The organism is Actinomadura graeca (assembly GCF_019175365.1).
GTDB classification, from domain to species: domain Bacteria; phylum Actinomycetota; class Actinomycetes; order Streptosporangiales; family Streptosporangiaceae; genus Spirillospora; species Spirillospora graeca.
The window spans coordinates 1,292,924-1,350,380 of record NZ_CP059572.1 but is presented as its reverse complement, the minus strand read 5'-3'; the positions used below and the strand labels follow the sequence as shown (position 1 = coordinate 1,350,380).

General features: G+C 73.4%; 48 protein-coding genes (2 of these 48 cut by a window edge). 26 read left to right on the top strand and 22 right to left on the bottom strand.

Annotated elements, in window-relative coordinates:
• The 6 genes from AGRA3207_RS06255 to AGRA3207_RS06230 all read left to right on the top strand — a co-directional run.
• Positions 1-107: the 3' portion of a hypothetical protein gene (locus AGRA3207_RS06255; protein ID WP_231333595.1), read on the top strand. It extends 91 nt beyond the left edge of the window; only the last 107 of its 198 coding nucleotides appear in the window; the start codon falls outside the window, past its left edge; it ends in the stop codon at positions 105-107.
• Positions 108-352: 245 nt separating this feature from the next.
• Entirely contained in the window at positions 353-859 is a 507-nt protein-coding gene (locus AGRA3207_RS40080) for a DUF485 domain-containing protein (RefSeq protein ID WP_338028259.1), read from the top strand.
• A complete protein-coding gene (locus AGRA3207_RS06245; protein WP_420830875.1) occupies positions 856-2,514 on the top strand; it encodes a solute symporter family protein in 1,659 nt (552 codons plus the stop codon). Before AGRA3207_RS40080 ends, AGRA3207_RS06245 begins: the two co-directional genes overlap by 4 nt.
• Before the next feature lie 88 nt (positions 2,515-2,602).
• Positions 2,603-4,129, top strand: coding sequence for a metallophosphoesterase family protein (locus AGRA3207_RS06240; RefSeq protein WP_231333594.1), 1,527 nt, complete (start codon positions 2,603-2,605; stop codon positions 4,127-4,129).
• A gap of 156 nt (positions 4,130-4,285) precedes the next feature.
• Positions 4,286-4,783, top strand: coding sequence for a DUF4234 domain-containing protein (locus AGRA3207_RS06235; RefSeq protein WP_231333593.1), 498 nt, complete (start codon positions 4,286-4,288; stop codon positions 4,781-4,783).
• A 345-nt stretch (positions 4,784-5,128) separates the two neighbouring features.
• Positions 5,129-6,850, top strand: a complete 1,722-nt coding sequence (locus AGRA3207_RS06230; protein WP_231333592.1) for a bifunctional 3'-5' exonuclease/DNA polymerase — start codon at positions 5,129-5,131, stop codon at positions 6,848-6,850.
• Positions 6,851-6,909: 59 nt separating this feature from the next.
• On the opposite strand, the gene AGRA3207_RS06225 is transcribed toward AGRA3207_RS06230, so the two are convergent.
• The 5 genes from AGRA3207_RS06225 to AGRA3207_RS06205 form a co-directional block, all read right to left on the bottom strand.
• On the bottom strand, positions 6,910-7,668 hold the full coding sequence (locus AGRA3207_RS06225; RefSeq protein ID WP_231333591.1) for an ABC transporter ATP-binding protein: 759 nt from the start codon (positions 7,666-7,668) through the stop codon (positions 6,910-6,912).
• A gap of 5 nt (positions 7,669-7,673) precedes the next feature.
• Positions 7,674-9,278, bottom strand: coding sequence for a benzoylformate decarboxylase (mdlC, locus tag AGRA3207_RS06220; RefSeq protein WP_231333590.1), 1,605 nt, complete (start codon positions 9,276-9,278; stop codon positions 7,674-7,676).
• On the bottom strand, positions 9,275-10,126 hold the full coding sequence (locus AGRA3207_RS06215; protein ID WP_231333589.1) for an ABC transporter permease: 852 nt from the start codon (positions 10,124-10,126) through the stop codon (positions 9,275-9,277). The genes mdlC and AGRA3207_RS06215 overlap by 4 nt, the downstream gene beginning before the upstream one ends.
• Positions 10,123-10,863, bottom strand: a complete 741-nt coding sequence (locus tag AGRA3207_RS06210; RefSeq protein ID WP_231333588.1) for an ABC transporter permease — start codon at positions 10,861-10,863, stop codon at positions 10,123-10,125. Before AGRA3207_RS06210 ends, AGRA3207_RS06215 begins: the two co-directional genes overlap by 4 nt.
• A gap of 90 nt (positions 10,864-10,953) precedes the next feature.
• Positions 10,954-11,934 (bottom strand): ABC transporter substrate-binding protein, encoded by a 981-nt coding sequence (locus tag AGRA3207_RS06205; RefSeq protein ID WP_231333587.1) that lies wholly within the window; start codon positions 11,932-11,934, stop codon positions 10,954-10,956.
• 893 nt (positions 11,935-12,827) lie between these two features.
• Here AGRA3207_RS06205 and AGRA3207_RS06200 point away from each other — a divergent pair.
• The 6 genes from AGRA3207_RS06200 (at position 12,828) to AGRA3207_RS06175 (ending at position 23,162) form a co-directional block, all read left to right on the top strand.
• Positions 12,828-16,118 (top strand): sensor histidine kinase, encoded by a 3,291-nt coding sequence (locus AGRA3207_RS06200; RefSeq protein ID WP_231333586.1) that lies wholly within the window; start codon positions 12,828-12,830, stop codon positions 16,116-16,118.
• Positions 16,115-16,567, top strand: coding sequence for a roadblock/LC7 domain-containing protein (locus tag AGRA3207_RS06195; RefSeq protein WP_067457820.1), 453 nt, complete (start codon positions 16,115-16,117; stop codon positions 16,565-16,567). Before AGRA3207_RS06200 ends, AGRA3207_RS06195 begins: the two co-directional genes overlap by 4 nt.
• Before the next feature lie 29 nt (positions 16,568-16,596).
• Positions 16,597-17,049, top strand: a complete 453-nt coding sequence (locus AGRA3207_RS06190; protein WP_420830874.1) for a DUF742 domain-containing protein — start codon at positions 16,597-16,599, stop codon at positions 17,047-17,049.
• Positions 17,050-17,089: 40 nt separating this feature from the next.
• The gene (locus AGRA3207_RS06185) at positions 17,090-17,701 is read left to right on the top strand and encodes a GTP-binding protein (protein WP_231336246.1); all 612 of its coding nucleotides are present in this window, start codon (positions 17,090-17,092) and stop codon (positions 17,699-17,701) included.
• Positions 17,702-17,826: 125 nt separating this feature from the next.
• The gene (locus AGRA3207_RS06180; protein ID WP_231336245.1) at positions 17,827-18,591 is read left to right on the top strand and encodes an SGNH/GDSL hydrolase family protein; all 765 of its coding nucleotides are present in this window, start codon (positions 17,827-17,829) and stop codon (positions 18,589-18,591) included.
• A 929-nt stretch (positions 18,592-19,520) separates the two neighbouring features.
• A complete protein-coding gene (locus AGRA3207_RS06175) occupies positions 19,521-23,162 on the top strand; it encodes an AAA family ATPase (RefSeq protein WP_231333585.1) in 3,642 nt (1,213 codons plus the stop codon).
• Here the strand turns inward: AGRA3207_RS06175 and AGRA3207_RS06170 are convergent.
• From AGRA3207_RS06170 to AGRA3207_RS06145, 6 genes are all read right to left on the bottom strand, one after another.
• On the bottom strand, positions 23,153-24,046 hold the full coding sequence (locus AGRA3207_RS06170) for a JmjC domain-containing protein (RefSeq protein WP_231333584.1): 894 nt from the start codon (positions 24,044-24,046) through the stop codon (positions 23,153-23,155). The genes AGRA3207_RS06175 and AGRA3207_RS06170 overlap by 10 nt on opposite strands.
• Positions 24,039-25,271, bottom strand: a complete 1,233-nt coding sequence (locus AGRA3207_RS06165; RefSeq protein WP_231333583.1) for an MFS transporter — start codon at positions 25,269-25,271, stop codon at positions 24,039-24,041. Before AGRA3207_RS06165 ends, AGRA3207_RS06170 begins: the two co-directional genes overlap by 8 nt.
• Positions 25,272-25,368: 97 nt before the next feature.
• A complete protein-coding gene (locus AGRA3207_RS06160; RefSeq protein WP_231333582.1) occupies positions 25,369-27,030 on the bottom strand; it encodes a B12-binding domain-containing radical SAM protein in 1,662 nt (553 codons plus the stop codon).
• Positions 27,030-27,269: a hypothetical protein gene (locus tag AGRA3207_RS06155; protein WP_231333581.1), complete on the bottom strand. Its 240-nt coding sequence runs from the start codon at positions 27,267-27,269 to the stop codon at positions 27,030-27,032. Before AGRA3207_RS06155 ends, AGRA3207_RS06160 begins: the two co-directional genes overlap by 1 nt.
• Before the next feature lie 62 nt (positions 27,270-27,331).
• The gene (locus AGRA3207_RS06150) at positions 27,332-27,592 is read right to left on the bottom strand and encodes a hypothetical protein (protein ID WP_231333580.1); all 261 of its coding nucleotides are present in this window, start codon (positions 27,590-27,592) and stop codon (positions 27,332-27,334) included.
• A gap of 82 nt (positions 27,593-27,674) precedes the next feature.
• Positions 27,675-29,594, bottom strand: a complete 1,920-nt coding sequence (locus tag AGRA3207_RS06145; RefSeq protein WP_231333579.1) for an ABC transporter ATP-binding protein — start codon at positions 29,592-29,594, stop codon at positions 27,675-27,677.
• Positions 29,595-29,923: 329 nt separating this feature from the next.
• Here AGRA3207_RS06145 and AGRA3207_RS06140 point away from each other — a divergent pair, with 329 nt between their 5' ends.
• The 5 genes from AGRA3207_RS06140 to AGRA3207_RS06120 all read left to right on the top strand — a co-directional run bounded on the left by AGRA3207_RS06140 (position 29,924) and on the right by AGRA3207_RS06120 (position 32,575).
• Entirely contained in the window at positions 29,924-31,042 is a 1,119-nt protein-coding gene (locus AGRA3207_RS06140; RefSeq protein WP_231333578.1) for an LCP family protein, read from the top strand.
• Positions 31,043-31,070: 28 nt separating this feature from the next.
• Positions 31,071-31,361: a hypothetical protein gene (locus tag AGRA3207_RS06135; protein WP_231333577.1), complete on the top strand. Its 291-nt coding sequence runs from the start codon at positions 31,071-31,073 to the stop codon at positions 31,359-31,361.
• A gap of 161 nt (positions 31,362-31,522) precedes the next feature.
• Entirely contained in the window at positions 31,523-31,681 is a 159-nt protein-coding gene (locus tag AGRA3207_RS06130) for a hypothetical protein (RefSeq protein ID WP_231333576.1), read from the top strand.
• A 167-nt stretch (positions 31,682-31,848) separates the two neighbouring features.
• Positions 31,849-32,004 (top strand): hypothetical protein, encoded by a 156-nt coding sequence (locus tag AGRA3207_RS06125; protein WP_231333575.1) that lies wholly within the window; start codon positions 31,849-31,851, stop codon positions 32,002-32,004.
• A 79-nt stretch (positions 32,005-32,083) separates the two neighbouring features.
• On the top strand, positions 32,084-32,575 hold the full coding sequence (locus tag AGRA3207_RS06120) for a glutathione peroxidase (RefSeq protein ID WP_231333574.1): 492 nt from the start codon (positions 32,084-32,086) through the stop codon (positions 32,573-32,575).
• 37 nt (positions 32,576-32,612) lie between these two features.
• Here AGRA3207_RS06120 and AGRA3207_RS06115 read toward each other — a convergent pair whose 3' ends face one another.
• From AGRA3207_RS06115 to AGRA3207_RS06100, 4 genes are all read right to left on the bottom strand, one after another.
• On the bottom strand, positions 32,613-33,155 hold the full coding sequence (locus AGRA3207_RS06115) for a methylated-DNA--[protein]-cysteine S-methyltransferase (RefSeq protein WP_231333573.1): 543 nt from the start codon (positions 33,153-33,155) through the stop codon (positions 32,613-32,615).
• 201 nt (positions 33,156-33,356) lie between these two features.
• Positions 33,357-36,014, bottom strand: coding sequence for a DUF6493 family protein (locus tag AGRA3207_RS06110; protein ID WP_231333572.1), 2,658 nt, complete (start codon positions 36,012-36,014; stop codon positions 33,357-33,359).
• Positions 36,011-37,387: an SWIM zinc finger family protein gene (locus AGRA3207_RS06105; RefSeq protein WP_231333571.1), complete on the bottom strand. Its 1,377-nt coding sequence runs from the start codon at positions 37,385-37,387 to the stop codon at positions 36,011-36,013. Before AGRA3207_RS06105 ends, AGRA3207_RS06110 begins: the two co-directional genes overlap by 4 nt.
• An 86-nt stretch (positions 37,388-37,473) precedes the next feature.
• Positions 37,474-38,721, bottom strand: coding sequence for a homocitrate synthase/isopropylmalate synthase family protein (locus AGRA3207_RS06100; RefSeq protein ID WP_231333570.1), 1,248 nt, complete (start codon positions 38,719-38,721; stop codon positions 37,474-37,476).
• Positions 38,722-38,794: 73 nt separating this feature from the next.
• Between AGRA3207_RS06100 and AGRA3207_RS06095 the strand changes: the two genes are divergently transcribed.
• The 4 genes from AGRA3207_RS06095 to AGRA3207_RS06080 all read left to right on the top strand — a co-directional run bounded on the left by AGRA3207_RS06095 (position 38,795) and on the right by AGRA3207_RS06080 (position 41,772).
• The gene (locus tag AGRA3207_RS06095) at positions 38,795-40,039 is read left to right on the top strand and encodes a citrate/2-methylcitrate synthase (RefSeq protein ID WP_231333569.1); all 1,245 of its coding nucleotides are present in this window, start codon (positions 38,795-38,797) and stop codon (positions 40,037-40,039) included.
• 1 nt (position 40,040) lies between these two features.
• Positions 40,041-40,400, top strand: coding sequence for a hypothetical protein (locus AGRA3207_RS06090; protein ID WP_231333568.1), 360 nt, complete (start codon positions 40,041-40,043; stop codon positions 40,398-40,400).
• A 56-nt stretch (positions 40,401-40,456) separates the two neighbouring features.
• The gene (locus AGRA3207_RS06085) at positions 40,457-40,774 is read left to right on the top strand and encodes a DUF3817 domain-containing protein (protein ID WP_231333567.1); all 318 of its coding nucleotides are present in this window, start codon (positions 40,457-40,459) and stop codon (positions 40,772-40,774) included.
• Between the two features lie 74 nt (positions 40,775-40,848).
• A complete protein-coding gene (locus AGRA3207_RS06080) occupies positions 40,849-41,772 on the top strand; it encodes a bifunctional helix-turn-helix transcriptional regulator/GNAT family N-acetyltransferase (RefSeq protein WP_231333566.1) in 924 nt (307 codons plus the stop codon).
• A gap of 875 nt (positions 41,773-42,647) precedes the next feature.
• Here AGRA3207_RS06080 and AGRA3207_RS06075 read toward each other — a convergent pair.
• The 4 genes from AGRA3207_RS06075 to AGRA3207_RS06060 all read right to left on the bottom strand — a co-directional run bounded on the left by AGRA3207_RS06075 (position 42,648) and on the right by AGRA3207_RS06060 (position 46,071).
• Positions 42,648-43,295 (bottom strand): Type 1 glutamine amidotransferase-like domain-containing protein, encoded by a 648-nt coding sequence (locus AGRA3207_RS06075; protein ID WP_231333565.1) that lies wholly within the window; start codon positions 43,293-43,295, stop codon positions 42,648-42,650.
• A 50-nt stretch (positions 43,296-43,345) separates the two neighbouring features.
• Positions 43,346-44,599, bottom strand: a complete 1,254-nt coding sequence (locus AGRA3207_RS06070) for a trypsin-like serine peptidase (protein ID WP_231333564.1) — start codon at positions 44,597-44,599, stop codon at positions 43,346-43,348.
• Positions 44,600-44,884: 285 nt separating this feature from the next.
• Positions 44,885-45,496, bottom strand: a complete 612-nt coding sequence (locus AGRA3207_RS06065; RefSeq protein ID WP_231333563.1) for a hypothetical protein — start codon at positions 45,494-45,496, stop codon at positions 44,885-44,887.
• A gap of 2 nt (positions 45,497-45,498) precedes the next feature.
• On the bottom strand, positions 45,499-46,071 hold the full coding sequence (locus AGRA3207_RS06060) for an RNA polymerase sigma factor (protein ID WP_231333562.1): 573 nt from the start codon (positions 46,069-46,071) through the stop codon (positions 45,499-45,501).
• A 200-nt stretch (positions 46,072-46,271) separates the two neighbouring features.
• Between AGRA3207_RS06060 and lon the strand changes: the two genes are divergently transcribed.
• On the top strand, positions 46,272-48,668 hold the full coding sequence (gene lon / locus AGRA3207_RS06055; protein ID WP_231333561.1) for an endopeptidase La: 2,397 nt from the start codon (positions 46,272-46,274) through the stop codon (positions 48,666-48,668).
• A 153-nt stretch (positions 48,669-48,821) separates the two neighbouring features.
• A complete protein-coding gene (locus AGRA3207_RS06050) occupies positions 48,822-49,292 on the top strand; it encodes a VanZ family protein (RefSeq protein WP_231333560.1) in 471 nt (156 codons plus the stop codon).
• A gap of 28 nt (positions 49,293-49,320) precedes the next feature.
• Here the strand turns inward: AGRA3207_RS06050 and AGRA3207_RS06045 are convergent, their stop codons facing one another.
• Positions 49,321-50,844 carry a nitroreductase family deazaflavin-dependent oxidoreductase gene (locus AGRA3207_RS06045; RefSeq protein ID WP_231333559.1) on the bottom strand — a complete coding sequence of 508 codons (1,524 nt, stop codon included), beginning with the start codon at positions 50,842-50,844 and terminating at the stop codon, positions 49,321-49,323.
• Between the two features lie 184 nt (positions 50,845-51,028).
• Between AGRA3207_RS06045 and AGRA3207_RS06040 the strand changes: the two genes are divergently transcribed.
• From AGRA3207_RS06040 to AGRA3207_RS06030, 3 genes are read left to right on the top strand one after another with little or no spacing between them, the layout of a single operon-like run.
• On the top strand, positions 51,029-52,027 hold the full coding sequence (locus AGRA3207_RS06040) for a substrate-binding domain-containing protein (RefSeq protein ID WP_231333558.1): 999 nt from the start codon (positions 51,029-51,031) through the stop codon (positions 52,025-52,027).
• The gene (locus AGRA3207_RS06035; protein WP_231333557.1) at positions 52,024-53,076 is read left to right on the top strand and encodes an ABC transporter permease; all 1,053 of its coding nucleotides are present in this window, start codon (positions 52,024-52,026) and stop codon (positions 53,074-53,076) included. Before AGRA3207_RS06040 ends, AGRA3207_RS06035 begins: the two co-directional genes overlap by 4 nt.
• Positions 53,073-53,951 carry an ATP-binding cassette domain-containing protein gene (locus AGRA3207_RS06030; protein WP_231333556.1) on the top strand — a complete coding sequence of 293 codons (879 nt, stop codon included), beginning with the start codon at positions 53,073-53,075 and terminating at the stop codon, positions 53,949-53,951. The genes AGRA3207_RS06035 and AGRA3207_RS06030 overlap by 4 nt, the downstream gene beginning before the upstream one ends.
• 10 nt (positions 53,952-53,961) lie before the next feature.
• On the opposite strand, the gene AGRA3207_RS06025 is transcribed toward AGRA3207_RS06030, so the two are convergent.
• Positions 53,962-55,641: a serine/threonine-protein kinase gene (locus AGRA3207_RS06025; protein WP_231333555.1), complete on the bottom strand. Its 1,680-nt coding sequence runs from the start codon at positions 55,639-55,641 to the stop codon at positions 53,962-53,964.
• A gap of 10 nt (positions 55,642-55,651) precedes the next feature.
• Positions 55,652-57,457, bottom strand: partial view of a coiled-coil domain-containing protein gene (locus tag AGRA3207_RS06020; protein ID WP_231333554.1) — the 3' portion only. Its footprint extends 1,563 nt past the window's final position; only the last 1,806 of its 3,369 coding nucleotides appear in the window; its start codon lies off the right edge, out of view; the stop codon is at positions 55,652-55,654.

The following is a 57,457-nucleotide window of genomic DNA, read 5'->3' as shown; positions in this document are numbered from 1 at the left end:
CGGCGTCCACCACGCTCCGCTCCCCGCGGGACGGCGGGGTCCGCCCCGTCCCGATCCGGAGCCTGAGCGCTCCGGCGGCCGGCGCGGCGGCCCCGCGCTCCGCCTGACGCACCGCCCGACGCACCGGCCGGGACCGACCGGCCGGGCGTGAGGCGTTCGGCGTGCCGCGCCATACCGCACCGTCCGTGTGAGGTGGATCACGGTCTGGCATCGGGGTCGCATCGGGCGTGTATCCGTTCTCACATGCCGGTGGAGTTCTTGGTCATCTGGCCTGCATCGGCCATCCCTGTGGTGCATCGTTGCCGCGGTTCTCGGTGAGATTCGCAGTGGTGATCGTTCGGCGGAGGTGGTCGTGACAACCGAGTCATCAGGGCCGGGGCCCGCGTCAGGCGGGCTCGACAACGCGGCCTACGCGCAACTGAGGCGGTCGCCGGAGTTCGAGCGGCTGCGCCTCGCCTTCCGCCGTTTCGTGTTCCCCATGACGGCGGCCTTCCTCGTCTGGTATCTGCTCTACGTCGTGCTGTCGGCGTACGCGCGCGGCTTCATGGGCCACAAGCTCTTCGGCGAGATCAACGTGGCGCTGGTCTTCGGGCTGCTCCAGTTCGTCTCGACCTTCCTCATCGCCTGGACCTACGAGCGGTACGCGCGCGGCAAGCTCGAACCGCTCGCCGAGTCCGTGCGCGGCGCCGCCGCGTCCGCGGGACCCGGCGGCGCGGCCACCGCGCCAAAGAAGGCCGCCCCGGTGGAGAAGACCGCCCCGGTGGAGAAGACCGCCCCGGTGGAGAAGCCCGCTTCGGCGGCAAAGCCCGCCGAGCCCGCGAAGTCCGAGCCTGCGAAGTCCGAGGAGGACGGCGAGTGAGCCCCCAGCAGTTCGCCGCCCCCGTGCTGGCGGCCTCCGACAACGAGCACCGGACGTTCTCGCTCGTCCTGTTCGCGGCCTTCGTGGCGATCACCTTGTGGATCACCCTCTGGGCGTCGCGGCAGAACAAGACCGCCGCCGACTACTACGCGGGCGGACGGCAGTTCACCCCCATCCAGAACGGGCTCGCGATCAGCGGCGACTACATGTCGGCCGCGTCGTTCCTCGGCATCGCGGGCCTGTTCGCCCTGTCGGGCTACGACGGCTTCCTGTACTCCATCGGCTTCCTGGTCGCCTGGCTGGTCGCGCTGCTGCTGGTCGCCGAGCTGCTGCGCAACTCGGGCCGGTACACGATGGCCGACGTCCTGGCGTTCCGGATGCGGCAGCGGCCGGTCCGCGCCGCCGCCGGCATCTCCACCATCGTCGTGTCGATCTTCTACCTGCTCGCCCAGATGGTCGGCGCGGGCGCGCTGGTCGGCCTGCTGCTGGACGTCGACGGCGAGAGCGCCAAGATCTGGACGATCGTCGTCGTCGGCGCGCTGATGATCTTCTATGTGACGGTCGGCGGCATGAAGGGCACCACCTGGGTGCAGGTCGTCAAGGCCGTCATGCTCATGACCGGCGCGATCGTCATGACGGTGTGGGTGCTGTCGAAGTACAGCTTCAACCCGTCGGAGCTGCTCGGCGCCGCCGCCGACAAGAGCGGCAAGGGCGACGCGTTCCTCAAGCCGGGCCTGAAGTACGGCGCGACCAACGTGTGGTCCAAGCTCGACCTGCTCTCGCTCGGCCTCGCCCTCGTGCTCGGGACGGCCGGGCTGCCGCACATCCTGATCCGCTTCTACACCGTCCCGACGTCCCGCGCGGCCCGCACGTCCGTCAACTGGGCCATCGGCATCATCGGCGTGTTCTACCTGATGACGCTGGTCATCGGCTTCGGCGCCGCGGCCCTCGTCGGCGGCAAGGCCATCGCCGCGCAGGACAAGGGCGGCAACACCGCCGCGCCGCAGCTCGCCCAGGAGCTCGGCGGCGGCGCGGGGTCCACGGGAGGCGCGATCTTCCTGGCGATCATCGCGGCGGTCGCGTTCGCGACGATCCTCGCCGTGGTCGCGGGCCTCACGCTCGCCTCGTCGTCCTCGTTCGCGCACGACCTGTTCGCCAACGTGTTCAAGCGCGGCAAGGCCAGCGAGCGGGACGAGGTGGTGATGGCCCGCTACGCCGCCATCGTCATCGGCGCCGTCGCGATCGTGCTGTCGATCTTCGCGCGCGGGCTGAACGTGGCGTTCCTGGTCGCGCTGGCGTTCGCGATCGCCGCGTCCGCGAACCTCCCCACGCTGCTGTTCTCGCTGTTCTGGAAGCGGTTCAACACCGTGGGCGCCGTCGCGGGCATCTACGGCGGGCTCGTCTCTGCGGTCACGCTCGTGCTGCTCAGCCCGATCTGCTGGGGCGGCAAGTCCGACACCATCCCGAAGGGCAACGTGGACGCGCTGTTCAGCGAGACCACGGTGGCGCCGATCCCGCTGCAGAACCCGGGGCTCATCTCGATCCCGATCGGGTTCCTGTGCGCGTACCTCGGCACCGTCCTGTCCAAGGAGCGCACGGACGAGAAGTTCGCGGAGCTGGAGGTCCGGTCGCTGACCGGAACCGGCGCGCATTGAGCCGCCCCGGCCTCGGCCGGGTCGCTTGACGGCGGAACACCTCCGGGACAGGCTGTGAGCATCCCCTCACTCCCCCCGGAGGTGTTCTGTGCGTGCCGAGGAATCCCCCGGGCCCGCGCCGGTTACCGACAACTCGCGCACCTCCGAGGCGGGCGCGGGCTGGGCGTGCCGGAAACCGGGCACGTTCCAGGAACTGCTCCCCGAACGTGTGCCGGACTTCTCCTGGCGCCGCCCGGCGGTGCTGTGGCGTTCCCGCAACGACGTGCTCGCCCGGCTCTTCGGCGACCCGACGGACACGATCCGCCGCCGCTGCGTCGCCGCCCTCCGCGAGCGGGGCACGCCCGCCGCGTTCACCGTGCACCGCGCCGCGCCCGAGTTCTCGTTCGTCCTGCTCGGCGACACCGGCGAGGGCGACAAGTCGCAGTACGCGGTCGTCCCGCCGCTGCTGCACGCCGCCGCCGACACCGACTTCATGATCATCGCCAGTGACGTCATCTACCCGGCCGGGGACGCGGGGGAGTACCCCGAGAAGTTCTTCCGCCCGTACAAGGACTACCCCGGCCCCATCTACGCGGTCCCGGGCAACCACGACTGGTACGACGGGCTGCGCGGCTTCCTGCACATCTTCTGCGACCTGGACGAGGACTGCTCGCCCCCTCGCTGGCGCGGGACCCTCGGGTTCCTGCCCCGCCTCCTCTGGCGGCGCCCCGGGACGGTCGACACCGCCGCCCTCGCCGAGGCGCGGCGCACCTACCGCGGCGCCCCCGGCCAGCAGGCCGCGCAGCCCGGACCGTATTGGGCCATCGACACGCCGTCCCTGCGCATCATCGGCATCGACACCGGCATCACCGGACGCGTCGACCGCGAGCAGGGCGCATGGCTGCGCGAGGTGTCGGCGGGCCCCAAACCGAAGATGCTGGTCACCGGCAAGCCCATCTACGTGGACGACGACCACCGCCCCGGGCCGATCGAGGGCGGCGGGACCGTCGACGAGATCGTCCGGGATCCGGCGCACCACTACGTCGCGGCGATCGGCGGCGACATCCACAACTACCAGCACTACCCGGTGCCCCTCGACGACGGCCGCACCATCCACTACCTGGTGTCGGGCGGCGGCGGCGCGTTCATGCACGGCACGCACACCATCCCCCGCACCAGCGTCGTCGACGAGTCCCGCTTCCGCTGCTACCCGCTCCGCGGTGACTCCCTGTCGCGCTACAGCAGGCTGTACGGCCGCTGGCTCCGGCTGCCGCGCCTCTTCGAGCTCACCCCCGAGGAGGCGACCGCGGTCATCGAGCACCGGCTCGGCATCGAGCCGGGCCGCGGCTACCTGGACCCCAGGCCGTCCCGCCGCGCGCGGTTCGTCGCCGGCATGCTCGGCGTCCCGCGCGGGCGCCGCGCACGCCCCCGCTTCTCGCACCTGCCCGTCCGCAAGCTCCCGCAGCGCTTCCGCTCCGAGCTGGCCGACTGGGACACCCCGCCGTTCTTCAAGAGCTTCCTGCGCGTGGACGTGACGGAGAGCGAGCTCCGCATCCGTTGCTACGCCGCGACAGGCTGCGGCGATCACGAGACGTCACCACCGTGCGAGGACGAGGTGCCGATCCCGCTGCGCTAGATTACGAATCAGACAATCTTGCAGGATGTGCCGACGAATCTGGGTGATCCTCCCACGTCGGCGGCCACCACCCCGTTACAGTCTTGGCTCACCATTCGGGTGAACGGTAACGGACGGTCGGCCGGAAAACGACCGCGTCCTCAGGAGAGCGACTCGATGAGTTACCCCCAGCAGGGCCAGCCCTACCAGCAGCAGCAGGCGTACCAGGGCGGCTACGCCCCGGCCCCGCAGCAGCAGGCGCCCGTCGCCCACGGCGCCGGAGCCAACATGAAGCGCCGCAACCCCGTCGGCGCCTGGCTCGGCCTGCCGATCATCACCTTCGGCATCTACGGCATGGTGTGGTTCTACAAGGTCCACGTCGAACTGCACGAGTACGACCGCCGCATCGACAACGCCGCCACCAACGCGCTCCTGTCCATCCTGTTCGGCAGCATCACCCTGGGCATCTGGCCCCTCGTCATGTGGTGCAAGCTCGGCGGCCGCATCGCCCAGGCCCAGCGCGCCGCCGGCCTCCCCGCCAGCTGCAGCGGCGGCATGGGCTTCCTGCTCGGCATCCTCGGCTTCGGCGTCCTGTACTACCAGATCCAGCTCAACAAGGTCACCGACCGCTACGGCGACACCCAGCCCGGCCAGCAGGTCTCGCTGGTCGGCTAGCTGGGGGACTGGCTTTTATTGGGGGGCGACCCCCAGACCCCCCGGCTGCGCGGCACGGGTCTCCTCCACTGCGGCCGCTGGCGCTCGCTGCGCGTGCCTGTCCCGTAATCCGTGGTTGGGGTTCAGGCCCTCGGTTGCGGTTCGGATCCTCGGTTGGGGTTCGGACTGTGGTTCCCGGGTTCGGGTGGGCGGTTTGGGGGGTTGTACGTGTTCGGCGGAAGGTTGGTTCACAAGTAGAGGCCGCGGCCCTGGTCTCCTGAAGAAGCGTCGGCCCCTTCGCGCGCGTGATCTGCGCGGAGGGGTCCTCGCATGCGTTCTGTCGGTGGGCGGGACGACAATGGGGGCGTGAGGATCGCGGTGGCCGCCGGTGCCGGAGGCGGGGGAGAGCTGCGGGTCCTGGGGGAGGACGGGACGCCCGGCGGAGCCGCGTGGGCGGTGTCCGACCTGGTCGCCGAGATCGCCGGGCGGGAGCGGGCGGACTCGCCTCGCTGGGTGTGGGCGTCCACGGCGCGGTCGTATCCGGCGCTGCTCGATGCGGGGGTGCGGGTGGGCCGTTGCCACGATCTGGAACTCGTCGAGAACCTGCTCCTCGGCCACGCGGGACGGTACGGGGAGCCGCGCTCGGTGCCGGCCGCGTCGGCGCGGTTGCGGGGGGAGCCCGTCCCGGTGGATCCGCCTCCGGTCCAGGCGGCGTCGGCACAGGCGTCGCTGTTCGACGACGACGCCCGTGACGCCGGAAGGCCCGGCGACGATCTGGAGCAGGTGGTCGCGGTGCACGCCGCGCAGCAGCGCGCCATCGCGGGGCTCGACGGGTTCGCGCTGCTCGCCGCCGCGGAGTCCGCCGGGTCGCTGGTGGCCGCCGAGATGAGCCACGACGGGCTGCCCTGGTCGGCGGACGAGCACGACGCCCTGCTCACCGAGCTGCTGGGGCCGCGCCCGTCCGGCGGGCTGCGGCCGCGCAGGCTCCAGGCGCTCGCCGACCGGATCAGCGCCGCGTTCGGCGGGCGCGCGCACGTCAATCCCGACTCCCCGGCGCAGATCGTCAAGGCGTTCGCGGCCGCCGGGCTGCCGGTCGCCTCGACGCGGGCGCATGTGCTGAAGCGGCTCGACCACCCGGCGGTGCCGCTGCTGCTGGAGTACAAGGAGCTGTCCCGGCTGCACACCGCGCACGGCTGGGCGTGGCTCGACACGTGGGTGAGCGGGGGGCGGTTCCGTCCGGAGTACGTCGTCGGCGGCGTGGTGTCGGGACGGTGGGCCACCAACGGCGGGGGCGCCCTGCAGATCCCGCGGGTCCTGCGCCGGGCCGTGGTCGCCGACCCCGGCTGGCGCCTCGTCGTCGCGGACGCGGCGCAGCTCGAACCGCGTGTGCTCGCCGCCCTCGCGGGCGACCGCGCGTTCGCCGACGCCGCGGCCCACGGTGACCTGTACGCGGCCCTCTCGCACGCCTTCCGCGGCGGGGCGGAGGAGGGCCGGGGGTCCCGGCGCGACCCCGAGACGCTCAGCGCGCGTGACAAGGCCAAGCTCGCGCTGCTGTCGGCCATGTACGGCGGCGGGACGGGGGAGGCGGTGCAGCTGCTCGGCGTGCTCAAGAGCCGGTTCCCGGCCGCGTTCGAGTACGTGGAGGCCGCGGCGCGCGCGGGGGAGGACGGGCGGCTCGTCCGGTCCCGGCTCGGGCGGACGTGCCCGCCGCCGTCGGCCGGGTGGCGTGAGCTGACCTCCGCGGGCGGCGACGAGGACGGCGGGGACGCGCGGCAGGCGGGGGCCGCGCAGGCGCTGCGGGGGCGGGGCCGCTTCACCCGCAACTTCGTCGTCCAGGCCACGGCCGCGGACTGGGCCCTGGCGCTGCTCGGCTCGCTGCGCCGCCGCCTCACCGCCCTCGGGCCGCCGCGCCTGGTGTTCTTCCAGCACGACGAGGTGATCGTGCACACCCCCGCGGAGCTGGCCGACGACGTGACCGAGGCGATCCACGCCGCCGCAGGGGAGGCGCGGCGGCTGCTGTTCGGCGACACCTCCGTCGTGTTCCCGATGGAGATCGCCGCCGTCTCCCGCTACTCCGACGCGAAGTGACCGCCATGCCGCCGCCCGCGGTGCGGGCGCCCCGGCGGTGGTGCCGGGGCGTCCGCAGGTCAGGCGGGGGTGGCGACCCCGCGCACCAGGCGGCCCACCTCGGCCCGGAGACGGACGAACTCCGGCTCGGCGCGCGTCCCGATCTGGTCGCGAACCGGCGGCAGCGTGACCGGCAGCTCGCTGCGGATCCGGCCCGGGTTGCGGGCGAGGACCACGACGCGGTCGCCGAGGTAGACGCTCTCGTCGATGTCGTGGGTGACCAGCAGGATCGTCATGCCCTCGGCCCGGTGCACCTGCAGGACGAGGTCCTCCAGGTCCTCGCGGGTCTGCGCGTCCACCGAGCCGAACGGCTCGTCCATCAGCAGGAACGACGGGCGGTAGGCCAGGGCGCGCGCGATCGACACGCGCTGCTGCATGCCGCCCGACAGCTCCCACGGGTATTTGCCCCCGGCGTCCGCGAGGCCGACGGACTCCAGCGCCTTCGTGGCCTGCGCGCGGCGTTCGGCGCGTCCGGCGCCGCGGCGCCGCAGGGGCAGGGCCACGTTGTCGCGGACGGTCAGCCACGGCAGCAGCGACCGGCTGTAGTCCTGGAACACCACCGCGAGCTCGTCGGGGACCCCGTGGATCGGGGTGCCGTTCAGCACGACCTCGCCCTCGGTCGGCGCGATCAGCCCGGCGACGCAGCGCAGCAGCGTCGACTTGCCGCACCCCGACGGGCCGACGATGGTGACCAGCTCGCCCTCGGCGACCCTGAGGTCCATACCCTGCAGCACACGGCTGGCACCGTAGGAGTGCCCCAGCCCAGAGATCTCCAGCATCCTGGTCACCTCGCCCATGGCTCATAGAGGGGAGAGTCGTCGGACTCGACCCGGACTTCCACGAGGAACGGACCGTCGTGCCCGAGCCCCTCCTCCAACGCCGCGTCGAGGTCGGCCGCGGAGACGACCGTCCGGCCCGGGCAGCCGAGCCCCTCCGCGACGGTCACGTAGTCGATCCCCGCGATGTCGCTGCCGGGAATGGTCTCGATGCCGATCCGGCGCCCGAGCGCCCGGATGGCCCCGTACCCGCCGTTGTCGAGGACGACGACGGTCAGCGGCACGCGCCGCTGCACGGCCGTCCACAGCGCCTGCACCGAGTACATGATCGAGCCGTCGCCGATGACGCAGACGACGCGCTCGCCCGTCCCGGCCATGGCCCGCCCGACCGCGAGCGGCAGCGCCCAGCCGAGGGCGCCGCTGCCGGAGGCGAGGAACCCGCCGGACCGGGTGATCGGCATCCGCGCGTGGAACTGCTCGCGGTGGCTCGGCGCCTCCTCGACGATCACGGCGTCCTCGGGGAGCCGGTCGCGGAGCGCCTCGATCGCCAGCGAGGGGTCGATCGGGTCGCCCGCCCGCGGCGTCGCGGGTCTCGGACGCGGCGGGGGCGCGGGCCGGTCCGCCTTCTCGACGAGGTCGAGCAGCCCGGAGACGCCCGCCTGGATCGTGGTGAGCACGCTGGTGCCGACCGGCGCCCACGCCGTCTGCGCGGGATCGCAGTCGAAGTGGAACAACCGCGCGCCCGCCGGTATCGGCGCGCCCTCGGCGGCCACGTGGTAGGTGAACACCTGCGTACCGAGGACGAGGATCACGTCGTGGCCGTCGAGGCACGCGGCGAGCTGATCCTTGACCGGCGGCAGGAAACCGCGGAACAGGGCGTGGTCCTCGGGGAACCCGGACCGTCCCGACAGCGGGCTGATCCATGCCGGGGCGCCGATGCGCTCGGCCAGCTCGACGACGGCGGGCAGCGCGCCCTCGTCGTCCACGCCCGAGCCGACCACGATCACCGGGCTGCGGGCCGCGTCGAGCGCGTCCGCCACCTCGCGGAGCGCGGCGGGGCCGGCGGTGAAGGCGGCGCGGACCTCCCGGTGGGGGACGGGCTCGGCGGGACGGTCCCAGTCGTCCTCGGGCACCGACAGGAACACCGGCCCGCGCGGCGGCGTCATCGCGACCCGGTACGCCTCGGCGAGCGCGGCGGGCACGTCCTCGGCGCGCTCGGGCTGGCGGCTCCACTTGACGTAGGGGCGCGGGAACTGCGCGGGCTCGTCGGCGCCGAGGAACGGGCGGAGGGGCAGCATGTCCCGGGACTGCTGGCCGGCGAAGATGACGAGCGGCACCCGGTCGCGGTAGGCGTTGAACACCGCGCCGAGCGCGTGCCCGACGCCGCCCGCCGAGTGCAGGCTGACGAGACCGGCCCGCCCGGTGCCGATGGCGTGCCCGGCCGCGGCGGCGACGGCGATGGTCTCCTGCAGCGCGAGCACGTACTCGAAGTCCGCGGGGAAGTCGCGGAACATCCGCAGCTCGGTGGAGCCGGGGTTGCCGAAGACGGTGGTCATCCCCGCCTTCCGGCAGAAGTCGAACACCGCGTCCCGGACGGTGGGCCCGGTCGTCATGAAGCCGCCTTTCGCGCCGCGCGGTGCCAGGTGAGGACCCGGCGCTCCACCGCGAGCAGGATCGTGTTGAAGAGATAGCCCAGGACGCCGAGGAGCACGATCACGCACCAGATGGTCGGCATGTCGGACTGGCTCTGGGCGTTGGTCAGCTCGAAGCCCAGCCCGTCGGTGGTGCCGGGCAGCAGCTCGGAGAAGACCATCAGGATCAGCGACAGCGACAGCGCGAGCCGCAGCCCCGCGAAGATCTTCGGGAGCGCCGAGGGGACGATGATGAACCGGATCCGGTCGGCGCCCGACAGCCGGAACGTCTCGGCCGTCGCCATCTGCACCTGGTCGACCGACCGGGCGCCGTCGGCGGTGTTCAGCAGGATCGGCCAGATCGCGCTGAAGATGATGGAGGCGACCTGCATCTGGGTGCCGAGGTCGAACAGCACGATGAAGACCGGCACGAGGGTCGGCGGGGGGATGACCCGGGCGAACTGCATGATGGGGTTGAGGTAGGCCAGCACCTGCTCCGAGCGGCCGAGGGCGATGCCGAGCACGATCCCGGCGATCGCCGACAGCAGCAGCCCGAGCGCCATCCGGCCGAGGCTCGGCAGGATGTTGCCGGTCGCCTCGCCGTTGAGGAACAGGTGGTCCGCCGGGCCGGTGAACCACAGCTCCTTCATCCGCCGGACGATCTCCCACGGCGGGGGGAAGAAGGGGCTGCCGGAGATCCGCGTCGCCACCTCCCAGCCCGCGACCAGGATCGCGAGCGGGAGCCAGCGGTGCAGGACGCCGCGCACGAGCGCCCCGGCGAGGCCGCCGCGGGGACGCGGCAGGGACACGGCCGCGGTCGCGGTCGTCACGAGGCACCACTCCTCAGCGCGAAGTGCCAGCGGAACATGCGGTTCTCCGCCTGGACGAGCACCGTGTCGATGATCAGGCCGAGGCAGCCGGCCCAGACCGTCCCGGCGAGGACGTCGCGGGTGCCGTCGGGGACGTTGCTCGCCGAGGCGATGAAGATGCCGAGGCCCTCGCCGAAGCCGGACAGGATCTCGGTGCCGACCGCGAGGATCAGCGCGATCGACGCGGCGAGCCGCACGCCGGTGGCGATGAACGGGGCGGCGCTGCGCAGCGAGACCCGCAGCAGCACCTGTGTCCGGCTGAAGCCGAAGGTGCGCAGGGTCTCCTTGGCGGTGGGGTCGACGTCGTCCAGCCCGTACATGGTGTTGAAGAGGATGGGCCAGCTCGCCGCGTACACGATGAGGGGCACCTCCATGCCCAGCCCGGACCCGAGCAGCAGCCCGGCCAGCGGGATGAGCGCGACCGACGGGATCGGCCGCAGGAACTCCACGATCGCGCGGGCGCCGGTGTTGACCGCCGGCACGCTGCCGAACAGCAGGCCGAGCGGCACGGCGATGGCGATGGCGATGGCGAGCCCGAGCGCCCAGGCGGTGAGCGTGACGCGCACGTTGTGCAGGAAGTCGGGGTCGCCGAACAGCTCGGCCGCGCGGGCGACGACGGTGGAGGCGGGGGGCAGGTAGGAACGATCCACGATCTCGGCCCTGCCCAGGGCCTCGCTCGCCAGGAACAGGACCGCCACCCCGGCGGCCCCCCGTGCCCACCTTCCTGGGCGCGAGAGACCGCGGGACGGCGCTGACTGGTGTGTCATGGGCGAATCGATGTCCCGCCGTCAGGACGTCGGCTGGAAGAGGACGGTCTTCAGGTCGGGCTTCTGCTTGAGCAGCCCGGCGCTGGTCATCAGGTCGATGACCCGCTGCATGCGCGTGGTGTTGAGGGAGGTCGGGTAGCCCGGCAGCGTGATGACCGAGGCCACCTGCTTGTCGATCTTGGTGAAGGTGGGCAGGACCTCCTCGACGCGCTTGCGGTCGCCGGTGGCGAGCCCCTGCGCCTTGAAGATGGCCCGCTGGAAAGCCGCGGCCGTCTTCGGGTACTTGCTGGTGAACTCCTGGGTGGCGACGAAACCGGCGATCGGCAGGCCGGTCACCGGCTCGCTGCCGCCGTCGACCGCGACCCGCGCGCCCTGCTTCTTCTGCGTGTCCGACAGGAACGGTTCAACGATGTGGACGGCGTCCACCTGCCCCTTCTCCAGCGCCGCGGGCATCTGGGGGAAGGGGATGGCCACGTAGGTGACCTTCGACGGGTCGACGTTGTTGGCCTTCAGGATGGCGTTCAGTGTCAGCGACTGGATGTTGTTGAGGATGTTGACCGCGACCTTCTTGCCCTCAAGGTCCTTGGCGGTCTTGATGCTGGAGTTGGCCTTGACCAGCACGTTCATCATGTTCGAGGTGAGCGATGCGCCCTCGGCCACGATGCTCAGCTTGAGGGTGCCCTTCTCGTTGGCCTGCAGGAAGGACACGTAGTTGGCGCCCGCGATCACGTCCACGTCGCCCTTGGCCAGGGCCGGCAGGGCCTGGATGCTCTGCTGGACCGGCTTGATCTGTACCTTCAGTCCCTCGGCCTCGAACAGCTTCTGCTGCTGCGCGACGTGCAGGGCCGCGGCGTCCACCAGCGGCAGCGAGGCGACCGTCAGCGTCTTCTTCTCCAGTCCCTTGCCGCCGTCGGAGGAGTCGGAGTCTCCGCAGCCGGCGGCAAGGGAAGCGACCAGGAGAAGAGCACCGAGGAGAACAGAGCGACGTCCGGATTGCCTCATGGCACTCCTAAATCTCATCAGGGGGAAGTTGCTCGGCGTGGCTGGGCTACCAGGGCGAGAGCCAGGAGGAACGACTGCGGCCACTGATCCCGCCGCGCCTGATGATCACGTTCGGCGAGCGTATCGCGGGTTGAGCGTCTTGCGTGCGTTGGTTTCAGTCTTGCGTGATCGTCTTGTGTTCGTGGTGTTTCTGTGTTTTGTGGTGCTTAAGGGACGCATGGTACGTGCGAGGGTGCACGGCCCCGCATCCCGGGTGTTCCACTGACTGATACGCCGGTGTCTGGCCAGCGGGTCATCGGACGGGCCGCCGGGCGGGACGGGGGTCCGGGTCGTCCGGGGGTCGCCCGGGCGCGTCCCCGGTCCGCATCCGGCCGCGGTAAGGGGTGCCCCGGCCGGTGCGCCGGCCGCCCCGCGGTCGTGTGACGGTCCATCGTCGGCCGCCTCCGGAGAGTGATCATTGTAACGGGCTGCGGGCCGGTTCCGTCCATTGCGATCATGACCCGGAGCCGGACGACCGGGAACGGTCACGCACCGCAACGAGGTGATTACTGAACGGACATGTGCGGAGAGCGACGAACCGTACCCGGGAAAACGGACAGACAGTAACGAAATCACGATTGTCGCATTAGTCCATATCGACTCGCCTAGGGTCCTTTGCGGCCCATCCCTGGATGTGCTGCAATGTCGAGCGCCGGAGGCGGAACGATGTTGCATTTGGACCCTTCGTGGTGGTTCGACCACAGAGGATGCGGCACATCGTGATGGAGAGGTGTTAACGCCGGATGCAACCAAGCGACGCAGGTCGCGACCTTCCTCGGCCCGGGGAGGTCGAGGCACGGTCCGATCCTTCACCACGGACGGGCGGCAGCAGGCTCGGCCTGAGGAACTGGCGTGTGCCACAGCGCCTCATCGTGCTGATCCTCGTGCCGACGGTCGCGGCCGTCGCGCTCGCCGGGCTGCGCATCTCCGGCTCCGCGAGCCGGGCGGCGGAGTACGGCCGGGTCGAGAAGATGGCCGAGCTGGGTGAGGACGTCACGCGGTTCCTCCAGGAGTTCATCGCCGAGCGCGACACCGCCATCGAGTACATCGCGTCCGACCGCGACCCCACCCTCCTGGACGCGCTCCAGACCCGCCAGCGCAAGACCGACGAGCAGCTCGGCCCGGTGCGCACGGCCGCGCTCCGCATCGACCCGTCCTTCGGCGACCAGGCCGTCCGCGACGCCACGACGGTGCTGAACCGGCTGGACGGCGTCAAGGCCGTCCGCGCCCTGGCGACCGGCACCAAGGTGCCCGCCTTCACCGTGCTCCAGAAGTACACCGAGTCCGCGGGCGAACTCGTCAACATCCTCGACGGCCTCTCGCAGAACGTCGCCGACGACCGGCTCGCCGCGGCGAGCAGGGCCCTGGGCTCGCTCGCGCGGGCGAAGGAGGCGGTCTCCCGCGAACGCGCCCTGCTGCTCATCGGCGCGCACACGCGGCGGCTGGCCGGCGACGAGCTGAACGCGCTCACCGCCGCCCGCGCCCAGGAGGACAGCGAGATCGGCGCCTTCCGCGGCTCGACCTCGGTGCAGCAGCGCCAGAGGTTCGAGGACACCGTCGTCGGTCCCAAGATCGACCAGGCGCGGGACCTGCGGCAGCGCGCCCTTTCCTCCGCCAGCACCACCGGCGGCCGGCTGCCGGCGTCCCTCGGCACCGGCACCGCGGCCCTCGTGATCCGCTCCGCGATGACCGAGATGGTCGACAAGATGCGCGAGGTCGAGCGGTCGCTGGCCGCCGACATCCGCGCCATCAGCGACCGGCAGGGCGCCGACGCGCGCCAGTCGACGATCACCGACGGGATCGTCGCGACCGTCCTGCTGCTGCTCGTCCTGCTCATCACCGCGTTCATGGCCCGGTCGCTGGTGCGGCCGCTGCGCCGCCTCCAGCAGGGCGCGCTGGAGATCGCCGGCACCCGGCTGCCCGGCCTGGTCGACCGGCTGCGCGACCCCGAGGCCGCCGCCGGCGGCATCGAGGTGCAGCCGATCGACATCGACACCACCGACGAGATCGGCCAGGTGGCCCGCGCGTTCGACGAGGTCCACCGCGAGGCCGTGCGGCTCGCGGCGGACGAGGCCGTCCTGCGCGGCAACATCAACGCGATGTTCGTCAACCTCTCCCGCCGCAGCCAGTCGCTCATCGAGCGGCAGCTCCGCCTCATCGAGGAGCTGGAGCAGAGCGAGCGGGACGAGGAGCAGCTCGGCAACCTGTTCCGCCTGGACCACCTCGCCACCCGCATGCGCCGCAACTGTGAGAACCTCCTCGTTCTCGGCGGGCAGGAGCAGGCACGCCGCTGGAACCGGCCCGTCCCGCTCATCGACGTCGTCCGCGCGTCGTTGTCCGAGGTGGAGCAGTACGAACGGGTGGCGCTGCGCGTTCAGGGCGACATGACGGTCGCCGGACCCGTCGTCAACGACCTCGTGCACCTGCTGGCCGAGCTGATCGAGAACGCGACGGTGTTCTCCGCGGAGCACACCAAGGTCACGGTCTCCGGGCAGCTGCTGAGCGGCGGCGGCTCGATGCTCCAGATCACCGACAACGGCGTCGGGATCTCACACGAGGAGCTGGAGCAGGCCAACTGGCGGCTCGCCAACCCGCCCGTCATCGACTTCTCCGCCGCCCGCCGCATGGGCCTGTTCGTGGTCGGCCGCCTCGCCGTCCGGCACGGCATCCGGGTCGAGCTGCGCGCGGCGCAGGGCGGCGGCCTCACCGCGTTCGTGGTGCTGCCGGACGCGATCGTCAGCCCCGGCGAGACCACCGGCATCGGCGCGCGGGGCCTCGGCGCCCCCCGTGAATCGGCCGGAACCGGCCATCTCGCTCTCACCCCGATGACCGAGCCGCCGCCCCTCGGCAGCGGCGCGTACGAGCAGGCCGGCGCCGCGTTCGCGCAGGACGAGCCCGGTTCGGGCCCCCAGCCCAGGATCGGCACCGGCGGGCACCCCATGATGGGCGGTACCGGCGCGCAGCGCGTCGTCGGCGGCACCGGCCCGCAGCGGCCCGTGCCCCCGGGGAGCGACCGCCCTCGGCCCACCGGCCCGATCCCCGCGCTCGGCGGCAGCGGCGCGCACGCCGCCCCTCCCGGCGCCACCGGCCCGATCCCGATGGTCCCGCCCGTCGAGCAGCGCCCGCCCCTCGGCCAGCGGCCGCCCGGTGAGGGCTACCCGGTCGAGCCGTTCGGCTCCGGCTCCTACCCGATCGACCCGCACGCCGCCGACGCCTTCGCGGCCGAGGGCTACCCGCCTCCCGGCGACCGGCGCCCGCCCCGCCAGCCGGGGGAACTGCCCGTCCGCGAGCCCGGCGCGAACCTGCCGGGACGCGGCGCCCCGGCCGACGACGGCCGCCCGAACGGCCTGTTCCAGCCGCGCGAGCGCACGCAGGAGGGCGGCGTCAGGAACGGGCTCTACCGCCCGGGACGCCACACCGGCCCCCAGTCCGTCGTCCCGGAGGCCCAGCCCATGGTCCCCGAGCCGGGCTCCCAGCGGCGGATCCCCTGGGAGACGGGCCCGCTCCAGCAGGTCGGCGGCGACACCCACGCCGACGGCTCCCCGAGCGGCGCGCATCCCCGGGTCCCCGGCGGAGGAGCCCCGTGGAGGGAGACCGGTCCCACCCCACCGGAGGGCGCCATCCCGGAGACACCCGCAGCCGACCCGTCCGGTTACGAGCACCCCGTCCAGGCGCCTCCCGCCCGGGCCTCGGCCGGGACCCCGCGCGTCCCCGAACGCTCGCCGATCTTCGACGCGATGCAGTCCGAATGGTTCCAGTACCGGTCCGGCGGGTCGTCGGGCGAGGACCCGCCCAAGGACTGGGAGTCCCCGGCGGACGCGGGCTTCCGCGCCGCCGAGGCCGTCCGCGAGCCGGTCGCGGGCGCCCGCACCTCCGTCGGGCTCCCCAAGCGGGTCCCCGGCAAGAACCGCGTGCCCGGCGCGGTGGCCCGGCAGCAGGACCCGGCCGGGCAGGGGCAGGCCGCCCCGTCCCCGGAGCGTCCCGCGCAGGAGCCCCGGGCACAGGCCCAGTCGGCCGACGTAGTGCGCAACCGCTTCGCTAGCCTTCAGCGCGGTGTCCATCGGGGCCGCACCGAGACTCGCGGCGGAGGCACGTCAGGTGAGGTGTCGTCGCAGGGCGACGACGAGACAGGAGGCACCCGGTGAGCGGGCAGGATCTCAACTGGTTGGTGACGAACTTCGCGGACCGTGTCCCGAAGGTCGCGCACGCCGTCGTGGTCTCCTCGGACGGCCTGCCGATGGCCTACTCCTCGGGCTTTCCGCCCGAGCGCGCCGACCAGCTCTCGGCGATCGCCTCCGGGCTGATGAGCCTGACGCAGGGCGCGGCCAAGATCTTCGACGCGGGCGGGGTGAACCAGACCGTGGTCGAGATGGACCGCGGCCTGCTGTTCGTCATGTCCATCACGAACGGGTCGGTGTTCGCGGTGCTCGCCGCGCCCGACTGTGACCTAGGACTGGTGGCGTACGAGATGACGCTGCTGGTCGAGCGCGTGGGCCGGGCTCTGACCCCCGCGCTGCGCTCCCCGGACCAGCAGCAGCCGCCGTACTCGGGACCGTCGGTGACCGAGATGGGCGCCGGGCCCGCCCGGTACTGACCGGATGATGCTGACGGAGGTCGGGCGACATGGATCGAGGGAGTTCCTACGGAGGCGGGCCGGGCGGCCCGGGGCGCTGGCCGGGAGACCAGCCGCGGATGCCGGGGCAGGGACGCCCGCCCGCGCGTGAGGAGGAGGACGCCAGCTCGCTGGTGCGCCCGTACGCCGTCACCGGGGGACGCACGAAGCCGCGGTACGACCTGGCCATCGAGGCCCTGGTCACCGCGGCGCCCTATCCGCCGCGGGACGTGTCCATGCTGACCCCGGAGTACCGGGCGATCATGGACCTGTGCCGGTCGGCCCGGTCGGTGGCGGAGGTCTCGGCGCTGCTGCGCCTCCCGCTCGGCGTGGCCCGGGTGCTCGTCGCCGACATGGCCGTCGAAGGGCTGCTGCGCCTGCACCAGTCGCGTCCCACCACAGCCGGCGGCCAGCCGGACCTCCGCTTGCTAGAAAGGGTGCTCAGTGGCCTTCGGAAGCTCTGACCAGGTTCCTCCTTCGGGGCCGCCCGGCGCAGAGGCCGAGCTGACCTCTGTCAAGATCGTCGTGGGCGGCGGCTTCGGCGTCGGCAAGACCACCTTCGTCGGGTCCGTCTCGGAGATCATGCCGCTCACCACCGAGGCGGTGATGACCGCGGCCAGCGCCGACGTGGACGACCTGTCGGCCGTCCCGGACAAGACGACCACCACGGTCGCCATGGACTTCGGCCGCGTGTCCCTCGACAGCGAGCTGATCCTCTACCTGTTCGGCACCCCCGGGCAGCACCGCTTCTGGTTCATGTGGGACGACCTCGTCCGCGGCGCCATCGGCGCGGTGGTCCTGGTCGACACCCGCCGGCTGGAGGACTGCTTCGCGGCGGTCGACTACTTCGAGGAGCTCGGCCTGCCGTTCGTGGTGGGCGTGAACGGGTTCCACGGCGAGTTCCAGTACGCCGTCGAGGACATCCGCGAGGCGCTGTCGATCAGCGCGCACGTGCCGATCGTCCAGTGCGACGCGCGCAGCCGCGAGTCGACCAAGCAGGTGCTGATCACCCTCGTCCAGCACGCGATGTCGGTGCACGCCACCGCCGCGCCCGGCGCCGCCGCGCCGCCCGCCGCCCCCGGCGGCCCCCTCGGCGCGTCCCCGAGCTGGACGTAGCCCCGCAGGCAGAGGCCGGTATCGCCCGTCCCCGGGAGGGCTACGGTCGCGTAGGTTATGTGCACGGTGCATCATTAACCTAGGTGATCGGGAACCGAGCGGTACTGGGGGTTGCGATGGACGAAATGGGGCGGATCCAGACCTACGTGGCCATCGGCGACAGCTTCACCGAGGGCCTCAACGACCCCTACCCCGGCGAAACGGACCGCTTCCGCGGCTGGGCGGACCGGCTCGCCGAACACCTCGCCGAGCACAGCCCCGGCCTCCGCTACGCCAACCTCGCCGTCCGCGGCAAGCTCGTCCGCCAGATCGTGGACGACCAGGTGCCGAGGGCCGTGGAACTCGCCCCCGACCTGGTGACCTTCTGCGCGGGCGGCAACGACATGCTCCGCCCCGGAGCCGACCCCGACGCCCTGGCCGTGGTCTTCGACGACGCCGTCCGCCGCCTCCGCGCCACCGGCGCCCGCGTGGTCGTCTTCACCGGCTTCGACACCCGCGGCCTGCGCACCGGCGGCCGCATCCGCGGCCGCGCCGCCACCTACAACATGCACCTGCGCGCCATCGCCGACCGCCGCGCCTGCACGGTCGTCGACCTGTGGTCCCTGCGCGTCTTCAACGACCCCCGCGCCTGGTACGAGGACCGCCTCCACCTCTCACCCGAAGGCCACCGCCGCATGGCCCTCCGCGTCGCCGAGGTCCTCGGCCTCCCCGTCCAAGACGACTGGCGCGAGCCTTGGCCCCCCACAGACCCCGCCCACTGGCTCACCCTGCGCCGCGAAGACGTCCGCTGGGCCCGCACCTACCTCCTCCCCTGGCTGGGCCGCCGCGCCACCGGCCGCTCCACAGGCGACGGCCGCCCCCCCAAACGCCCAAAGGCGAGTCCGCTTTAGTTGTAGTGCCCTTGGCGTCGGGCCTTGGCGGCCCTCCTTCGGCGGGCACTACGTGCGATCGCTGCATCGCTCCGACTCGCCCCAGAGGGCTCGCTGCGCGATCAGGGTTTCGCTTCGCTCGCCCCTGCCTTCGGACGCGATCGCAACGGTTGAGGTCGTTGGGGGCTGAGCCGGTGGCTGAGGTGTGTTCGTTGCAGTGCCCTCGGTGTCGGGCGCTGGGCGCCCTCCTGCGGCAGGCATTGCAGTGCGGTCGCTGCATCGCTCCGAACGCGCTCCAGAGGGCTCGCTGCGCGATTGGTCGGGTGCCCGAGAGGCCGGTTGTGGCTTCGTCCGGGGGCGTGGTCGCGGGACGAGCCGCTAGGCGAGTCGAGGTGACTTCTGGAGGGACGCGCGCTGGGGGCAGGTCCTGTAGTAGCCCTAGGTGGCGACTACCGGCAGGTTGCGATCGCATCCGAAGGCAGGTGCGAGCGAAGCGAGAACCTGATCGCGCAGCGAGCCCTCTAGGGCGAGTCGAAGCGATGCAGCGATCGCCCGCGGTGCCCGCCGAAGGAGGGCGCGCCAGCGCCCGACGCCAAGGGCACCGCAGTAGACAGAGAGGCCGGTTGTGGCTTTGTCCGGGGGGCGTGGTCGCGGGACGAGCCGCCAGGCGAGTCGAGGCGACTCGTGGGCGCGCGCGGGCCGAGGGCAGGTCCCTGTAGTAGCCCTAGGTGGCAACTACCGGCAGGTTGCGATCGCATCCGAAGGCAGGTGCGAGCGAAGCGAGAACCTGATCGCGCAGCGAGCCCTCTAGGGCGAGTCGAAGCGATGCAGCGATCGCCCGCGGTGCCCGCCGAAGGAGGGCGCGCCAGCGCCCGACGCCAAGGGCACCGCAATAAGTAGGGTGTGCAGACGTGTGTTCCCGCTGACCCGCTGTAGGAGAAGGACCTTAGGTGAGTTCCCCCCGGCTGCCGGACCATCTCGAAGTGCTCCTGACGGACGAGCCCGTCTTGGACGTGTACGCGTTCGGGCCGTGGCGTGTCCCGGACGGTTTGTACGAGGAGTTGCGCGAGCGCGCGGTCGCTTATAACGCGGATCCGCGGGCGGTGGTGCTGACCAGGCAGCTGAGTGATTTCTACGGGGAGGACACGAGCGCGGCGGGGGCGGAGCAGTGGTCGTTGCTGACGTTCCTGCTGGGGGCGTCGGCGGTGCGCGGGGGGTCGCGCGGCGATGTGGACTATGAGTTGCTGTCGGATTTCCTGGCGACGCCGGAGTCGGCGGTCCGGGATCCGGCGGCGTGGTTCACGCAGGGCGGGCGGTGGCGGCCGCCGGGGTTGTGGCTGCCGGAGCCGGCGGGCAATGACCGGGAGCGGCGCGCGATCATGTTCGAGCTGGCGCGGGCGGGGCTGGAGGTCTTCGACGGGCTGGAGCCGCTGGAGCGGCGGCGGCGGACGCTGATGGGGCTGTTCGACCGGCGGGCGGCCGATCCGGTGTTGCGGGAGGAGGACATGGCCGTCCCGCAGAAGGGCCTGGAGGACGTGTGGGTGGCGGGGCTCACCGAGGACGAGATCGCGGTGCTGCCCGAGCTGGCCGGGCCGGTGGCGTATCTGGGGTGGGCGTGCGCGGGGCTGGACGTGGCCCATGAGCGGCTGGCGGGGGCGGTCGCGGATGGGGACGAGGCGGACGTGGCGCTGGCGCGGCTGCTGCTGGCCGCGGAGGCGCAGGTGGTTCCGGCGGAGCTGGCGGTGGTGCTGGGCACGGCCCGCTACGAGAACCTGGAGGAGCGGTTCCGCGCGGCGCGGGAGGGGTTCTCGTCGGAGGCGTGGCAGCACGAGGTGCGCGCGTGGCTGGCGCGGGGGCTGGTCGCGGGGGAGGCGGACGCGTCGCGGGCGTGGCTGGACATGGCGGTGCGGATCACCGGTGCGGTGCAGGGGCTGCCGGACGCGGCGATCAGCCCGCGGTGCCGGGTGCCGGTGCGGCAGTTCCAGGCGGATCTGCGCCGGTTGTTCTCGGCGCGGCGGGTGTTCAACCCGCTGGGGTCGGCGCTGTTCCCCGAGCGTCCGCGGGACGCGGCGGCGGACGAGCCGGACCGTGCCGTCGCGGGCGGCTGGTCCGGGGGTGACGACGGTGTCGGGAAGGCGCTGGTCGGGCAGCCGGAGCTGACGCGGGCGGTGCAGGACGCGCTGGCGGCGCGGCTGGCGGGGGAGCGGCCCGTCCGGATGCTGATCGCGGGGCCGGAGGGGACGGGGAAGGGCACGGCGGCGGAGGTGCTGGAGCGCCGGCTCGCCGAGTGCGGTGTGGTCCGGGAGGCGCTGTGGATCTCCGACCAGGTGTTCGCGTCGCTGACCGTGAGCGACGCGGTGCTGTGGTTGCAGGCGCGTGTCCGCGACTGCATGGACGCGCGGATGCTGCTGGTCGTGGACGACCTGGAGCGGCTGGTCACCTATGAGCGGTGCGGCGCCGCGACCGTGGAGGAGCTGCGCCGGCTGATGGCGCGTTCGCCGTCGCTGGACGTGGTCGCGCTGTGCCGTCCGGGCGGTGACCGGCGGCTGTTCGACGCGAACCCGGCGCTGGTGCGGGCGTTCGAGGTGGCGCGGACCCGTGACTTCGCCGAGGACGGGTTCGCCGAGCTGTTCACCCGGGCCGTCGCGCGGCGCGGGGCGGGGGTCGCCGCGGACGTCGCCGGGACCGCCGGGGTGCTGCTGACCAGGACGCCGCCGCTGCTGAACCTGCGCGGCGCGCGGCTGGTGGAGCACATGGCGGCGCAGTGCACCGCCGCCGCGCGGGCGCGGGTGGCGGCCGCGCGCCGGGCCGAGGCCGCCGAGGCGGGCGGCGGCGCGGACGCGGCGGGCGAGCTGGAGGTCACCGAGGCGGATCTGCCGCAGCGGCTCATCGCCGGCCGCCGCGCCGAGGGCGATCCGCTGGCCGAGCTGGCGGCGTGCGCCGGGATCGAGCCGGTGAAGCGGGAGGTGGACGCGCTGGTCGCCGAGGCGAAGGCGGCGAGCCTGCGCCGGGAGGCGGGGATGGCGGTTGCGGCGCGGCCCCGGAACCTGGTGTTCGCCGGGAACCCCGGCACCGGCAAGAGCCTCGTCGCGCGGATCCTCGGCCGGATCTACGCGGGGCTCGGCGTCCTGTCGTCCGGGCACATGATCGAGGTGGACCGCGCGGACCTGCTCGGCGAGTACGCGAGCGAGAGCGTGCTGCGGGTGCGCCGGGCGGTGGAGCAGGCGATCGGCGGGGTGCTGGTCGTCCGCGACGCGCACGCGTTCACCACGGCCGTCACGGCGGAGACGACGCGGGGACGAGAGGTGCTGGACGTCCTGCTCACCGCGGTCCAGGCGCACACCGACGACCTGGTGGTGGTGCTGGCGGGCCCGGAGGCGGAGCTGAACGGGCTGCTGAAGTCCACGCCGGACCTCGCGTCGTTCTTCCCCCGGACGGTCCGGTTCCCCGACCTGTCCGAGGACGAGCTGGTCGAGGTGTTCGCGGGCAAGGCCGCCGACGCCGGGTTCGCACTGGCCCCCGGCGTGCTGGAGAAGGTGCGGGGGCTCGCCCAGGCGGCGCCGCGCGACCGCGGCTTCGGCAACGCCCGCATCATGATCAACCTGCTGGACCGGGCGGTCGCGATGCAGGGCCGCCGGGTGCTGGCCGACGGTGTCGTCGACGAGACCGAGTCGCTGGACGAGCTGCTGCCGGAGGACGTCCCCGACACCCTCGCCCGGGGCCGCGACGGGGTGCCCGGCGACCCGCTCGCCGAGGTCGCCCGGCTCATCGGCCTGGACGCGGTCAAGGCGGAGGTGGCCTCGCTGGTCGCCGAGGCGCGCGCCGAGCAGATCCGGCGCGACGCGGGCGTCCCGCTGGCCTCGCCGACGCGGCACATGGTGTTCATGGGGAACCCCGGCACGGCGAAGACGACGATCGCCCGGCTGATCGCCGCGGTGTACGCGCAGCTCGGGCTGCTGTCGTCCGGCCATCTGGTGGAGGTCACCCGCGCGGACCTCGTCGGCGAGTTCATCGGCCAGACCGCGCCGCGGGTGCGCGCCGCGGTCGACCGGGCGCTCGGCGGCGTGCTGTTCGTGGACGAGGCGTACACGCTGTCGGCGGCGGGCGGGGACCAGCGCGACTTCGGGCACGAGGCGGTCGCGGAGCTGCTGCGGCTCATGGAGGAGCACCGCAACGACCTGGTGGTCATCGTCGCCGGCTACGACGCCGAGATGGAGCGGTTCCTGAAGTTCAACCCTGGGCTGGACTCCCGTTTCCCGAAGGTGCTGCGCTTCCCCGACTACTCCGACGACGAGCTGGTCACGATCTTCGAGTTCATGGCGTCGGAGACCGGGTTCGCGATCGCGCCGGGGCTGCTGGAGGCGCTGCACAGGCTCGTCGCCGCGCAGCCGAGGGGGTCCTCGTTCGGGAACGCGCGGCTGGTGCGCAACCTGCTGGAGGCGGCGATGTCCCGGCAGGCGCAGCGGATCACCGCCGCGCACGACGAGGGCGCCGGCGCGATCGAGGCGGGCGAGGTGCGGCTGCTGCGCCCCGAGGACCTGCCGGACGCGCCGCCCCGCGCCGACGAGGGGGGCGTCGGCCTCTACATCTGACGGCCGATGCGGCTCAGCCGCAGCCCGCCGGTGCGGTACGGGGCGGTGACGTACTCGCGGACGAGGTCGCCGGCGTCGCACTCCGCGAACTCGGTGAGGAGCGCCCGGTACGCGGCGTCGGTCTCCTCCAGCGTGGCGGACTCCCGCATGCGCCGCAGCGCACCGACGACCGCGGTCCGGAGCAGGTGCGCCGGGGAGACGTGGTTGACGCCGAACGACAGGTGGGCGGACATCCCGGCGGGGCCCGCGGACGCCGCGTGCCCCCAGCCCCGCGGGATGACGAGAGTGTCGCCGACGGAGAGGGTCACCTCCGCCGACAGCGCGTCCGGGTCGGGGCGGGTGGCGTCGTCCTCGGCCCACCCGGCGGGGGCGGCGTCGTAGAGCCGCCACCGCTTGGACCCCTCCGTCTGGACGACCACGACGTGGTCGTCCCGGTCCCGGTGCGGGTGGAACCCGGTGGTGCCGGGAGGCGTCAGGAAGATCATCGTGTTGAGGGAGGCGGCCATCGCCTCGACGGCGTCGAGCGCGGACCTCCGCAGGGCCTCGTCCCAGAGTTCCGGGCCGCTGATGACCATGGTGTATCCGCCGGCGACGAGGCGCCGGACCTTGTCCGGCGACAGCAGGAACGGCCACGTCCGTCCCTGGACGTCGAAGTCGGACGAGATCAGCGACAGCGGGGCCGCCGCGTTGTCGCGGGAGAAGGAGACCGACGCGCTGGTGATCTGGCCCCGGTCCAGCCACGCGTCCACCCGCCCGGCGGTGATCGCGTGGGTCTCCGACAGGGCCACGCGCGCGGCGACGGGCCGCCCGGGGCGTTCGGCCGCGGTGGCGGCGAGGAGGGCGGTCACGGAGGCGTGCTCCAGGGTGGCGCGCAGGTCACGCATGGCGGGATTCCTTCAGGGCTTCGTCGAGGACGGGACGCTCGTGGCGGCGCACGGCGCGGCGGACGGCCACCGCGACCCCGGCGGCCGCCACGGCGGACGCGAGGGCCCCCGAGATCACCATCGTGGCGGCGGGGCCGAGGGCGGTGACCGCGGGGGCCCCGGCGGCGGCCCCTCCGATGGAGGCGGTCTGGACGAGCGCCCCGCTCGCGGCGAAGGCCCGCCCGCGGAGGGCCTCGGGGGTGCACAGCCGGATGACGGCGCCCTCCCCGGCGTTGCTCATGCCGTTGCCGATGCCGCCGACGACCGCGGCGGCCAGCGCCAGCGGGTAGTTCCCCGCCAGGCCGATGCCGAGGACGCCGAGTCCCAGCATGAGGTTCCCGATCCCGAGCAGCCTCTCCTCGTGCCGCCGGCCGGCCTCGGCGGCGAACACCTGGATGCCGATCAGCTCGCAGACCGAGTACAGGCCCTCATAGACGCCGAACCCGACCGCCCCCGCCCCGAGGTCGTCGGTGAAGCGGTAGGGGGCGGCGACGTTGTCGGCCAGGGCGATGCCCGCGGCGAGGGCGGTGAGGGGGATCGCGACGCGCAGGACGGGGCTGGAGAGGATCAGCGCGAACCCGGCCTTGGCGGAGCCGTGTCCCTCGTCACCCCGGCCGTCGCGGGCGCCTGGACGGCGGCGGGCGCCGACGCTCGTCATGGCGAGCGCCAGGACGAGGAAGCTGGCCGCGTTGAGGAGCAGGGCGGTGCCGGTGCCGCCGGCCACGCTCGCGAACCCGCCGGCGGCCGGGCCGATGATGGCGCCCAGCGCCCGCCCCGTGCCCAGCCGCGCGTACCCGCGCGTCGCGTCCTCCTCGCCGGTGATGTGGGGGACCAGGGCCGCCGCCGCGGGCCGCTCCACCGCGGCCTGCGCGCCGAGGAGGGCGACCAGCGCGACGGTCGCCGCCGGGCCGTCCACCACACTGAGCAGGAGGCTCACCGCGGCCTGGCCGACGCTCACCCAGATCAGGACCGCCCGTGCCTCCAGGCGGTCGACGACCGTCCCCGCGACCGGCCCCATCAGGATGAACGGGGACAGCTCCGCCAGCAGCAGCGCCGTCACCCACCCGGCGCCCGCCTCCCGCAGGTGCAGCACCATGGCGAGGAACGCCGCGGTGGTGCCGAGCGTGGAGAGGCCGCAGGCCGTGGCGACCAGCGCCAGGTCCCTGCGGGGGCGGGCGCTCCTCACGCGCGTCCCCGATCGCCCGGCCGCCGGTGACCGGCCGACGGCCCGGGGCCGGTCACCGGGTGGACTGACGCCGGGTGGACCGGCACCGGGTGGGCGGTCACTGGTACGCGGCGCCGGAGATCCGCAGGGCGCGGTCGAGCTCGTCCGGTGCCAGCCCCAGCCGGTCGCCCAGGCGCCCGAGCGCCGCCGAGGCCGAGCCGATCAGGTCGTCGAGGTCCGTCGCGCGGCGTCCGAAGCCCCGCAGGCCGACGTCCTCCAGGGTGTCGGGCTTGGCGCCGGAGGCGAGCCGCTCCACCAGTCGCCGGAAGACCATTACCGGTGCGTGCCGCAAGGTGACGCTGTCGAGCTGGAGGCCGCACAGGTCCTCCCACGGGCCTGTGCGCCCGGTGAGGCATTCCACGGCGCGCGGATGCTTCAGCAGGGTCTCCGTCTTGGCGAGCAGCCTGTCGATGCTCCCCTGATAGCGCTCTTTGAAGTCCTGGACGAGCCGCCACCATGTCCGCAGTTCCGCGTACTCGAACAGCTCCGCGGTATCGGGCAGGGTCCCGCTGACGAACGGCTTTCCCCGCCGCTCCTCGTAGAACTCCCGGATGGGCGTGCCCTCGTACAGCGCGAGGCTGGTGTAGAAATGCTCGTGCGGATAGTGGTCGAGGAAGTGGCGTTCGATGAAGTCCATGTTCATCTGAAGGTCCTCGACGGTGCTCGCCGGGTCCACCATGATGAAGTCGAGGGCTATCTCCACGCCGATGCGCGTCAGAAAGCCCACGGCCGCGTCATTGACCTCGGGGCCCACTCCCTTGGCGAGGCGCTCCAGCACGGCCGGGGACGCGCTCTCCACGCCGACCTCGATGAACCGCAGTCCCAGATCCCGCATCTCCTCGATCACGTCGCGGGCCTTCAGGATCTGGTTCACCCGGGTGCCGAAACTGAACGTGATGCGGTCGTCGGCCGCATGAAGGGCCCGGACCATCGCCAATGCGCGCTGCGCCTGGACGAAGAAGTTGGCGTCGCTGAAATAGACGTGGCGGTAGTCGATGCCGTCCCGCTGCCGGAAGAACTCCAGCTCGCGGACGACATTCTCCGGGCTGCGCGAACGATACCGCCGGCCTATCGTGAGGACGCCGCAGAAACTGCAGTCGTACGGGCAGCTGCGGGAGGTGTTGATGGTCAGGGCGGGGCGGAGTTCGTCGCGAACCGCGTCGTAGAAGTGGAGCCTGCCGTACTCGCGGTCCGTGACGAATTCCGCGGCGGGGAACGGCAGCGCGTCGAGGTCGTCGGGGGCGGGCGTCTCGCGGTTCACCCGGACGGCGGCACCGTCGCGCCAGGTGAGGTTGGGCACGGCGTCGAGCCCGTCACCGGCGGCGAGGCACCGGACCAGCTCCAGCGTGGGGTGCTCGCCCTCCTTGCGCACGACCCCGTCGATCTCGGGGTGACCGCGGATGATCGCGTGGTGGGTCGCGGTGGCCTGCGGGCCGCCCATGACGATGAAGCACGAGGGATTGCGCCGCTTGATCTCCCGGGCCATGTCGGCCGCGACGCCGAACGACTCGTTGTAGACCGACATGCCGAGCAGGTCGTGGTCCCACAGCCGGTACCGCTCGACCAGCTCCGCCGCGCCCGCCGTCGAATCCCCGAAATCGAAGCCGGTGGACGGATGCCCCTCGGACTCCAGGAACGCCATGATATAGGCCAGGCCGATGGGAATGGACTTGCGGCGATCCGAGAAGCCGACCGAAGGATTCAGGAGTGCGATCCGCATCAGGCTTCGTCCCCGTCCCCACTCAGGGCGATCACCTGCCGGGAGAGCAATACGGCGATGAAGGCCCGATCCGCGTCCTCCAGGGCATCGGTATCGCAGGCCCCGTTCGCGGCGATATCGCGCCAGAGGGTGCCGGCGCGGTCATTCAGCCGGATCGCCGAGCCATTCTCGCCGACCCCCGGGATGTAGATGGCGCCGCATTCGTCGAGATAGGGCGTCAGGATGGTGTAATGCGCCATCGCGAGGAACCTCCCGTCGGGTGGCCGCTGCGGGCGGGAGCCTCCCGCAGCGGCCTGGCGCCTCAGTAGCGCTTGCCGAGCATCTTCGTGTAGGTCGCGCTGCCCATCGTCACGTTCGCGAACGCCGGGGCGTCCTTCTTCGCTTCACGAAGTTCGTCCCGGACCAGATCGCGCAGGGACTTGCGTTCCGCGCTCACCTGTTTCCCCCTCTCAGGATGATCGTCGCCCGACAATCCGCTGATCCATTGTCCGGCGATCTCTGTGGATGGGTAACAGTAGATATAGTCCTTATCATCCAGCCGTTTAGCAATGGTCTTGACCAAGCTTTGACTCAAATGACTGTACGCTTGTTCGATTGCTTTGGCGGACGGTATTCCCGGATTGGCGCCTGCGCGGCCGGTGCCCCTAGGGCGCCGGTGGTTCGGCGCTGTACGCCGACGCCTGGAGGGAGTACAGCTCGGCGTAGAGGCCGCCGCGCGCCATCAGGGCGCCGTGGTCGCCCTCCTCGATCACCCGCCCGTGCTTGAGGACGTGGATCCGGTCGGCATGGCGGACGCTCGCCAGCCGGTGCGTGATGAGCAGGACCGTCCGCCCGTCGGCGTGGGTGCGGATCCGCTCGAACAGCAGATGCTCGGCGCGGGCGTCCAGGGCGGCGGTCGGCTCGTCACAGATCAGCAGAGGGGCGTCCCGGTAGAAGCCGCGGGCGATCGCCAGCCGCTGCCACTGGCCGCCCGACAGCTCGGCGCCGCCCTGGAACCGCCGGTCCAGCAGCGTGTCATAGCCGCGCGCGAGCCCGGCGACCACCTCGTCGGCGCCCGAGGCGCGTGCGGCGGCGAGGACGTCCGGGTCCTCGTCCCCGGTGCCCGCGCCGGTGGCGGCGGGGCGCCCGGCGCCGTCGCCCGCGGCCGCCCGTCCCATGGTGATGTTCTGCCGCGCGGTCATGGGCCAGTGCGTGTAGTCCTGCGCGATGACGGCGACGTGCCGCCACACCTCCTGCGGGGCGACCCCGGTCAGCGGGACGCCGTCCCACAGGACCTCCCCGTCGTCGGGGTCGTACAGCCCGGCCATGACGCGCGAGAGGGTCGTCTTGCCCGAGCCGTTCTCACCGACCAGTGCGATGACCTCGCCCTTGCGCAGTTCCAGCGAGACACCGCGCAGCGACGGCGCCTCCGAGCCCGGGTAGGTGAACGTGACGTCCTTCACCTGGATGCGGGCGAAGTCGTCAGGGAGACGGCCGTGGTCGTCCGTGTCCGCGTCCGTGTCGACGTCCGCGTCGACGTCCGTGTCCGCGTCCGATCCGTGAGACAGGGAGCGACGGGGGATCCTGGCCTCGGCGTTCTCGCAGAACGCCAGGTAGTCGCCGAAGTACAGGCCCTCCTCGTAGCACTGGTTGACCGCGAACACCAGGTTGGCGAGCGACGTCTGGCCCGTCCTGATCGCCAGCACGGCGGTGCCCGCCACCGCCAGCGGCACCGCGCCCTGCCACAGCATGAGCCCCAGCGCGCCGTACACGACCGCGGTCGCGACGCCCTTCAGCATGTCGCCGGTGACCTTGGCGAGGGTCTGGCGGCGCGCCAGGTCCAGCTCCACGGCGCGCTGGTACGCGGCGAACCGGTCGTACTCCTCCAGCAGGAAGGGACGCATCGTGAACGAGCGGATCTCCGCCGCGTGCCGCCGCTCGACCATCAGGTCCGCGAGGATCCACTTGCGGCGGACGACCTCGACCAGCGCCAGCTCGGTCAGGTAGCCCATCCGGGCGCTGCGCACCGACGCCCAGCCCTCGGGCAGCGCCGTCAGCAGGAGCAGCGGCAGCAGCAGCGGGTGCAGGACGCCGAGGGTCCCCGCCGCCGCGGCCATCCCGACGGCGCCGGTGAGCACGTCCACCGCGGTCCGCACGACCCTCGGCGCCGCCAGCATGCCGCGGCTCCGCGCGCGCTTCAGCTCGTCCAGGAAGTCGGAGTCATCGAGCGCGGTCAGGTGGGCCGCGGTGGTCGCCTCGTACAGCCGCAGCTCCACCAGCCGCTCAACCTGCGGCTCCAGCCGGGCCTGCGCCCAGCCCGCCCCCGCCTGGAACCCGGCGCGCAGCGCCGCCGCCCCCGCGACCAGCGCCAGCGACGGCAGCGCGTCGCGGACCCGTCCCGGCGTGGGGCCGCCGCTGAACAGTGCCGTGAGCACGCCGGTGGTCGCCAGCAGCCCGAACGCGGTGAAGACGCCGGCCAGCAGGTTGAGGGAGACGGTCACGATCGAGTCGGCGCGGCTCGCCCGCCAGGCCAGCCCCGCCGCCTGGGCGATGACCGACGGTAACCGCCGGGCCATGGTGCGCATCCCGGTCTCGGCCAGCTCCCCGGTCCGCGCGTGCCAGGAATGGACGGACAGCTCGGGGAAGGCGGAGGCGGCGGAACGCGAGCCCCGCCCGTCCCTCCTCTTTCCCGGACCTCTCCTACCCCGACGTCCGCCCTCGCCCTCGCCGCGTCTTTCTCGCCGCGCGCCCATCCGCCGCCCCTCGCTCACACGTACTACCAGCCGAAGGCAGTGTGCTCCGGGAGGAGGACGCTGTCCGCCTTATATGTCACATAGCGTGGCTACTTGGAGCTGTGGACAATCATGCGCCGGAAGGACGCGCCGACCGCCCCCGGTTGTCTAGGGTCTACGACATGAGCGACGGCTGGCCGGAAGGCTGGACACGCAAGGAGGGCGAGCGCGTGGCGCGCAGCAGGCACGAGTCCGTTCCCGCGGGTCACCCGCATGAGCGGGACCCGTACGCCGACCCGTACGCCGGCGACCAGCTCGCCGGCGGCCGGATCTGGCAGGACCGGCGCCGCCGCCGGCGGCGCTGGCCGTACGTCCTCGGCACCCTCTTCACCGTCCTGGTGCTGGTGGTGGCCGGCGGGTACTTCTACCTGGACTCGCGGCTCAAGCGCGAGTCCGTCCTCGTCGACTACGCGGGACGCGTCGCCGACACCCCCGGCACCAACTGGCTGATCGTCGGCTCCGACAGCCGCGAGGGCCTGTCCAAGGCCGAGCAGAGGAAGCTGCGCACCGGCTTCGCGTCCGGCCGCCGCACCGACTCGATGATGCTCCTGCACTACGGCTCGGGCGGCAGCTCGCTCATCAGCCTCCCGCGTGACTCCTACGTCCCGATCCCGGGCCGCGGGTCGAACAAGCTGAACGCCGCGTTCGCCTTCGGCGGTCCCAAGCTGCTCGTCCAGACGGTCGAGCGGAGCACCGGCATCCACATCGACCACTACGCCGAGATCGGCTTCAACGGCTTCGTCGGTGTCGTGGACGCGGTCGGCGGCGTGGACATCTGCGTCAAGGACAAGATCAACGACCCGAAGGCCGGGCTCAGGCTCAGCCCCGGCTGCCAGACGCTGGACGGCGGCCAGGCGCTCGGCTACGTGCGGACCCGCGCGTTCGCCCGCGCCGACCTGGAGCGGGTCGAGCACCAGCGGCAGTTCTTCGGGGCGCTGATGAAGAAGTCGACGAGCCCGGGCGTGCTGCTCAACCCGTTCCGCGGCGTCCCGCTCGCGATGAACGCCACCAGCAACTTCCTGGTCGACGACAACGACCACCTCTACGACCTGGTCCGGATGATGTGGGCCATGAAGGGCGTCAGCGGCGGGAACGGCGTGACGACCACCGTCCCGATCGGCGGCACCGGCAGCGCGGCCGGCGTCGGCTCCTACATCACCTGGGACAGGGCGAAGGCGGCCACGCTCTTCGACGCCCTGAAGTCCGACAAGGCCATCCCCGGCAGCGCCGTCACGAAGTGACGGCCGTCCCGTTGGCTAGAGTCGGGCCATGGCCGATGGGACACAGGACGGGACGGAGCTGGACGACCTGCCGTCCAAGGAGCTGTACGACCGCGCGATGAGCCTCGCCAGGGAACGGCGCGACGTCGGCTTCCTGTGGGACCTGCTGCGCGCCATCCCCGCCGCGGCGGCCGCCACGGGCGAGGTTGACCGGGCGGAGTTCGACCTCCTGCACGGGCTGTCGCTGCTGGAGGAGTTCACGCACGCGGGGGAGGGCGAGCTCGCCGACGCCCTGCGCCCGTTCTACATCGACTACCTCGCCGCGCACGGCACGCCCTGACCCCCGTCCGGCGCCGCTCCGGCCGCCGCTCCTGCCCGCCGGGCCGACCGGCCGGCGGTGGATCCGGGGGAGATGGTGCCGTCTTTGCCGTGTGTTGATCTCCGTTCGGCCGCTCCTGGGAAACACTCTCCGTAGGCAATTGACCGCAGAGGGTGGTTGAAGTGAACAAGAAACATCTCAAAGTGGCCAGTCTCGCCTTCGTGGCGTGGTACGTCATCAGCAGGCCCGAAGGGGCGGCGACCCTGGTCCACAGCGCCCTGGGCGGCCTCGGGAGCGCGGCGGAGTCGTTGTCCGAGTTCATGAGCGCGTTCCCGGGCTAGCGCGGCTCCGTCTGCCCCGTGCCCGCCGGGCGCGGGGCTTTTTCACGCCCGTGGACCGCGCGGGAGCCCCGCCGTCACAGTAAAATCTCGCTTTGCGGTCAGACGTGGCTGGGCACAATCGGATCGGGTCATTGTGTCGCTGCGCTACTACAGGGACGGCGTTACGGATGAAGAAGAACCTCCGCTATGTGGCGATCGCCTTCGTCATCTTCTACCTGCTGAGCTCGCCGCAGGACGCGGCAGGAGTGGTGAACAACGCGTTCAGCCAGCTCGGCACGGCGGGCGACCAGCTCGCCTCGTTCGTGAACGCGTTGGGCAAGTGAGGCCGCGCCGGCGTTCGGCGGAGACGCCGGCGGCGGCCGCACCGCGGGCATGTCGGGCCGATCTCCTAGGATCGGCCGCATGTCTGTCTTCGACGTAGAAATCGGTGGTCTGCGGGGAGGACCCGCGGACCTCGCTCAGTACCGGGGCAAGGCCGTGCTGGTGGTCAATGTGGCCTCCAAGTGCGGCCTGACCCCGCAGTACTCCGGTCTTGAGCGGCTGCAGGAGCGGTTCGCCGAGCGCGGCTTCACCGTTCTCGGCGTTCCCTGCAACCAGTTCAAGGGCCAGGAGCCGGGAACCCCGGACGAGATCGCGGAGTTCTGCTCGGCGACCTATGGGGTCACCTTCCCGATGACGGAGAAGGTCGAGGTCAACGGTGACGGCCGGCATCCCCTCTACCGGGAGCTGGCCGGCACGCCGGACGACGGCGGCCACACCGGCGACATCCGGTGGAACTTCGAGAAGTTCCTGATCGGCCCGGACGGCGCCGTCGTGGCGCGGTTCGCCCCGCAGGCCGAGCCGGAGTCGGCCGAGGTGGTCGCCGCCATCGAGAAGTCCCTCCCGCCGGTGTGAGCCTCGCCACACCGCCGCGGCGGTTCGGGCGCCGGGGTCAGGGCGCGCGGGTGACGTCCCAGTCGAGGGTGGCCGGGATCGACCCTTCGAGGGTGAGCAGCCAGCGCTTGACCTCGACGCCGGAGCCGCCGCTGTAGCCGCCGAGGCCGGTCGAGGCGACCACGCGGTGGCACGGGACGACCAGGGGGATCGGGTTGGAGCCCATCACCTGGCCGATGACCTGGGCGTGGACCCCGGTCCCGCTGCGGTCGCCCAGCTCCCCGTAGGTGATGGTCCGCCCGTAGGGGACGGACTCGTGCAGCGTGGTGAGCACCTGCCGCTGGACGTCGGACGTGAGGCGCCAGTCGATCGGCAGGTCGAAGCCCTTCAGGTCCCCGGCGAAGTAGTCCCGCAGGGCGGCCAGGGCCGGGGCCAGCCGGCCGGGGGCGTCCACGACGGGCAGCCCGGTGGCCTTGGCCGTGCGGGCGCGTGCCGCGGGGGTGTCGCGGAAGTGCAGCGAGACGATCCCCGTCTCCGTCTCGCCCACGAGCAGGCGGCCGAGCACGGTGTCGGCCGTGCCGAACGCGAGTGTGCCGTTCATCGTTCAGTGCTCCTTCCCGGTGGACAGCCTTCCACGCGGCCCTGTCATTCCGCTCGGCACCGGTGTTCCTCTTGATGCCGTCATTCCTCTCAACACCGGCCGGGGGCCGCCCGTTGCGCGGTGACGGGCGGGCGTCGCGGGCCGCCGCGATCCTCGGCGCGCGGTGGTCAGCAATGCGCGGTGGTCAGCAGTGCGCGACGGTCAGCAGTGCGCGGTGGTCAGCGTGCGGTGGAGGTGCGCGGCCTCCTGGACGAGGCGGCTGGAGCCCCGGCGGGACGCGACGGCCTCCAGGGCGGGGATCGCGCCGCGCGCGCCGCCCAGCTCCGCCGTCCGGGTGCCGAGGGCGATCAGGTCGGGCAGTCCGGCGGGCGCCCGGGCGCCGGGCGCGGGCAGCAGCGCGGGGAGGGCGGCGGCGATGATCGCCCACACGTCGGCGTGGGCGCCCGCGTCGGCGGCGGCGCCGAGCGCCCTGGCGATCCGGGTGGCCTTCACGCGTCCCAGCGCGGCGAGCCGGCCGGCGGCGGCGCCGGTCTCCGCCGCGGGCAGCCGCCCCCGGCCGCTGAGCGCGAGCAGGGCCTCGACCGCGTCGGCGCGCTCGCGCTCGTGCTTGTTGCCGAGCACGAGCGCCAGCGCCGTCCCGGTGGCCGCGCCGGAGGGCCCGTCGGCCTCGGCCAGGGCGAGCACCGTCTCGCCCTGCGCCCACTCGTACTCGTCGGTGCCCGCCAGGCACGGCGCGAGATGCGCGGCGGCGACCTCGCGGTGGGACGGGAACATGGCGGGCCAGGACCAGGTGGAGGTGCGGTAGTGCGGCCCGCCGGAGTCCGTCCGGCCGGGTGCGGGGAACGCGCAGACGCGGGCGATGCCGGGCGGGACGTCACCGCGCGGGTCCACCGTCGCCAGGATCCGGGCCGACGCGCGCGGCGCCCGGCCGCCGGACGCCGGGACCGTCCCGCCCAGGATCCGGCAGTCCACGGCGGGGTCGCCGAGCCCGCCCGCGGCGAGCCAGGAGGCCACGGCACGTCCGGCGTCCGACCGCAGGGCCCCGGCGCGGGACGCGGCGGCGGTATCGATCGCGCGGGGGACGCGCAGCATCGCCTGGACGAGGTCGGCGCCGCCGGGTTCGAGGCCCGCCTCCTCCAGCCGTTCCAGGCGCCGGATTAGGACGCCGGTGTCGACGTGGCCGCTGCCCTCGGTCGGGGTGGCGAGCAGGACGGGCAGCACCCCGACCGCCGCCGCCGTCTCGCGCCTGCGCCAGCCGAGGAACCGGTCGAGCCGTGTGGCGTGCCCCGTCCCGCGTCCGCCGGGCCGGTCCCTGACGAACGCGGCGCGGGCCTCGGCCACGCGCGGCACCTCGGGCCGGAGCAGGCTCCGGACGGCGGACAGGACCCAGCGTCCCTCCGCGTAGGAGCGCCGGTAGCCGTCGTCCGCGCCCGCCGCCCACGGGTCGTCGCCGAAGGCCCGGGCGAAGGCGTCCCGCGTCGCGGCGAAGTCGACGAAGGCGTGCTCGACCAGCGCGCCCAGGAACCGCTCGACGGCGGCCCACGTCTCGTGCCCGTGGGCGAGGGGGCCGAACTCCTCGACCAGCTCGGCGAGGGAGCCGATCGGCGGCGGCAGGTCGCGGGGGACGAACGGCGGCGGCCCCGCGGGGACCGGCGGCGCGGCGGCGGCCCCGTCGATCGGGCCGAACGCGGCGGCGACCGTCGCGCGGAGCCCGGCGGGCAGGTCGGCAGCCGCGGCGCGGACCTCCTCGCGGGCCTGCGCGCCCGCGCCGCCGCCATGCCGGACCGCGATCCGCACGGCGCGTTCGCGCAGGTCCAGGGCCTCAGCGGCGAACACGGCGGTGGCGGCGCGCAATGTGGCGTCCACCCGGCCGCGCGGCCGGGCCGTCCGGTCGAGCCAGGTCAGGGTGGCCCGGACGAGCTTCTTCTCGGGGCGGAACAGCAGCGCGCTGATCGCCTCCTCGAACAGCGCCCCGTCCAGCCGCCCGAGCTCGTCGGCGCGGCGCGTCTCGCGGAGCGCCAGGTCGGCCACGCCGGGCGGCGCGGTGGGCAGCAGCCGGACGTAGTCCCGCGCGCGTGCGGCCGACTCCTCGTCGGTGAGCCGCAGCTCCTGGTGGAGCTGGACGAACCAGCGCAGCGTGTGGGCCGTGCCGCCGCGCAGGAACCGGTTGACGCACCCGTCCAGGAGGGTCGCGCGTTCGAGTCGCCCTGCCTCGGCCAAGGCGACCAGTGTGCCGATCCAGTCGCGCTCTTTCGCCGTCGTGTCCGTCGCGAGGGCGAGCGCGAGACCCGCCCCGTCCGTCTCGAACAGCCGGGGGACGAGCGCGTCCAGGAACGGGTCCTCGCCGAGCGACGGGACGCGGGCGCCGCCGAACACCCAGCCGACGACGAAGCCGTCCGACACCGGGGGCGCCGCCCCGGCGGACAGCGTGAGCGCGGCCGCCATGTGCCAGAGGGGAAGGTCCCTCCAGACGGCGTCGGCGGTGCGGATCCGCGCGGCGACACGGTGGGCGACCTCCGCGCGCCACTCGTCCGGGCGGGCGGCGGTGACCGCCTGGACGGCCGCGCGCAGGTCGTCGTAGCGTCCGGCCCGCCACGGGACCTCCAGGTCCCGGCGCCCGAGCCAGGCGGCCGCGGCGGCGGCGCCGCCGATCGCGCCCGCGCCCGCCACCAGCAGCGGCTCGACCTTGCGCGGGTCCACCAGGCCCCACTGCGAGGCCGCGCGCACCGTCTTCAGCAGCGCGGGCAGCTCCGTGGCGGTGGCGCGGCGGCCGGCGGGGTCGAGGGCGGCGACCAGGCGGGCCGTCCCGCCGAGGTCACCGGAGTCGATCGCGGCGCGGACGGCGTCCCAGGAGCTCATCGCGCGGCCCCTGCGATCGCGTCGGCCTCGCGGCGGACGATCCGGGCCGCCAGGACGTGCTTGCACGGGCCGCGCTCGCCCCGGTGGTCGAACCACCACGGGCAGGTGCAGGTGGCGCGGTCGCCGTCCAGCCGCACCCGGCGGTCGGTGCCACTGCACACCACGATCGCGGTGTCCTCGTCGACGAACCGCACGGCACCGTCCCCGGCGAGCGCGCGCGCCGAGCGCAGCCTGGGGTTGAGGTACGCGATACGTGCCGGATCGTAGGGGAGCTCACGGTGGAAGAAGGCCGCCTCGGCGGTGTCGAACCCCACCCGGCCCGACGTGCCGAGCTGGGTCAGCGCGGCCTTCGTCCGGGCCGGTTCGAGACCCGAGCGCGCGGACAGCAGGTCCGGGTCGACGCGCGGTTCGAACTCCAGCAGCGCGCCGAGCAGATCGGCGTCGCCGGCGGCCTCGTCCGTCGCGAGCGCCTCGAGGACGGCGCCCTCACCGGAGAACCCGCGCGAGGACTGGGGGGACAGGGTGAGGACGTACCGCATACCGGGCAGCTCCAGCTCCCACACGCTCGACACCGGCCCGCTCCCGTTCGTGACGGGCGGCCCGTACACGCGCAGGGCGCGCGCGAAGCGCAGCAGCGGCAGCATGGTCCGCAGCCGGTCCGCGCCCGCCAGGCACACCGCTCCGGGCATCGGACGGGACGCGATCCGCAGCGTCCGCCCGGCAGGCACGGCCCAGAAGGTCTCCCGCGCGCGCTTCGGAACCGACCGCAGGAACCGGACGGCGTCCGGGCCTTTCAGCTCCCCGCGCGGATCGAACCCGGCCGTGATGACCTGGACCTCCGCGAACCCCCGCAGCCACCGGTCCGGGAGCGGCACCTTCTTCTCCACCACCGCGCCGTCCAGCGTCGTCACGGCCAGCTCCTCGGCGCCGACCGCGAGATGCAGCGGGTCGGAGCCGCCCACCCGGGCGAGGGCCTCGCGCAGGGGGCCGTTGACGTCCACGTTCGTCGTGCCGCGCTCGTGGACCTCGCCGTCCATCGCGGGCTCCAGCACGTCCAGCCGCGCGTACACCCCGCCGCACGCGGAGAACGACTCCATCCGGAGCCGGTCGCCGTTGCAGGTCACCACCGGATCGCGGAACGAGGTGGGACGCGGCTGGTGGTAGCGCGTCCGGGCGACGTCGGCCAGGGCGAGCAGCGCCGCCGCGGCCGGCGCCGCCTGGGTGAGCACGCCGCTGAAGAAGCGCGGATGCGGCCGCGGGCCGGCCGTCGTCGTCCCGCCGGAGGTCGACAGGCCGAGCAGCCCGCCGTCCAGCCCGGACGGGCGCGTGTAGGTGTAGGACTGCGCGGCGCCTGCCGCTGCCGTGGTCGCCATGCGGGAGAACGTAGGGCGCGCCGCCGACAAACTCCGGTGGATTCCCGAAAACGGCAGGTCGGTTCAGGGAACGAGGTCTGCGAGACTCAGTCCACGGGGATCTGGTGCGGGAAGAGCAGCGCGAGCTCGCGCGGGTATCCGGCGATCAGCCGGAGCTCGTCGTCGGTGAGCGGGCGGCCCGTCTGCGCGTTGCACAGCTGGACGAGCGTGAACGCCAGGTCCTCGTCGGCGGGCTCGACGCCGAGCCCGTCCATCACGTGCCTGAACCCGGCCCTGCCGCCGTACTCGCCGGTGAGGACGACCCGGCCCGGCCGTGTGTGCCGGTCGTCGGGGAACGGGCCGAGGGTCTCCTCGTCGTACAGCTCGTAGTTGCCGTGGTCTTTCAGCGCGCCGTCCGCGTGGATGCCGGACTCGTGCGCGAAGGCGTTCCGCCCGACGCCGACCTGGTTGTAGGGGAGTGGCTGGCCGAGGGCATAGGCCGCCCAGAGCGCGAACCGGCGCGCCCACGACAGGTCGATCGGATCGCCGATCCCGGCGGCGTGCGCCTCCAGCCCGAACCCGTGGCGGAACGCCAGGATCGTCGAGAGCAGGTCCGCGTTGCCGGACCGTTCGCCGATCCCGTTCACGCACGTGTTGATCCACGCGTCCTGGCCCGCCTCCAGGTCGCCGAGCGCCCCCGACACGGAGTTGGCGACGGCCAGGCCGAGGTCGTTGTGGCAGTGCGTCTCGACGGGCATGCCCACGGCCGCGGCCAGCCTCGCGAAGCGCTCCCGGATCCGCCCCGGCGTGTCGCCGCCGATCGTGTCGCAGTAGCGGACGCGGTCGGCGCCCGCCTCCTTCGCCGCCAGCGCGAACTCGGTGAGGAAGCCGTCGTCGGTGCGGGAGCCGTCCTCGGCGTTCACCCCGACCGTCGCCGCGCCGCCCGCCTTCGCCGCCCGCACCGCCGCGACCATCTCGCGGACGATCGCGTCCCGGTCCAGCCGCCCGCGGAACTTGTTCGCGATCATGTAGTCGGACGTCGAGATCGACAGGTTGTAGTGGGCGAGCCCGGTGTCCCCGGCCTTCACCCGGATGGACTTCTCGACGTCCTCCGCGACACCCCGGCACCAGCCCGACAGCCGCAGCGCGCCGAACGCGCCCGCCTCCGCCAGGGCGATCTGCGCCCGCACGTACGGGACCTCGTGGAACAGGAACGGGAACCCGATCTCCGACTGCGCCGCCCCCAGCCGTCCCAGATAGAAGTTGACCATCGTCTTGCCGAACTTGGACAGCCCGGTCCGGGCCGTCTGCACGCCGTCCCGGTTGGTGACGTCGAGGAAGTGGATCTGAGGCATGGACTCAGATTGACACCGCGATCCACATGTATCAATATTGATTAAAATCAATGTTCACGGGGAGGATGGGCCGGTGGAGGGGTGGATCGACGCCGCGGCGGCGGCCGAGCGGCTCGGTGTGAAACCCGCCACGCTGTACGCCTACGTCAGCCGCGGCGTCCTGCGCCGCAGGCGCGACACCGATGGCCGGCGCAGCCTCTTCGACGCGGCCCAGGTGGAGGAGCTGGCCCGGCGCGGCAGGCCCCGCCGCCCGCCCGGGCCGGGGGAGCTGGCGATCGAGTCGGAGATCACCGCACTCGGCCCGGACCGCCCCTACTACCGGGGCCGCGACGTCCTGGATCTGGCGGGCACCGCGACGTTCGAGCAGGTCGCCGCGTGGCTCTGGAGCGGCGGGTCCCCATCGGCCGACGACGGCTGGGAACCCCGCGCGGACGGTGTGGCGGCGGCCGTCGCCGCCCAGTCGGGCCTGCCCTCCGGGCTCCTCCCGATGGACCGCCTCCAGCTGATCGCCGCCGCGCTCGCGGCGACCGACCCCCTGCGCCACCGCCTCGACGACGACGGCGTGACCGCCACCGCCCGGTCCCTCATCGCCGGTCTCGTGGAGGCCCTGCCGCCCGCGGCCGGCCCGGGGCCCGGCGGCGGCCCGCCCGCGGCGGGGCGGATCGCGGTGCGCCTCTGGCGGCGGCTCTGCCCCCGGCCGCCCGAACCGGCACTGCTCCGCGCCTTCGAGGCCGCGCTGGTCCTCCTCGCCGACCACGAGCTGGCGGCGTCCACGGTCGCGGCGCGGGTGGCCGCGTCCGTGCGCGCCGACCCGTACGCCGTCGTCGTCTCCGGCCTCGGGGTGCTGAGCGGGCCGCTGCACGGCGGCGCCTCCTACGGCGCGGAGCGCCTTCTCGCCGAGGTCGCGGACCCGGCCGGCGCCTCCCGTGCCGTGGCCGGGCGGCTGCGCGCGGGCGAGCGCGTCCCCGGCCTCGGCCATCCGGTCTACCGCTCGGGCGACGCCCGCTGCGCCCTCCTGCTGGACCTGGTCCGGGACGCGGCGCCGGGGCACGGGCGCCTCGCCGCCGCCGAGTCCGTCCTGGACGAGGCCCGGCGGCAGGGCCTGCCCCCGCCCAACATCGACTTCGCGCTCGCCGTCCTCGGCGCGGTCGCGGGGCTCGTCCCCGGCGCCGGGGAGGCCGTCTTCGCGGTCGCCCGCACCTGCGGATGGGTGGCCCACGCCCTGGAGGAGTACCGCCGCGCGACGCCCCTGCGTCCCCGGGCCGTCTACACCGGAACCCCGGTACGGGCTCCGGGGGGCCGGGGGTACGCTCGTTGACGTGCGACGGTTCCTCACCCCGGGCTGGCTCGGGCTGCATGCGCTGGCGATCGTCCTGTGTGCCTCGTTCCTCGGCTTCGGCTGGTGGCAGTACGACCGCGCCCAGGCGGGCAACGACCGCAGCTGGGCCTACACCTTCGAGTGGCCGATCTTCGCGATCTTCGTGATCGTGATGTGGATCAAGATGATCCGGGACGAGCGGGACGGCGTGGAGCCGCAGGCGCCCCAGGTGATCGAGGAGCCCGCGGAGGCCGCGATCACGCGGGAGATCATCCGCCGGCAGGAGGAAGAGGACCCCGCCCTCGCGGCCTACAACCGCTATCTCGCGCGGCTCAATTCCGAATCCCACCGGCGCGACTGACCGGCGCGGCAGCCGCGTCGCGCGGTCGACGAAAGGTGTGTTCTGTGGAAGGCGCGGTGACCAGGTATCGCATCCTTGCCCTGGTGGTGGGCACCCTGCTGGTGCTGCTGGCGATCGGCATGGTGCTGAAGTACGGGCCGACGGACGAGCCGGCGATGGCGGGCGTGGTGGCGCCCGTCCACGGCGCGCTCTACGTGGTCTACCTGCTGGCCGCGTACGACCTGTGGCGGCGGACCGGCTGGCCGCTGAGCCGGATGGCGCTGATCGTGCTGGGCGGCATCGTCCCCCTCATGACGTTCTTCGTCGAGCGCCGGATCGTGCGCGACGCCCGGGCGCTGGGCGCGCGCGCAGGCGGCGCGGAGGTCGGCGCCTGACCGATCCCTTTTGGGACTGGCCCGCCGGGCTCGCGTCCCGTAACGTTTGACTGAGTCAAACGTTAGGAGACGGGATGGGGGCGACCGACGAGGACGTCGCTGCGGTCCGGACGTTCAACCGGTTCTATACCGGGGTGATCGGGGTGCTCGGCGAGGGGCTGGTGCGCACGCGGCACTCCCTCACCGAGGCCAGGGTGATCTTCGAGCTGGCGCAGCGGCCGGAGACCGAGGTGCTGGTCCTGCGCCACGCGCTGGAACTGGACGCCGGTTACCTCAGCCGCATGCTCGCCCGGTTCGAAAGCGACGGCCTGGTGGTGCGCGAGCGCGCTGCGGACGACGCGCGCCGGCAGATCGTCCGGCTGACCGAGCGGGGCCGGAAGGTCTTCGCGATGCTGGACGAGCGGTCCAGGGCGGAGATCCGGGACCTGCTGGACGGGCTGCCCGGCGATGACCGCCACCGGCTGCTGGCGGCGATGCGGTCCATTCACGGCGTCCTCGGCGACCGCCCGAGCCCGGCCGGATTCGCCCTGCGCCCGCTGCGTCCCGGCGACCTCGGCTGGGTGGTGCAGCGCAACGGCGCCCTCTATGACGAGGAGTGCGGCTGGGACCGCACCTACGAGGCGCTGGTCGCCAAGGTCGTCGCCGGGTACGTCGAGGACCACGACCCGGAGCGGGAGAACGCCTGGATCGCCGAGGCCGGCGGTGTCCGTCTGGGCGCTGTCTTCTGTGTCCGCCGCGACGACGCCGTCGCCCAGCTGCGCCTGCTGCACGTCGAGCCGGAGGCCCGGGGCGCCGGTGTCGGCGCGGCGCTGGTCGCCGAGTGCGTGCGGTTCGCCTCCGCCGCCGGCTACTCCGAGATCATGCTCTGGACGACCGCGCTGCAGCGTCCCGCGCACCGCGTCTACGAGCGCGCCGGGTTCGCCCTGGAGACGGAGGAGCCTCCCGTCCGCCGTTTCGGTGATGTGATCAACGGTCAGATCTGGCGCAAGAAACTCTGAACGGCCTCCGGCCGGCGCCCAGCGTCCTGAGAACCCGTCTCGGCGTGACCTGAGCCGTCGCACGAGCGTGCTGCGCGACCGGCGAGGCGATGCCGGAGCGGGCCTCGCCCGGCAGCTCGCGGAGCGCTGTCGCGCCCGCCCGGGAGCGGGCACCGCGGGCCGGGACCGGGATGACACCGCCTGGACCCGGGGAGGTTCGGGCCTCCCCGGGTCCAGGTTCGCAGCGATCCCTTACTGCGTGGTGGCGGCCGGGACGGGGGTCGGACGGAGTGCCGGCCGCCGTGCGTTCACCGGCGTCGTGCCGGTCTCGGTCGGGGTCGGTCCTCACCTCCTTCCGGGACGCGGCCGGACGGGGGGCGTGACGGCCCGTCCGGCGCGGAGTGCGGGCGCGATGCGCCCGGTCGTGGGCGGGCCGGGCCGGCGGCGCTGCCCGAGGGCGCCGTCGGCCCGGCTGTGGCGGACGCCGGTGCCGCGGGGGCGTGCGGCGCGTGCGTCCTCGGCGGCAGGGTGGTGTCCGGCCCGGGACGGCCGAGGACCCGAGGTGTGCCGCCGCGCCCCGGGTGGGGCGGGCGGACGCCCTCGGCCGTACCGTGGTGGACCGGCGCGAGGTGCGCGGTGATCCTCATCCGCCCCTCCTTCGCCTGGTGGTCTCCGGCCGGGATCTTTGCCCTCCGGAGGAAGTTCCGTTCACCCATTGTCACGATCTCGTTGCGGTAAGTACCCCCAGGTCATGCGCGTGTAAACCGAAGCCGACGCAAAGAATCAAGATCGCCACGGACCTTTGCCAGCCCATTGCCAACGGCGTCGAAGACGCGTCCCGCGGGGCCTCGGCGCGGCCGGAGGGCCCCGATTCCCGTTCGCCGAGGCGGTCGTCCTCAGGGTCCCGATGACCCGCAGGCGGGACCGCGCGGCGAGGGCGTGATCGTCCAGTGGGGGCCGTCGACGGTGACGGCCTGGTCGTCGTTGATCGAGACGTACCGCGCCGGGTCGCCCGCCCGCAGGATCCGGTGGTCGTGCCGTGCGGCGTTGCCGGGCCGGTCGCGGTGCGGCAGCACGGTGAACGGGACGAGGCCGAGCCCGGTGGTGGAGGAGACCCTGCCGGGGTCCTCGCCGTCGCGGAAGAAGCCGAGGCCGGGGCCGGCGAGCGCGGCTCCGGCGGAGATGCCGGCGTAGGCCGTCCGCCCGTCGCCGACCGCCCGGCGGACGGCCTGGTCGAAGCCGCTGCGGCGCGCGTGCTGAAGGAGGAACATCGCGTACCCGCCGGTGACGAAGACCAGATCCGCCGGGCCGAGGGCCCGCTCGACGCAGGACGGCCCGGCGCGTTCCAGGTCGAGGCGCTCCACCGCCAGGCCCTCGTCGCGCAAAAGCCGGGCCGCCGCGTCGGCGAACGGCGCCGACGGCATCGGGTTGGCGGCGGTGGGCACCAGCACCGCCCGGGTGGGGGCCGCCGGGAGCGATGCGAGCCATCCCCGCAGGCCGCCCAGCCCGGCGGACCCCAGGAACAGGCGCCGGGGTCCGCTCATCGTGACCGGGAGGTCGGCCGCATACGGCCGAGCCTAGGGGGCCGGTGCGCTCAGCGGGAGGCGCGGGGCGGGCCGCTGTTGTCGATCTGGCCGGCGATCTCCGCGTTGACGAGGGAGATCCGGGTCCCCCAGTTGGGGCAGCCGCCGAGGTGGTGCAGCGCGATCACCTTGTGCGAGGAGGCGGCCAGCACCGGCGAGCCGGAGTTGCCGCCGGAGCTGTCGCACAGGTACCCGGTGTTCACCCCGGACGACACGCGGTCGATCTTGCAGTACGCCCCGCCGTCGCGGTCCTCGTAGAGGGACAGGCGCTTGGGCTTGGTGTCGCCGTGGCCCGGGATGTAGATGCGCTCCGAGGCGACGGGCTCCCGGACGTCCAGGTAAAGGGTGCCGTACTTCTGGATCGAGGCGAAGTCGTTCACCGAGAACAGCGTGTAGTCCAGGGCGCTGAGCGGGCTCGTCTTGATCAGTTCCGCTCCGCTGACCTTGGTGCCGGCGCGCGGGTCGTTGCCGCCGCACGTGGCGCACTGGTAGTCGAACTGGAACTCGCTGGCGCGCAGATCGGCGGCGCTCTCCATGCAGTGCTGGTTGGTGAGCATGCGGTTGGTGTTGCCGACCCGCCAGGAGGTGCAGTGCCCGACGCCCTTGAGCAGCTGGCGGGCGACCGCGCCGGAGCGGGCGTACTCGGTGGGGTGGCTGGTCTGGTAGCAGCCGACGTCGCGTCGGGCGTCGGTGCCGCAGACGCTGAACGTGCCGGGGTTGGCCGCGGCCCTCTCGGCCTCGTCGAAGCCCCGGAAGTAGGCGTCGACGCGGGCGCCGTAGTCCCGCCGGTTCAGGTCCGCGGCCTCGCTCCGCCGCGCCGCGGCGTGCAGGGTGACCACGGCGGTGTCGCCCTCGACGGACATCGCGGCGAAGCCGGGCCTGCCGTGCACCGTGAAGCTCGCGTCGCCGGGGGCGCGCGCCACGGTCGGGTCGCCGTGGTAGGTGTGGACCTCGCGGCCGGCCGGGTCGGCGACGGTCAGGCGGTCGCCGGGGACCAGCTTCAGCGACGCGAAGTGCACCTTGATGTAGGTGGAACCGGGCTCGCGGATGACGGTGCGCCAGCTGCGGCCGGTGGGCGCGTACCGCACCACGGCGTCGTCGGCCTTCTCCTCGCCCGCGACGGTCACCCGCGGCTGGGGCGTGGCGGGTGCCGCCCCGGCGGCGGGGGAGTGCGGCACGGTGGCCCGGGCGGCGGGGCCCGGCAGGACTGATGCGGCCGCCAGCAGTGCGGCGGCGACGGACAGGGCGCGTGGCCGGAAGGACACGGCGCACCTCCTCGGTTGCGGGGGGCGGGGGTTCCCGGGGGGAGACGTCGTGGGCGGGCGGGGGGCCTCCGGGCCGGAGGGGAGCAGGCCCGGTCCAGGACGCGGTGCGGCGGTCGTCTGGACCTGTCCGCCGGGCGCGCGCCTGTACGCCGGGCGTCGCGGCCGGCGAGGACGAGATTGTGGCACCCGGGACCCCGGTCCCGTCACTCGCAACTTGTCATAGCTCCGGGGCTATCGGACCGGCCCGGCGCGCGCGGCTCCGCGGCGGGCCGGTCCGGAACGCGATCAGCCGCCGACGCCGCCGTCCGGCAGCCGGGTCACCTTGACGGGCCCCGGCACCGGCACGCAGGGTGCGACGGGGCCGGTGGCGGTGCCGGAGAACGTCCAGGCGGCGGACGCATCCCGGCCGAAGCGGGTGAAGCCGACCTCCAGCACCAGCGTCCGGCCCGGCTTGAGCCGGTCGGGGTGCAGGCGGGTGAAGTGGCCGTCGCCGTCGTCGTCCTCCGGCCGCATGATCGTGACCAGCGTGCCGTCGTCCGGGACGATCGTGCCGCGGGGCGTGCGGCAGCGTTCGCCGTCGGGCACGAAGTCGACGACCGCCGGGATCCCGAGCGCGCGCAGCCGGGAGGCGATGAGCTCGGGATGCCGGTAGTCGCGGATGTAGAGCCGGATCGAGCCGTCGGGATCGCGCACGACCGCGTTGGCCTTGGGCGCCCGGTCCCCGGTCATCACCGGGACCACGATCGCCGCCGCGGCGGCGGCCACCACGGCGGCGGCCGTCAGGCCCGCCCGGCGCCACCGGACGGCCCGGACGCGCGACGCCGCCGGGGCGGGCGCGGTGCGGGCGGCGACGACGTCCTTGAGCTCTGCCAGCAGGCGGTCTTCGAAGGTCTGCAAGATCACTCCTCGGAGTAGGCGAGGGGGGCGGGGAAGGCGGGCAGCGCGGCGCGGACCGCCTTGCGGGCCCGATGGAGGCGGACGCGGGCGGTGACGGGCCGGATCCCCAGGGCGGCCGCCGCCTCGGTGACGGTGAGGCCGTCCACCGTGATCAGTTCGAGCAGGGCGCGGACGCCTTCGGGGAGCCCGGAGAGGGCCTCGTAGGCGCGGCGTCCGTCGCTCTCGGCGTCGATCCGCTCCTCCAGCCGGGCGATGTCGCCCGCGTCCAGCAGCCGCCGACCGGCGATGCGCCCCGCGATCCGGGACTCCCGTGCCGCCCGGCGGTGCTCGGCGGCCACGACGTTGCGCGCCACCCCGTACAGCCAGCCCAGCTCGCTGCCCATGGCGGGCCGGTAGGTGTGGGCGGAGTCGACGACCGCCAGGAACACCTCCGCGGTCAGGTCCGCCGCCGTGTGCGGATCGCGGACCCGGCGGGCGATGAACCGGCTGACCTCCTCGATGTGCCGCCGGTAGAACGCCTCCAGGGCGGCGGGATCCCCGCCGGCACGAGCGAGGCCGCTCTCGGGCTTGGCCATGCTCTCTCCTCTCGCTGTCACACTCCTACTTGGCGCGACACCGGAAAGGCGTTTCCTCCCCGGGGCCGTCCGGCCGGGCGGCCGGGCGGCGTGGTGATCGCTGAGAGCGAACGTTGCTGAGGAAACAAAATCGTGCTCCGTTTTCTTGAGTGTGGATGACTCAACTCGGTGTTGGGTGACACACGGACTTGGAGCTGAGCATGAGCGAGACCCTGACGCTGCCGGTGCTGCCCCTGGACGACGGGGCCGTTCTGCCGGGCATGGTGGTCCCCCTCGACCTGTCCGAGAGCGGGGAGGTCCGGGCGGCCATCGAGGCGGCCCGCGCGGTGGCCCAGGCCACGGGGCCGGGGATCCGGTCGGCGGCCAAGCCGCGGGTGCTGCTGGTGCCCAGGCTCAACGGGCAGTACGCCGGCGTGGGGACGCTGGGCGTGATCGAGCAGGAGGGGCGGCTGCCGGGCGGGGAGCCGGGCGCGGTCGTCCGTGGCGTGTCGCGGGTGCGGATCGGCACCGGGACGACCGGGCCGGGCGCGGCGCTGTGGGTCGAGGGCACCGTGATCGAGGCGCCGCCCGTGACCGGGCGGGCCGAGGAGCTCGCCAAGGAGTACAAGGGCCTGGTCAGCGCCATCCTGCAGAAGCGCGGCGCCTGGCAGGTCGTGGACGTGGTCCAGCAGATCGACGATCCGTCCACGCTGGCCGACAACGCCGGGTACGCCCCCTACCTGTCGGACGAGCAGAAGATCGAGGTGCTGGAGACGCCCGACGTCGTCGAGCGGCTCACGCTGGTCATCGGGTGGGCGCGCGACCATCTCGCCGAGCTGGACGTGGCGGAGACCATCCGCAAGGACGTGCAGGAGGGCATGGAGAAGACGCAGCGGGAGTTCCTGCTGCGGCAGCAGCAGGAGGCCATCCGCAAGGAGCTGGCCGAGCTGAACGGCGACCCGGCCGACGAGGAGGACGACTACCGGGCCCGGATCGAGGCGGCCGACCTTCCCGAGAAGGTGCGGGAGGCGGCGCTCAAGGAGGTCGACAAGCTGGAGCGGTCGTCCGACGCCTCGCCTGAGGGCGGCTGGATCCGCACATGGCTGGACACCGTCCTCGACATCCCGTGGAACGAGCGCACCGAGGACTCCTATGACATCGCCGGCGCGCGCGCGATCCTTGACGAGGACCACGCGGGCCTCGACGACGTGAAGGAGCGCATCGTCGAGTACCTGGCCGTGCGCAAGAGGCGCGCGGACCGGGGACTGGGCGTCGTGGGCGGGCGCAGGAGCGGTGCCGTGCTGGCGCTGACCGGACCCCCTGGCGTGGGCAAGACCTCGCTCGGCGAGTCGGTCGCGCGGGCCATGGGACGCAAGTTCGTGCGCGTCGCCCTGGGCGGCGTCCGTGACGAGGCGGAGATCCGGGGTCACCGCCGGACGTACGTGGGCGCCCTTCCGGGACGGATCGTCCGCGCCATCCGCGAGGCGGGCTCGATGAACCCGGTCGTCCTGCTGGACGAGGTGGACAAGGTCGGCGCGGACTACCGGGGCGACCCGACCGCGGCGCTGCTGGAGGTCCTCGACCCCGAGCAGAACCACACGTTCCGCGACCACTACCTGGAGGTCGAGCTCGACCTGAGCGACGTGCTGTTCCTCGCCACGGCGAACGTGGTCGAGGCGATCCCCGGCCCGCTGCTGGACCGGATGGAGCTCGTCGAGCTGGACGGCTACACCGAGGACGAGAAGGTCACGATCGCCCGCGACCACCTGCTGCCGCGCCAGCTCGGCAAGGCGGGGCTGGAGGCGTCCGAGGTCGGCTTCGGCGACGACGCGCTGCGGCTGCTGGCGGCCGAGTACACCCGCGAGGCGGGCGTGCGGTCGCTGGACCGCTCGATCGCGCGGGTGCTGCGGAAGGTCGCCGCGAACGTCGCGCTGGAGAAGGCGGCGCTCCCGGTCGCCATCGGCGCGGGCGACCTGAAGGACTACCTGGGGCGGCCGAGGTTCACGCCGGAGGTCGAGCTCGGCAGGTCCGAGAGGCGGACGGGCGTGCCGGGCGTGGCGACGGGCCTCGCGGTCACCGGCGCGGGCGGCGACGTCCTCTACATCGAGGCGTCGCTGGCCGACCGGGAGACCGGGGACACCGGCGTGACGCTGACCGGCCAGCTCGGCGACGTCATGAAGGAGTCGGCGCGGATCGCGCTCAGCTACCTGCGCTCGCGGGGCGCCGAGCTGGAGCTGCCGGTCGGCGACCTGAAGGACCGCGGCGTGCACGTCCACGTGCCCGCAGGCGCGATCCCGAAGGACGGCCCGAGCGCCGGCATCACGATGACGACGGCGCTGGCGTCCCTGCTCTCGGGGCGGCCGGTCCGGCCGGACGTGGCGATGACCGGCGAGGTCTCGCTGACCGGGCGGGTCCTGCCGATCGGCGGGCTGAAGCAGAAGCTGCTGGCCGCGTCCCGGCTCGGCATCACGACCGCGATCGTCCCGAAGCGCAACGAGCCGGACCTGGAGGACGTGCCGGCCGAGGTGCTGGAGAAGCTGACGGTGTTCGCCGTCGGCGACGTCCGCGAGGTGCTGGACCTGGCGCTCGAACCGGCCACCACGCCGGTCGCCGTGTGACCGGCCGCGCCGCCCCGGGGGACCCCGTCCCCGGGGCGGCGCCCATTTCCGGCCGTCCCTAATCGGGGGACCGTGCTCGGAAACAAAGGACGAAATCACGCGATCCGCATATTCCGAAACGGAGCGGGGACCAGGGGTCCCGTGGTGGTGCGGATGTGGCAGCCGGCGGCGACCGGCGAACGGCTCTCCTGGTGGGTGATCGCCCTGCGGGCGGTCGCGGTGACGATCGCGCTCGGCTTCCTCGCGGTGTTCTGCTACATCGCGTTCCGGCTGACCCTGACGCCCGTCCATGACAACGGGCAGGCCGGGGGGAACACCGATCCCGGGCGCTCGCTGCGCTTCTACGCGGACCGCCCCGTCAAGGAGGCGGTCCTGCAGATCGGCGGCAACCTGGCGCTGCTGGCGCCCCTCGGCGTCCTGCTGCCGGTCGTCTGGGTCAGCCTGCGGGGCCCGATCCGCCTCGCGCTCCTGACCGGCATGTGCTCCCTGGCCATCGAGACCGTCCAGGGCGCGTTCGTGATAGGGCGCGCCTTCGACGTGGACGATGTGATCCTCAACGTCGCGGGGGTCGTCCTCGCCTACCTCCTCCTCGGGCGGCGGCTCTCGAAGTCCGTCCGCGGCTGACGGCCGGCCCGCCGTGCCCGGCGCGCGGTCACCGCGGGGTCAGCCGGAAGGTCCTCGGCCGCCGGCCCGCGCGTTCCGCGTAGCGGCCGTAGACGGGCCAGACCTCCAGGAGGCGCGGCCAGACCTCCGCCCGCTCGGCGTCGCCGAGCAGGCGCGCGGTGACCGGCACGGTGCGGCCCCGGAAGCTCACCTCGGCGTCCGGGTGCCGCATGAGGTCGCCCGTCCAGGCGGGGTGCCGGTCGCGGCCGAAGCCGGAGCCGACGACGATCCACCCGCCGTCCTTCTCGGGCAGGCAGGCGAGCGGTGCCCGGCGCGGACGCCCGCTGACCGCGCCGGTCGTGGTCAGGACGAGGCTCGGGACGAGCGCCTGGCCGAGCAGGAGACGGCCGCGCGAGACACGGTGGAGCACCCGGTCGAGGGGCGGGACGACCTTCAGCCCCACCGCGGAGAACCACCTGGCGCCGGAGATCCGCTGGAGAGGCGGGCCCAGCGCACGCCGGACGAGGCGGGGCGCCGTCCCCGGCCCGCGCCCGGGCCGGGCGAGGCGTCCCGCCCGGCGGGGCGCCAGGTGGCCGCTCTCCGCGAGCCAGCGCACGCTGTCGGCGACGGTCTCCTCCACCGGGCGGAGCGTGAGGTCCAGCGCCTCCAGGAGGGGGCGGTCGTCGGTCGGGACGAGCGTCACCATGAGCTCGGCGGCGTCGCGGGTGAGCGGGTGGTCGAACCGGTGGACGCGCTTGGCGGCGTCCAGTGCCGTCCCGAGGCCGAGCAGCACCGCGGACGGAACGGGCACGCGGCGGCACCTGACGCCGGTCAGCGCGTCGCACAGGTCGGCGCAGCTCCGCCAGGTCAGATGGTGGCCGCCGAGGAGCCAGCGGCTCGCGCCCTGCCGCGTCTCGACCGCGCGGGCCAGCGCCTCGCCGAGGTCACGGACGTCGAGGACCGGCACGCCGCCGCCGCCCGGCAGCGGCCAGACCGTGCCGAGCCCCGCGGCGAGGCCCTCCATCAGCGAAGCCAGCCGGGGCTGGTGCGGCCCGCACACGCCGCCCGGGTACACGATCGTGACCGGCGCGCCCTCCTCCTGGAGGCCGCGCGCGTACCTTTCGGCGGCCAGCTTGGAGCGGCCGTAGGCGGTGCGGGGACGCGCGAGCGGCGCGTCCACCGTGATGACCTGCGCGGACGGGGGGACGAACACCGCGACGGCGGACACGTGGACCACCGGCGCGAGCCCCTGCCCGACCGCCCCGCCGACCACGTTCCGGGTGCCGGTGACGTTGGCCTCGACCAGGTCGCGGCCCGCGCCGGTCACGCCGGCCGCGGCGGCCGCGTGGATCGCCGCGTCGCAGCCCGACAGCGCCTCCTTCACGGCGGCGGCGTCCAGCATGTCGCCGGTCACCAGCTCCACGTCCCCGGCCGGGACGCCGATGGCCCCCAGCACCCGCGCCGCCTTCTCCGGGTCCCGGACGAGCGCGCGCGGGCGGTGCCCCGCGCCGAGCAGGGCGCGGACGGTGTAGGACCCGACGAAACCGGAGGCGCCTGTGAGGAAGACCCGCATGAACGACAAACTAGCGTCCGGTCACAGGCCGTGGCGGGCGTCCGTGCCGTCCCGCGCTTCGCCCGCCCCCGGCGGGCCTCCCGGTGCCGTCCGCGAAGGGGGAGAATGGGCGGGGCACCGCCATCTGTGATCAACTTCTCCCGTCGACCCAGACCATCCATCGGGGAGCAACGGAGGGCGTCCGATGAAACGCGTCGCAGCGCGCAAGCCGTCTACGAGAGCCGCGGTCCTGATGGTGGCGGTGGTGCTGGCGCTCGGCGCCTGCAGCGGCTCGGGCGGTAAGAAGGCCGAGGAGCGCGCGGGCGCGGCGCCCGGCGCCGGGCCCCGGCTGAAGATCGCGATGGTCACCCACTCCGGCCCGGGCGACACGTTCTGGGACATCGTGCAGAAGGGCGCCAAGGCCGCCGCGGCGAAGGACAACGTCGAGTTCCTCTACTCGGCCGACCCGGACGGCGGCAAGCAGGCCGAGCTCGTGAAGGCCGCCATCGACAAGAAGGTGGACGGCATCATCGTCACCCTCGCCAAGCCCGACGCGATGAGGGACGCGCTCGCGCAGGCCGCCGCCGCGAAGATCCCGGTGGTGTCGATCAACTCCGGGGCGGGGGAGTCGGCGCGGCTCGGCGCGGTCGCGCACTTCGGGCAGGACGAGTCGATCGCGGGCGAGGCCGCGGGCCGGGAGCTGGCGCGGATCGGCTCGAAGAAGGCGCTGTGCGTCATCCACGAGCAGGGAAACGTCGGGCTGGAGGACCGCTGCGCGGGGGCCCGCAAGACCTTCGGCGGCGACCTGCAGAACCTGTTCGTCAAGGGCACCAGCATGCCGGAGGTCAAGTCGTCCATCACGGCGAAGCTCCAGGCGGGCAAGGACATCGACGGCATCCTCACGCTCGGCGCGCCGTTCGCCGCGACCGCCGTCGACGCCGCCAAGGAGAGCGGCAGCAAGGCCAAGGTCGGCACCTTCGACATGAACAAGGAGCTCATCGCCTCCATCAAGGCGGGCGACATCTGGTTCGCCGTGGACCAGCAGCCCTACCTCCAGGGCTACGGGGCCGTGGACGGGCTGTGGCTGCTGAAGACCAACGGCAACGTCATCGGCGGCGGGCGCCCGGTGCTGACCGGCCCCGCGATCGTGACCAGGGACAACGCCGCCGCGCTGGAGGCGTTCGCCGAGCGGGGGACCCGGTGACGCAGGCCGTCGCGGAACCGCCCGTCACCGGCCCCGACGAGCGACTGGGCCGGCGGTCCCCGCTGTGGCGGCTGCTGGGCCGCCCGGAACTCGGCGCGCTGCTCGGCGCCGTCGCGGTGTTCGTGTTCTTCTCGCTCGTCGCCGACGCGTTCCTGCGCGCGACGTCTTTCTCGACCGTCCTGTACGCGGGCTCGACGTTCGGCATCATGGCCGTCGGGGTGTCGCTGCTGATGATCGGCGGTGAGTTCGACCTGTCCGCCGGGGTCATGGTGACCTCCTCGGCGCTGGTCGCGGCGCTGACGGCGTACCAGTTCACGCTGAACGTCTGGGCGGGCGTGGCGATCTCGCTCGTGCTGACGCTGGCGCTCGGGGCGGCGAACGGGCTGCTGTACGTCAACACGAGGCTGCCGAGCTTCATCATCACCCTCGCCACGTTCTTCATGCTCGCGGGCCTGAACCTCGGCGTGACGAAGGCCGTCACCGGCAATGTCGCGTCCGACTCCGTCCGGGACATGGACGGCTTCGGGTCCGCCCGCGCGGTGTTCGCCTCCGACGTCGGCATCGGCGGCGTCCAGGTCAACGTCACCGTGTTCTGGTGGCTGCTGCTCGTCGCCGCCGCCACCTGGATGCTGCTGCGCACGCGGATCGGGAACTGGGTGTTCGCGGTGGGCGGCGACGCGGCCGCCGCCCGCGCCGTCGGCGTCCCGGTGACCCGCACCAGGATCGGCCTGTTCATGGGCGTCGCGTTCTGCGCCTGGATCTCCGGGATGCACCTGGTGTTCGCGTTCGCCACCGTCCAGTCGGGCGAGGGCGTGGGCAACGAGTTCTACTACATCATCTGCGCGGTCATCGGCGGCTGCCTGCTGACGGGCGGCTACGGGTCGGCGATCGGCGCCGCCATCGGGGCGTTCATCTTCGGGATGACGAACAAGGGCATCGTGTACGCCGAGTGGAACCCCGACTGGTTCAAGTTCTTCCTCGGCGCGATGCTGCTCATCGCGACCGTCGTCAACCTGGTGGTGCGCCGCAGAGTGGAGCGTTCGGCATGACCGGCGAAGGGGCGGGCGGCGTGACGGGCGCGGGCCCGGGCGGGCGGGGCGTCCCGCTGGTCAGGCTCACCGGCGTCGGCAAGAGCTACGGGACGGTCCTCGCGCTGCGGGACGTGGACCTGGAGGCCGCCGAGGGGGAGGTGACGTGCGTCCTCGGCGACAACGGCGCGGGCAAGTCCACCCTCATCAAGATCATCGCGGGGTTGCACCGGCACGACACCGGCACCTACGAGGTGCAGGGCGAGCCCGTCTCGTTCGGCTCGCCCCGGGACGCGCTGGACCGGGGCATCGCCACCGTCTACCAGGACCTGGCGGTCGTCCCGCTGATGCCGGTCTGGCGCAACTTCTTCCTCGGCTCGGAGCGGCGCAAGGGCCCCGGGCGGCTCGACATCGGTTTCATGCGGGCCACCACCCGCGCCGAGCTGTCCGCGATGGGCATCGACCTGCGCGACGTCGACCAGCCCATCGGGACCCTGTCGGGCGGGGAACGCCAGTGCGTGGCCATCGCCCGCGCCGTCTACTTCGGCGCCAAGGCCCTCGTCCTGGACGAGCCGACCGCGGCGCTCGGCGTCAAGCAGGCCGGGGTCGTGCTCCGCTACATCGTCCAGGCGCGGGAGCGGGGCCTCGCCGTCATCTTCATCACCCACAACCCGCACCACGCCTACCCGGTCGGGGACCGCTTCCTGATCCTCAACCGCGGCCGGAGCATCGGCCACCGCACCAAGGACGAGATCACCCGGGAGGAGCTCACCGCGCTGATGGCGGGCGGCGCGGAACTGGAGCAGCTGGCGCACGAGCTGGACGCGGCGGGCTCCGCGGCCGCCGCCGCGCGGCTCGCGGCGGAGGCCGAGGGACTCGGCCTCACCGACGGCTGAGGAGGCCGGTCTAGAGCCAGCGTGCTCCGGTGAGGATCCGCTCCAGGTCCGGTGTGCGCCGCAGGTCCGCCACCAGGAGCTTCGACTGCGGCAGGTACCACAGACGCTCGGTGTAGGAGAACCGGGTCCTGCGGGTGGGGCCGTACCCGTCGCGGTCCTCGCGCGTGTAACAGGGGACGAGCCATTCGCGGTACTCGGCCATCCTCGGGCCGATGGGGGCGAGCCGGTTCACCGTCCGCGTGGCGCCGTGCCCGACGTCCACGGCGCGCAGCTTCTCCCGGTCGGGGCAGCTCATCCCCTCGTCCTGGCCGAAGAGCGAGGCGTAGGTGTCGCCGACCCGGTACCGGGCCGCGATGTAGGAGGACGAGTCGTCCAGGAAGCTGGCGCCCATCACGAAGAATCCCGGGCACGAGGACTGGCCCGGGTAGACGCCGCCACGGCGGAGCATGAAGTCGCAGCCGCCCGCCGTGGCGACGTAGTAGCTGTCGGGTCGGCGTGCCCCTTCCGGCAATACCGACGCTCTATAGGGGATCAGATGGGCCTTCCAGGCGGCCGGGACCCGCACCGTGAAACCACCGATCCTCAAGGGGACGCCAGGCGGCACCGGCGTGGCCCTCATCGCCGCCGCGTGGGGCCGCTCCGGGCGGGACGCCTGGTAGACGCCGACGCCGCCCGCCGTCGCGCCGACGACGGCGGTGCCGGCGATCGCCACGGCCGCCTTCGTGCCGACCGCCGCGAGGATCCCGGACGAACCGGCGCCCGCCGCGCCCGCGCCTGCTGCGCCTGCTGCGCCCGCGGCGCCTGCGGGGACCAGGCCCGCGGCGGCGAGCGGGAACAGCGCGGCGAGCGCGACGGCGCTCCCGGCCAGCACGCGCACGCCCCGCGTCTCCCAGTCCGCGCCGTACGCCGCCCGCGCCACCGCCTCCAGCTCGGCGACGAACGCGGCCGCGCCCGGCGGGCGCTCCGCCGGGTCCTTGGCCATGCCCCGGGCGACGAGCGGGCGCAGCGGCGCCGCTGCGCCGGTGCACTCCTCCGCCGGCACGTCCCCCGACAGGTGCCCCGCCATGATCGACGCCCGGTCGCCCGCCCCGTACGGGCGGCGGCCCGTCAGGCACTCGAAGAACACGCAGGTGGCGGCGTAGACGTCGGTGGCGGCGGTGGCGGGCTCGCCGCGCCACTGCTCGGGCGCCATGTAGAGCGGCGTGCCCGCGCCCGACGCCGCGCCCTCCGGCGTCGCGATGCCGAAGTCGATGAGCTTGCTGCGCCCGTCCGCGGGGACGATCACGTTCGCGGGCTTGTAGTCGCGGTGGACGACCCCGGCCGCGTGGGCGGCCGCGAGTCCCAGCAGCGACCCCTTCAGCACGGTCAGCGCCGCCTCCGGCTCCAGCGTCCCGTACCGGCCGAGGACGTCCTTGAACGGGACGCCGTCCACCGCCTCCATCACGATCGCCAGGTCGTCGCCGTGCTCGACGAGCCGGTACAGCCGCGCCACGTGCGGGTCATCGACCCGGCCGAGCATCCGCGCCTCGTGCCGGAACCGCTCCCGCGCGGCCGGATCGGCGTCCGCGGGCAGATACTTGATCGCGACGGGGGTGCCCCGCGACGCGTGCCGCGCGAGGACGACCCGTCCCTGCGCCCCGCTGCCCAGCTCGCGGATCTCCTCGAAACCCGACACCCGCCACCGCGCCACGGGCCGCTCCTCACACCGTTTCTGGACTTTCCCCCATTGTCCCCTCGTCCGGCGCGGGCCGCGCGGCCGTGATGAGGGCCGCGAGCCTCCGCACGCGCGGCTCGTGCTCGTCGTGGCCGACCACGACCGGCGGCTCGTTGTAGGGCATCGTGTCGGACGAGCGGCGCAGCTTCACGTACTGCCCGCACGCGTCGATCGCGTACGGCTCCATGTCGTCCTGGAGCGCGCCGATCACGGTGATCCCGTGCGTCTCGCCGATCTTGCGGAACAGCGCGACGGCCTCCTTGCGGTGCTCCTTGCCGAGGTTGCGGCCCAGCTCGTCCAGGACGAGGCACAGCCGTCCCCCGCCCGAGCTCGCCAGCGCCGCCGCGCACACCAGCTTGACGGCCTTCTCGTCCATCAGCGCGGTGTTCGCGCGCCGGTTGTAGGGGACGTGGCGCTGCCCCTCCGAGCGGCGCCACTTCGGCGTCACCCGCCACCGCCACTCCTGCTCGGGGTCGCCGGGCTGCTCCGGCGTGGGGAACTCCAGCGTCGCCCCGTACCCGCCGTACGCCACGTCCAGCTTCTCGAACTCCTCCGACACCCGCTGGAGCCGCGCGCGGATCGCGGCGGTCAGCGCGGTCCGGTGCGCCTCGGCGGCGCCCGCCGCCTCCCGCGCGCCCGTCTGCGCCTTGCCGAGGTCCGCGCGGCGTCCCGACAGCTGCACCTCGATCTGCCGCCGCTGGTGCCGCTCGTAGTCCTCCTGCTGGCGCAGGTAGCCCTCCACCGCCTTCACCAGGCGGGGGAACGTGGCCTGCTCCCGGTCGGTGCGGCGCCCCTCGCCCTCGGCGCGCTCACGCAGAAGGAACCGCATCTCCTCCGGCATGTCCTCATCGGACGGCCCGTCGGGGAAGACGCGGCGCAGCGCCTCCGACAGGTGCTTCTCCGCGGTGTGCCACCACTCCGCGGGCGTCCAGGTGGCCTCGTCGTCGTCCAGCCCGGACAGCCGCTCGGCGGCGCCTTCGCGGGAGCCGCCCCAGTCCTTCTCCAGCCCGTCCAGGCCGAGGGCGGCGCGCTTGTCCGCCAGCTCGGACGCCGCGCGGCGCAGCCGGTCGCGCTCGCGCTCGTGCGCCTCCTTGCGCCCGCGCAGCCGGTCCACCTCCAGCGCGCGCGTGTCCGCCTTCGCCTGGAGCCTGCGCAGCGTCTGCTCGGCCGACCCGAGCCGTGGCCCGAGGCGCGACTCGCTTCCCGCCAGCTCTTCCAAGCGCTCCCGCAACTCCGCCATCCGCCCGCGGACGTCGTCCAGCTCGGCGGCCGCGCGCGCCCCCGCAAGACGCCGCCCGGCGAGAGCGACATCGGCGGCGGCGTCGGACGTCGCCCGACGCGCCGTCTCCAGGGCCTCGTTCGCCGTCTCCAGCGCCGCGCGTGCGGCCTGGACCCGCGCGACCTTCCCCGTCACGGGCTCGGGGAACCCGCCGATGATGACGACACCCTCGTTCTCCAGCGACGCGAAGAACCCGCCCAGTGGCAGATCACACCGCACCCCTCGCGGATGCGCCCGCGCGCGTATGTCGCCGACGGACGCGTTCCCCGCAGTCACGGCGTCGGCAGGCGCGTCTCCCGCCAGTGCATCGTCCGCGGGCCCTGTGTCGGCGGGGACCTCGGCCGCACGTCCGGCGCTTGCGGGCTCGGCGTTCGCGGGCTTCGCACCCGCGGGCCCGGGCGCGTCGCCCGCCGGTGCATCGTCGGCGGGGACGATCATGGAGCCGGGGAGGTCCTTCAGCGCGCCCGCCGCCGCGTCGAGGTCGGCGGTGGCGACGACCACGGCCTCGCGGTA

Bases quoted from the DNA above. Each gene is read 5' to 3' on its own strand.
- AGRA3207_RS06235 (WP_231333593.1), top strand. From the start codon at position 4,286: ATGAGTTACCCCCAGCAGGGCCAGCCCTACCAGCAGCAGCAGGCGTAC.
- AGRA3207_RS06225 (WP_231333591.1), bottom strand. From the start codon at position 7,668: ATGCTGGAGATCTCTGGGCTGGGGCACTCCTACGGTGCCAGCCGTGTG.
- mdlC (WP_231333590.1), bottom strand. From the start codon at position 9,278: ATGACGACCGGGCCCACCGTCCGGGACGCGGTGTTCGACTTCTGCCGG.
- AGRA3207_RS06205 (WP_231333587.1), bottom strand. From the start codon at position 11,934: ATGAGGCAATCCGGACGTCGCTCTGTTCTCCTCGGTGCTCTTCTCCTG.
- AGRA3207_RS06190 (WP_420830874.1), top strand. From the start codon at position 16,597: ATGGATCGAGGGAGTTCCTACGGAGGCGGGCCGGGCGGCCCGGGGCGC.
- AGRA3207_RS06180 (WP_231336245.1), top strand. From the start codon at position 17,827: ATGGGGCGGATCCAGACCTACGTGGCCATCGGCGACAGCTTCACCGAG.
- AGRA3207_RS06170 (WP_231333584.1), bottom strand. From the start codon at position 24,046: ATGCGTGACCTGCGCGCCACCCTGGAGCACGCCTCCGTGACCGCCCTC.
- AGRA3207_RS06160 (WP_231333582.1), bottom strand. From the start codon at position 27,030: ATGCGGATCGCACTCCTGAATCCTTCGGTCGGCTTCTCGGATCGCCGC.
- AGRA3207_RS06155 (WP_231333581.1), bottom strand. From the start codon at position 27,269: ATGGCGCATTACACCATCCTGACGCCCTATCTCGACGAATGCGGCGCC.
- AGRA3207_RS06145 (WP_231333579.1), bottom strand. From the start codon at position 29,594: ATGCGCACCATGGCCCGGCGGTTACCGTCGGTCATCGCCCAGGCGGCG.
- AGRA3207_RS06140 (WP_231333578.1), top strand. From the start codon at position 29,924: ATGAGCGACGGCTGGCCGGAAGGCTGGACACGCAAGGAGGGCGAGCGC.
- AGRA3207_RS06135 (WP_231333577.1), top strand. From the start codon at position 31,071: ATGGCCGATGGGACACAGGACGGGACGGAGCTGGACGACCTGCCGTCC.
- AGRA3207_RS06125 (WP_231333575.1), top strand. From the start codon at position 31,849: ATGAAGAAGAACCTCCGCTATGTGGCGATCGCCTTCGTCATCTTCTAC.
- AGRA3207_RS06120 (WP_231333574.1), top strand. From the start codon at position 32,084: ATGTCTGTCTTCGACGTAGAAATCGGTGGTCTGCGGGGAGGACCCGCG.
- AGRA3207_RS06115 (WP_231333573.1), bottom strand. From the start codon at position 33,155: ATGAACGGCACACTCGCGTTCGGCACGGCCGACACCGTGCTCGGCCGC.
- AGRA3207_RS06110 (WP_231333572.1), bottom strand. From the start codon at position 36,014: ATGAGCTCCTGGGACGCCGTCCGCGCCGCGATCGACTCCGGTGACCTC.
- AGRA3207_RS06105 (WP_231333571.1), bottom strand. From the start codon at position 37,387: ATGGCGACCACGGCAGCGGCAGGCGCCGCGCAGTCCTACACCTACACG.
- AGRA3207_RS06100 (WP_231333570.1), bottom strand. From the start codon at position 38,721: ATGCCTCAGATCCACTTCCTCGACGTCACCAACCGGGACGGCGTGCAG.
- AGRA3207_RS06080 (WP_231333566.1), top strand. From the start codon at position 40,849: ATGGGGGCGACCGACGAGGACGTCGCTGCGGTCCGGACGTTCAACCGG.
- AGRA3207_RS06075 (WP_231333565.1), bottom strand. From the start codon at position 43,295: ATGAGCGGACCCCGGCGCCTGTTCCTGGGGTCCGCCGGGCTGGGCGGC.
- AGRA3207_RS06060 (WP_231333562.1), bottom strand. From the start codon at position 46,071: ATGGCCAAGCCCGAGAGCGGCCTCGCTCGTGCCGGCGGGGATCCCGCC.
- lon (WP_231333561.1), top strand. From the start codon at position 46,272: ATGAGCGAGACCCTGACGCTGCCGGTGCTGCCCCTGGACGACGGGGCC.
- AGRA3207_RS06050 (WP_231333560.1), top strand. From the start codon at position 48,822: ATGTGGCAGCCGGCGGCGACCGGCGAACGGCTCTCCTGGTGGGTGATC.
- AGRA3207_RS06045 (WP_231333559.1), bottom strand. From the start codon at position 50,844: ATGCGGGTCTTCCTCACAGGCGCCTCCGGTTTCGTCGGGTCCTACACC.
- AGRA3207_RS06040 (WP_231333558.1), top strand. From the start codon at position 51,029: ATGAAACGCGTCGCAGCGCGCAAGCCGTCTACGAGAGCCGCGGTCCTG.
- AGRA3207_RS06030 (WP_231333556.1), top strand. From the start codon at position 53,073: ATGACCGGCGAAGGGGCGGGCGGCGTGACGGGCGCGGGCCCGGGCGGG.